This window comes from Kitasatospora sp. NPDC034035 (assembly GCF_055575755.1).
Map to the genome: position 1 here is coordinate 57,672 of NZ_JBVISA010000020.1, position 57,118 is coordinate 114,789.

Below are 57,118 nucleotides of genomic sequence, written 5' to 3' on the forward strand. Positions count from 1 at the left end.
CCACGGCAGTCACAAGCGAGTTCACCACCCACTCCGGGCGGCAACAGTTTCGCGCACCCGACGATCCGGCATCCGCGTCGCCCTCGCAAGGCGGCGCCCGAGGCGCACCATCGAAACAGGCGCACACCACGCGCTGCGCGCCGCCACCGCACTACGCACCACACACCTGACAATCGACACACAGTCACCATCCCGTAACCATCGGCAACGAGAACCTGTTGGGGGAGGCATGGACAACCTGTTCGGCGAACTTCGACTGGGGCACCTGCGGCTGGCACCGCTGGGCGCGCGCCGCCGCACCAAGGTCACCGCGTCCCGGGCCGCCGCGGAGTACACCGGCCGCTGGGGCTGGGCGGTCGCCACCGGCGCCCCGGCCACTGGCGCCACCGCCCCGACCCGCTGTCCCTGCGGCGCCGGCCGCTGCGCCGCGCCCGGCCTGCACCCCGTGCCGGGCTGCGAGGGCCGGGCCCATGCCGACCGCGCCGAGGGCTCGGTGCTGTTCCCCACCGGTCGCGCCTTCGACGTCCTGGACGTCCCCGAGCAGGCCGGCCTGCAGGCACTGGTCCGGCTGGAGCGCATGGGCACCCAGGTCGGCCCGGTGCTCGCTGCCCCCACCGGCCGGCTGCAGTTCCTGGTCGCTGCCGGCACCGCCCGCCGCCTGCCCGACCTGCTGTACCGGATGGGCTGGGACGACGCCGCGCTCGACCTCACCTGCCACGGCGAGGGCAGCTACGTCGCCGCCCCGCCCACCGTCCTCGGCGCCCTCGGCCCGGTCCGCTGGCTGCGCCGCCCCACCCGCGACAACGCCGGCTGCCCGCCCGAGGCCCGGTTGCTGCTCGGCACCCTCGCCTACGCCTGCCACCGCGGCCGCGAGCGCACCGCCGAGCCCGCCTGGGCCGCTTCGTAACTCGCCCTCTCGCCCTCGCGCCCTCTCGTCCCCAAGCCGAAGGGGCGCGGGCGGTGATCCGGGCGGGCCCGCCCGGATCCGGGCATACGGAAGGGCCCGCCCCTAGCGGAGCGGACCCTTCGAGCCAAGCTTCCAGCGAAGTTTTCGAGCCAAGCCTTCGAAGCCAAGCGGTCGAGCGGACCTTTCGTACGAGCGGCCTGTGGGAGACCGGCGGGGAGCCTCAGTCCCCGATCAACGCGTCCACGAACGCACCCGGCTCGAACGGCGCCAGGTCGTCCGCGCCCTCGCCCAGACCGATCAGCTTGACCGGCACGCCCAGGTCCCGCTGGACCGCGACCACGATGCCGCCCTTGGCGGTGCCGTCCAGCTTGGTCAGCACGATGCCGGTGATGTCGACCACCTCGGCGAACACCCGGGCCTGGATCAGGCCGTTCTGGCCGGTGGTGGCGTCCAGCACCAGCAGCACCTCGTCCACCGGGCCGTGCTTCTCGACGACCCGCTTGACCTTGCCCAGCTCGTCCATCAGGCCGGTCTTGGTGTGCAGTCGGCCGGCGGTGTCGATCAGGACGGTGTCCACGCCCTCGGCGATGCCCTCCTTGACCGCGTCGAAGGCGATCGAGGCCGGGTCCCCGCCCTCCGGGCCGCGCACGGTGCGCGCACCGACCCGCTCGCCCCAGGTCTGCAGCTGGTCCGCGGCGGCGGCGCGGAAGGTGTCGGCGGCGCCGAGCACCACCCTGCGGCCGTCGGCGACCAGGACGCGGGCCAGCTTGCCGGTGGTGGTGGTCTTGCCGACGCCGTTGACGCCGACGACCAGGACCACCGCCGGGCCCTCCTCGTGCTTGGTGGAGCGGACGGTGCGGTCGGAGTCCTTGCCGATCAGCTCGACCAGCTCCTCGCGCAGCAGCGCGCGCAGCTCCCCGGGCGTACGGGTGCCGAGCACCTTCACCCGGGTGCGCAGCCGCTCGACCAGCTCCTGGGTGGGGGCGACGCCGACGTCGGCGGTGAGCAGGGTCTCCTCGATCTCCTCCCAGGTGTCCTCGTCCAGGTGCTCCCGGGAGAGCAGCGAGAGCAGGCCCTTGCCGAGCGAGTTCTGCGAGCGGGAGAGCCGCGAGCGCAGCCGGACCAGCCGGCCGGCGGTGGGCTCGGGGACCTCTACGGCGGGAACCGCCTCGGCCTCGGCGGGCGCGACCTCGACGGCCTCCGGGGCCTCCGGGGCCTCGGGCTCCGCCGGGAGTTGCACCTCCTCGACGGTGCGGCGGGGTTCCTCGGTCGGCGGCGCGGACTCCTCGCCGACCTGGGGCTCCTGCGGGGTGGGCTTCGGCGCCGTGATGACCGGCGCCTGCGACTTCGGAGGCAGCTGCTGGCGTCGTCTGCCGGAAACGACGAGGCCTGCGATCGCGCCGACGGCGACCACGGCGATGACAACGGCAAGAATCACGTATCCCATAACGGCTCCAGTATCCGTGACAGGAGCCCGGATGGACCGCAGCCGCCCTACACCGATGCGGCGCGTACCGCCTTCGGCCGCTCCCGGTGCTCCGCGCGCAGCCGCTGGCTGATCACCTGCGAGATGCCGTCGCCCTTCATCGTCACGCCGTAGAGCGCGTCGGCGGACTCCATGGTCAGCTTCTGGTGGGTGATCACGATCAGCTGGGAGCTCTCCCGCAGCTCCTCCATGATCCCGACCAGCCGGCGCAGGTTGGTCTCGTCCAGCGCCGCCTCCACCTCGTCCATCACGTAGAACGGGCTGGGCCGGGCCTTGAAGATCGCCACCAACAGCGCCACCGCGGTCAGCGAGCGCTCGCCGCCGGACAGCAGCGACAGCCGCTTGACCTTCTTGCCCGGCGGGCGGGCCTCCACCTCCACCCCGGTGGCGAGCATGTCGTCCGGGTCGGTCAGCACCAGCCGGCCCTCCCCTCCGGGGAAGAGCCGGGCGAAGACGCCCTCGAACTGGGCGGCGGTGTCGTGGTACGCCGAGGCGAACAGCTGTTCGACCCGCTGGTCCACGTCCCGGACGATGTCCAGCAGGTCGCGCCGCCCGCGCTTGAGGTCGTCCAGCTGCTCGCCGAGGAACCTGTGCCGTTCCTCCAGCGCGGTGAACTCCTCCAGCGCCAGCGGGTTGACCTTGCCGAGCTGCTGGTACGCCTTCTCCGCGGCCTTCAGCCGCTTCTCCTGCTCGGCCCGGACGTACGGGTACGGCTCCCCCGGCTCCCGACCCTCCTCCGGCGCAGCGGGCGGGACGGGCCGGTCCGGTCCGTACGCGGCGAGCAGCTCGCCGCCGTCGATGCCGAACTCCTCCAGCGCGCGGGACTCCAGCTGCTCGATCCGCAGCCGTTTCTCCGCCCGCAGCACCTCGTCCCGGTGCCCGGCGTCGACCAGCTTGTCCAGCTCCTCCTTGAGGCCGCGGCCGTGCTCGCGGTGCTCCCGCAGCTCCTCCTCGCGCTCGGCGCGCGCCTGTTCGACGGCCGCCCGCCCGGCGTCCGCGCGGGCCAGCGACACCTCCAGGCAGGCCAGCAGCTGCCGGGCGCCCGCCACGACGGCGTTCGCCACCCCGGCGTCGTGCTCGGCCCGGCGGCGGCGCTCGGCCGCCCGGGCGCGCGCTTCGCGCTCGGCGTGGGCGGCCCGGTCCAGCTGGTCCGCCCGCCCGGTCAGCGCGCGGACCCGCTCCTCGTGGGTGCGCACCGCGAGCCGGGCCTCCAGCTCGGCCTGCCGGGCGGCGCTCGCGGCCTCTGCCAGCCGCTGCTGCTCGGCGGTGTCCGGCTCGTCCTCCCCCGCGTCCGCCGACTCCTCGGCCGCGGCCAGGCGCTGCGCCGACTCCTCGGCCGCGGCCAGCAGATCGGCCAGGCCCTGCTCGGCCCGCGCGGCGGCGGCGGACAGCCGTTCGGCCTCCCCGGCGGCGGCGCGGGCCTGCCCGGCGAGGCGGCCGAGCGCGCCCGCGACCCGGGCCCGCTCCTTCTCCGCCTGCCGCCGCAGCTCGCCGAGCCGCTCGAGCTCGGCCGCCGACTCCCGGCGCCGTTCGGTGAGTTCGGCCAACAGCTCGGCCGACTCGGCGCAGCGGGCGGTGAGTTGCCCGATCGCCCGGGCCGCCTCGGCCACGGCCGCCTGGGTCTCCAGCAGGCTCGGCGCGCCGCCGGAGCCGCCGTGCGCGAAGCCGGCGGCCAGCCGGTCGCCATCGGCGGTGACGGCGGTCAATCCGGGGTGCCCGGCGGACGGTCCGGGGCACGTCGTGACCAGCCGCAGCGCCGCGTCCAGGTCCGCGACCACCGCCACCCCGGCCAGCAGCCGCCGTACGGCGGCGAGCAACTCGGCCGGGCCGTCCACCAGTTCGGTGGCCCAGCGCGCCCCGTCCGGCAACTCCCCCGGCTCGTGCGGCACTTCGGCCGCACCGGCGATCAGCAGCGCGGCCCGCCCGGCGTCGTCCGCCCGCAGCAGCCGCAGCGCTCGGGCGGCGGCGGACGGCGAGTCGACGGCCACCGCGTCGGCCGCGGCGCCGAGCGCCGCCGCCACCGGCACCTCGTACCCGGCCTCGATCCGCAGCAGGGCGGCCGCCGGGCCGAGCAGCCCGCCCAGCCGTTCGCCTGCCGCCAGCAGCGCGCCGGTGCCGTCCTTGCGGCGCAGCCCGAGCGAGAGCGCCTCGTGCCGCGCGGTGAGCCCGGCCCGCTCGCGCTCGGCCGCGCCGGCCGCCTCCCGGGCGGCCGCGAGTTCCCGCTCGACGGCGGCCAACCCCTCGCGTGCCTCCCGGTACCCGGCCTCGGCCTGTTCGTCGTCCCCGGCCGCACCGTCCACCCGGTGCTGGAGGTCGTCCAACTCGCCCTGCGCGGCCTCGGCGCGCAGCAGCGCCTCGTCCCTGGCCTCGGCGAGCCGGCCGATCTCGGCCTGGGCCGCGGCGGCCTTGGAGCGGGCGGCGGCGGCCTGCCCCTGCAGCCGGGCCAGGCCCTCCCGGCGGTCGGCGATGGCCCGGGCGGCGTCCCGCAGCCGGAGGTCCTCGGCGGTCAGTTCCCGTTCCAGTTCGCCCTTGCGCTCGACCGCCTCGGCGAGCGCGTACCGCGCTTGCTCCAGTGCCTCGGTCAGCGCGGCCTCGTCCTCGCGGACCCGCTCGGCCTCCTGTTCCAGCTCCTCGGGGTCGCGTCCGCGCCGCTCCTCGACCCGGCCCCCGGCGGCGGCGTGTCGGGCGCGGGCCTCGGCCAGCCCGATGGTGCCGCGGGTGCGTTCGGCGAGTGCGGAGAGCCGGTACCAGGTCTGCCGGGCGGCCTCCAGGCTCGGTCCGAGCTGCTGGACCTGGGCCTCCAGGACGCGTTCGCGCTGCACCGCGCGGGCCAGCTCCTGCTCGACGGTGGTCCGGCGCAGCCGCAGCGCCAGTTCGTCCGCGACCTCGGCCTCGACGGCCCGGCGGAGGGTGGACAGGTCGTCGGCGAGCAGCCGCAGCCGGGCGTCGCGCAGGTCGGCCTGGATTCCGGCGGCCCGGCGGGCGATCCGGGCCTGTCGGCCGAGCGGTCCGAGTTGGCGGCGCAGCTCGGCCACCAGGTCCTGGACCCGGTTGAGGTTGGCCTGCATCGCGTCCAGTTTCCGCAGCGCCTTCTCCTTGCGCTTGCGGTGCTTGAGGACGCCGGCCGCCTCCTCGATGAAGGCGCGCCGGCCCATCGGGTCGGCGTGCAGGACGGAGTCCAGCTGTCCCTGTCCGACGATGACGTGCATCTCGCGGCCGATGCCGGAGTCGGAGAGCAGTTCCTGGATGTCCAGCAGGCGGCAGGTCTCCCCATTGAGGGCGTACTCGCTGCCGCCGTTGCGGAACATGGTCCGGGTGATGGTCACCTCGGAGTAGTCGATCGGCAGGGCGCCGTCGCTGTTGTCGATGGTGAGGCTGACCTCGGCGCGGCCGAGCGGTGCGCGCCCGCTGGTCCCGGCGAAGATGACGTCCTCCATCTTGCCGCCGCGCAGCGACTTGGCCCCCTGCTCGCCCATCACCCAGGACAGCGCGTCGACCACGTTCGACTTGCCGGAGCCGTTCGGGCCGACGACGCAGGTGATGCCCGGCTCGAAGCGCAGGGTGGTGCTGGAGGCGAAGGACTTGAACCCGCGCAGCGTCAGACTCTTCAGGTGCACGCGGCCGGTCTCCTCGTCGCTCGCCAGGGCCCCCAGCGTGCGACTGTATCCGGCGCCGGACACGACGAAGGGACGCCACATCAGGGCGTCCCTTGCAAGCTGCGTCCCTTTCGGGGCGGCTCAGTGCACAGCGGCGTCGATCTGCGAGGACCGGGCGGGACTCAGGTGAGAGCCGGCTCCCGCTGATCCAGATCGATGCTGTTGAGCAGCGAGTGCTCGTCAGCGACAGCGGTGAGAGCGTCGTTCTCAGCCTGCATCCGAAGGAGCTCGTCTTCGAGGTCCTGGACGCGCTGCTGAAGCCGTCGCATCTCGGAGAGCATTCGCGGGTCGGGGCCGCCGACGTACCCGAGAAGCGCCTTTGCCATGATGTATGGTCCTCCACGCTGAGTGACCGAACCGGAACGGTCCAGGTCTAGGGGGAAGGGGGACGCACGCGCGGCGCGTCACCGGAAGTGCTGGCTGGGCACTTCGGCACACGCACTGTGAGCTGGGCTCACGAGGGCATGCGCCTGCCGGGAAAACGCGGTCGTGTGCGCGGGTTTCCAGCGTCTCACCAAAGACGGAAAGGGTCAACACGATCACCGCACGCTACCGCGCCCCTGTCACCTGCCCGGCGGTGTGGTCACGCCTGGGGGGTTGTCGGGACGGGTCCACCACGTGCTCGTGGATCATCGTTCGATGCGGAGTCAACCACGAGTCTGCCCGGATGGCAACCTCGTGACACCGACCGTTCCGGATCTTTTCCCGGTGGACCCGGCGGCGGGCCCGCGGCGGGCCCCCGGGCGGCGGCTCAGCGGATCTCGAAACCCTCGTAACCAGGGCCGACGGCCGTCCAGATCTCGGTCACGCCGCTGACGTTCCCCGGGGTTCCGGGGCCGCGCAGCAGGGCCAGCAGCTGCTCGCAGTCGGCCGCGAGTCCCTCGGCGACCACCTGCACCCGGCCGTCGCCGAGGTTGCTCGCGTAGCCGGTCAGGCCGACCTCCAGCGCCCGTGCCCTGGTCCACCAGCGGAACCCGACCTGCTGGACCTTCCCCCGGACCCAGGCGGTGACCCGGACCGGTTCCTCACTGTGGGCGTCGCGACCGTGCATGCCCCGACCCTAGCCGCCCGCGCGCCCGGTCACCGCTCGGGTCCGGGGCCCGGGGCCGCGCACGGGAGCGGCCCCGCCGGAGGAACCGGCGGGGCCGCGTGGAGTCGTGGGGAGTCGTGGGGAGTCGCGTGGCGATCGAACGCTCGGGCCTGGGGCTACCAGTCCCCGCCGCCGCCGAAGTCGCCGCCACCGCCGAAGTCGCCCCCGCCACCGGAGTCGCCACCGAAGCCGCCGAAGTCGCCGCCGTTGAAGTCGCCGCCGGTGTAGTCGCCACCGTCGTACTGGTCCTGGTAGCCGTGCTGGTGGCCGCCGTCCATCATGGGCGCCGCGTAGGCCGGGGTGCTCATCATCGAGCCGAGCATGGTGCCGACCAGCAGGCCCGGCAGCAGGCCGCCGCCGAAGCTGCTGTAGTAGCCGCCCGCGTACGGGGCGTACGCGGGGCCGGCGTTCCAGTACGGCTGCGGGCCGTGCTCGGTGTCCACGGTGCGGACGGCCGGGTCGAGGCCGGCCGCCACCCGGTCCGCGTCGGCCTGGCAGACCGGGACGGAGCGGGCGGAGCCGCCGGCCGGGGCCCAGTCGACGTCCTTCACGGACGGGCCGTGGCGCGGGTCCATGAAGCACGGGGGACGGCGCTCGGGCAGCGGGCGGTTCTCCCGCCGGGCGCTCAGGGTGGCCAGCGCGAACCGGCCGTCCTCGATCGCCTCGGTGACCTGCTTGACGTCCTCGGGCCGCTTGGCCTCGTCCATCAGGCGCTTGGACTTCTCGTACGAGTCCAGGGCGTGGGCGTAGTCGGCGCGCTGGGCGTCGTCGGCGTCCCCCGCGCGCGGGTTGAAGTCGAGCCGGTCCAGCTCCTCACCGAACGCGGTGATGTCCTCGTCCACCACCCGGCGCAGTTGCTCCAGCTCGGCCCGGGCCTTCTCCTCCTTGCGCTTCTTGGCGCGGCGGAAGAGGAGGAAGACCCCGGCGCCGGCCAGGGCCACCAGCACGAGCGGGATGACGACCCAGGCGATCGAGGTGCTGTGGTTGACGCCCTGGCCCTTGGTCTGCGGGGCCGCCTGGTCGACGAAGTCGTTCAGGGTGGCGTCGATGTCGCCGTCGTGGGAGCGGAAGGCCGCGCCGGAGACCCGCTCCGGGATGCCGGCGCCCATCGCGCCGCGGTCCGCGTGGGCCAGGAACTGGTTGCCGCGCCAGATCCCGTAGACCCCGTCGATGCCGACCAGGGTGCGCAGGTCCTTGAAGACGGTGTCCTTGCCGTAGGCCGGCGAGTCGGGGACCACCGCGATGAAGATCGGCTTGTCGGCCTTGTCGATCTTCTTGGTCAGGGCGTCTGCCTGGGCCTGGCTGAAGCGGCTGGTCATCGCCGGGTCGACGTAGACCTTGCCCTTCTTCAGGGTGCCGGAGGCGTCGCTCAGCCCGCCCGCGGCCGAGGCCGCCGGCGCCAACAGGAGCAGCAGCCCGAGCAGCGCCGCCACCAGGGCAAGCGGCCCGGCGCCCCGGGAACGTCGTGCAAGGGTTCTCATGCCCCCGACGCTACCGCGAGTGGCGTCGGAGCACGCCATACCCTTCGCATACTGGTAATAGCGGGGGTCCCCGCCGTCCGCCGGGGCCGCTCCCCTTCTCGGGGATGATGTTTCCCCCAGCCGACCCTGATGCGGGTGGCACGTGGGAACCGCAGGAGGCGCCCGGGCGTACGTCCCGGCGGGTCCGGCCCGATTCCGGGGCGCCCGAGGGGGCGTGCCGACCGTACCGCGCGAACGGGCATAGTGAGTCCCGGACCGTCGGTCCCATGACCTGTTCTTGACCCAACTCCCGATCGGAGCACTCGGTGATCATCGGCCTCGTCACCGCCGTGGCGGCATCCGCCTGCTACGGCACCGGCTCGGTCCTGCAGGCCGTCGGATCCCGCCGTTCCGCCCGGGAGGAGGCCGCCAAGGGCGCCACCACCTCGACGACCGAGCACGGCGGGCCGAGCCTGTCCTCGACCGCGAAGGCCGCCGTCACCTGGGAGTTCATCCTCGGCACGGTGCTCGACCTGATCGGCTTCGGGCTCGGCGCGCTGGCCGCGCGGCTGCTGCCGCTGTTCCTCTCCCAGACCATCATCAGCGCCAACCTGGTGATCACCGCGCTGCTCAGCATCAAGCTGCTGGGCATCCGGCTCAAGCAGCTGGAGTGGGCCTCGATCGGCGTGCTCTGCTCGGCCCTGGTGCTGCTGGCCGTCTCGGCCGGCCCGGAGGGCGGCCACCACGCGGCGATGTCCTTCCACTGGTGGCTGCTGATCATCACCATCGTGCTGCTGGCCGGCGGCAGCCTGCTGGTGCGGCGGATGGGCGCGAGCGGCGCGATCGTCGCCGGTCTGCTCTCCGGTCTCGGCTTCGGCGCCCTGGGCGTCGGCGTGCGCATCCTGAACGGCGTCGAGCCGTTCGACCTCGGCTCGCTGCTCTCCGACCCGGCGCTGTACGCGATCCTGGTCGGCGGCCTCGGCGGCATGTACATCCACACCGTGGCGCTGCAGATCGGCTCGGTGAACGGCGCGACGGCCGCGCTGGTGGTCGGCGAGACGGTGCTGCCCGGCGCGGTCGGCGTGCTCTGGCTCGGCGACTCCTCCAAGGCCGGCCTGGGCTGGCTCGGCGTGCTCGGCTTCCTGCTCGCGGTGGTGTCCGCGGTCGGGGTCGCCTACTTCGGCCAGGACACCCACGGCACGCCCGGCGACGCGGACGCCGAGCGGCCCGAACTCGCCGGCCGGAAGTAGGGCCAGGCCCGGCTCAGCCCCCGCTGCGGGCCCGCGGCACGCGCTGGCAGCGGGGGCAGAAGTAGCTGGAGCGGTTCATCCAGGCCGCCCGCCGGATCGCGGTGCCGCAGCGGCGGCAGGGCTCGTGCTCACGGCCGTAGGCGTCCAGGTCCCGGGAGAAGTAGCCGCTCTCGCCGTTCACGTTGACGTAGAGGCTGTCGAAGCTGGTGCCGCCGACGGCGAGCGCCGAGGTCATCACGTCCCGGGCGTGGGCCAGCAGGACGGCGGCCTGCGGGCGGGTCAACGTCGTCGTCGGGCGGTCGTAGTGCAGCTTGGAGCGCCACAGCGCCTCGTCGGCGTAGATGTTGCCGACGCCGCTGATCAGCGTCTGGTCGAGCAGCGCGCGCTTGACGGTGGTGCGCCTGGCGCGCAGCGCGGCCACGAAGGCCTCGTCGTCGAAGCGCGGGTCGAGCGGGTCGCGGGCGATGTGCGCGATGGAGACGGGCGTGCCCTCCGGGTCGCCGTCCTCGGCCTCCTCGACCGCCAGGCCGCCGAAGGTCCGCTGGTCGACGAAGCGCAGTTCGCGCCCGCCGTCGGCGAAGCGCAGGCGGACGCGCAGGTGCGTCTCGTCCGGCACCGACGGGTCCTGGACGAGGAGTTGGCCGCTCATCCCGAGGTGGCCGATCAGTGAGAAGCCCGCGCCGGTCCCGGACAGCGGCACCCACAGGTACTTGCCGCGCCGCTGCGCGGTGCCGAGGGTGGTGCCGGTCAGCCGGGCCGTGAAGTCGACCGCGCCGGCCGGCTGGCGGCGCACCGCGCGCGGGTGCAGCACCTGGACGTCGGCGACGGTCCGCCCGGCGACCCAGCTGGCCAGACCACGGCGGACGACCTCGACCTCGGGGAGTTCGGGCACGGGAAAACGCCTCCTGCGGAATCGATCGGCAGGAGAAGGCTACTGCGCCGTCACGCGCCGGCGGGCAGCCGGTCGGCGTACTTCTCCTTGATCGCGCGCCAGGCGCTCTCGGCGGCCTTCTGCTCGGCTTCCTTCTTCGAGCGGCCGACGCCGCTGCCGAAGTCCTCGCCGGCCACCCGGGCCGCTGCGGTGAAGGTCTTCTCGTGGTCCGGACCGGACTCCATGACCACGTACTCGGGAACCCCGATGCCCACCGACGCGGTGAGCTCCTGGAGGCTGGTCTTCCAGTCCAGTCCCGCGCCCAGCTGAGAGGACTCCTCGATCAGCGGGTCGAACAGCCGGTGGACGAACTCGGTGGCCGCGTCCAGACCCTGGTCCAGGTAGACGGCGCCGATCACGGCCTCGACGGTGTCGGCGAGGATCGACGACTTGTCACGGCCGCCGGTGCCCTCCTCGCCCTTGCCGAGCCGGATGAACGTGCCGAGCTCAAGGCCCCGGCCGACGTCCGCGAGCGCGCGGGAGTTGACCACCGCGGCGCGCAGCTTGGCGAGCGTGCCCTCCGGGACGTCCGGGTGGACGCGGTAGAGGGTGTCGGTCACCACCAGGCCCAGCACCGAGTCGCCGAGGAACTCCAGGCGCTCGTTGGTGGGCAGACCCCCGTTCTCGTACGCGTACGAGCGGTGGGTCAGGGCACGTACCAGAAGGGCGCGCTCGAGCGTGTACCCGAGGCGCCCTTCCAGGACGTCGTATTCGGTCGAAGCCGGCCCGCCGGCCTTGCCACCGCCTGAAGAGGAACCCTTCGGGGCGGCGGACGCCTTGCGGGTGGAGTTACCGTCCGACATCGATCCGTGCACCCCGCCGATCAGACCGAGAGGACCTGGCGACGGTTGTACGTGCCGCAGCTCGGGCACGCGAGGTGGCCCAGCTTCGGCTCGTGGCAGCGGTCGCACGCCACGAGGGCCGGAACGACGGCCTTCCAGTTGGACCGACGGTGGCGCGTGTTGCTGCGCGACATCTTCCGCTTCGGAACAGCCACGGCTACTTCTCCTGGTTCTCGGCGAGACCCTCACGGGTACCGCTGTTCTTAGTTCCCCGCCGCCCGTTAGCGACTTCGCCGCGGGCCTCGTCGCCGGGGGTGGCGGAGAGTCCCTGCAGTGCCGCCCACCGGGGGTCGACGGCGTCGTGGTGGTGCGCCGGGTCGTCGCTCAGGCGCGCTCCGCATTCGGAGCACAGGCCCAGGCAGTCTTCCTGGCACACCGGCTGCAACGGCAGTGCGAGCACCACCGCGTCACGCAGCACCGGCCGGAGGTCGAAGTAATCGCCCTCCAGACGGTAAGTCTCGTTCTCCGAGTCCTCTTCGAGGTCCTCGGTCCCCGTGGTCCGGGCGCGATGGCGCTCGTCGGACTCCGGGTAGTAGTACAGCTCCTGGAACTCCACGTCGATGTCGAAGTCGACGGGCTCCAGGCACCGCACGCACTCGCCCTCGACGTGGGCCTCGGCGGTGCCGGTGACCAGCACGCCCTCGACCACGGACTCCAGGCGGAGCTCCAGCTCGATCGGGCTCTTCTCCGGAACGCCGATCACATCGATGATCCCGAAGCCCTCGGGGGCCTCCAGGGTGCGGGTCACCTTGCGCATCCCACCGGCGCGACGACCCAGCTCGTGCGTGTCGAACACGAGGGGGTCGCGGTGGTCGAGGCGGTTCACGGTGTCCTGCACTTCCATGGGGATGATCGATGCGTCTCCGTCACGTCGGCGTCGCGAGGGCAAGCCGACAACCGGACATGGGGATGCCGGAGTGGTCAGACTACCGGAGTCTCCCGTCAGGCCCAACTTCGGTCCCGTCAGGAGACTCCGCGGAGGTCCGCTCAGCGGCCGCCGAGCTCCCTCAGCCTGGTCATGTCGATCATGCTGGTGTCGAAGAAGCTGGTCTCGTCCAGGCCCTGCTGCTGTTGCGGCACGGCGGGCGGCAGCGCCGGCGGCGCGGCGGGCTGCTGCGGGTAGTTGTAGCCGTCGTACGGCTGCGCGCCGTAGCCCTGCTGCTGGTAGCCGTAGCCGTCCTGCTGCTGGGCCGGGTAGCCCTGCTGCTGCTGCTGGTAGCCGCCGGCCTGCTGCTGGCCCCACTGGGTGTTGTACGGGTCGCCCTGCCCGGCCGGGTCGAAGCCGCCGCCGTACACCTCGGCGTACTGCCCGCCGGGCTGCTGGGCGGCCTCGTACCGGTCGGTCCCCTGGTCCTGCCAGCCGGCCGCGGCCGGGGCCTGCTCGGGCCAGGTCTGCTGCTGCGGGACGTCCTCGCGGTACCAGGCGATGTCCGCGCCGTCGGCGTCGCCGGCGAAGCCCGCCGCCACCGCCTCGGCCCGCTCCTTGGCCTGCTGCGCCTCGTCGGCGGCGGCCAGGTAGGCGCCCAGCTCGTCGATGGGCCGCTTGCCGAGGAGCTTGTCGCGCCCCTTGCCGACGGCCTCCAGGGTGGCGCTCAGCACGTTCTCCAGCGTGGCGAGCTTCACATCGACGTACTCGTCCACCTCGGGGCTCGGGCTGATCCGCTGCGGCCGGAACTCCTCGCCGTCGCCGTCGCCCTCGTGCTCGCTCTCGAAGACACCGGCGTCGCCGCGCAGCTTGGTGCGGCCGCGGCCGACCGCGCCGAGCGTCTTGGTCAGCACGACCTCGAAGTTGGCGAGCTTGCTGTCCACGTAGTCGTCGGCCTCGGCCCGCTTGGCCTCCACCTCGGTACGCGCCTCGGCGACAATCCGGTCCGCCTGGGACTGGGCCTGGCGGACCACCTCGGTGTCCGAGATCAGCGAGCCGCGCTCGGAGTGCGCCCCCTGGATGATCCGCTCGGCCTCGGCCTGCGCGCCTGCCACCACCTGCTCGTGGTCGGCCATCATCGACTGGGCCTGGGCGAGTTCGGCGGGCAGGGCCGCCTTGAGGTCGTTGAGCAGGCCGATCAGCTCGGCCCGGTTCACCACGCAGGAGGCCGACATCGGCATCGAGCGGGCGTTCTCGACCGCCGCCACGATCTCGTCGACCTTGTTCTGCACGTCCACGGGGGCTTCGTCTTTCCGTGTGCCGCCGACGGTCCGGCGGAGGCAGGCCCGACGCGGTGAACCTCACCGCAGGGCAGGGATACAGACTGTACGGCCACCGTGGGGCAGGGTCACAACGCCCGAACCGAACCGGCCTCCCGCCCATCGGACAAGGCGTGACGAACCGGCAGAAAAGGACAAGCTGCCGACTACTGCTCGGCCTTGCGCTCCGCGATCCGCTCGACCAGCCGGCCGTGCACCGTCTCGGGCAACAGGTGGGAGACGTCGCCGCCGTACGACGCGACCTCCTTCACCAGCGTGGAGGAGAGGAAGCTGTACGTCGGCGAGGTCGGCAGGAACAGCGTCTCGACGCCGGTCAGCCCGTGGTTCATCTGGGCCATCTGCAGCTCGTAGTCGAAGTCGCTGACGGCGCGCAGGCCCTTGACGATCGCCGGGATGCCGCGCTCCCGGCAGAAGTCCACCAGCAGGCCGAGGTGCGACTCGACCACGATGTTGCCGTACTTGGCGGTGGTCTCCTCGATGAGCTCGATCCGCTCCTCGATGGTGAACATGCCCTGCTTGTTCCGGTTGACCGCGACCGCGACATGCACCACGTCGTAGAGCTTCGAGGCCCGCTCGATGATGTCCAGGTGACCGTTGGTGATCGGGTCGAACGACCCGGGACAGACGGCTCGGCGCATGGCGTGTGTGCTCCCTCGTGGGGTGACGGCTCGTGCGGGCCCGCGGCCCGCTACTCCTGCTGGTCGGCCGCGGCGGCGGCACCGTACCAGAGCGTGCCCTCGCCGTAGCGGCGGGAGCGCAGCCCCTCGAAACCCTCGGGCCAGCCGAACTCGCCGCCACGGGTGCTGCGCTCCACGGTGACGAGTGTGTCCTCCGCGAGCCACCCCCCGGCCAGGAGTGTGATCAGCATCTCGCGGAGTTCCTCGTCCGTCACGGCGTACGGCGGATCGAGGAACACCAGGTCGTACGGGCTCGGCGGGGGCGGGCCGGCGACCACCTGCTCCGCCTTCGCGGCCCGCACCTCGGCGCCCGGCAGGCCGATCGCGCGGACGTTCTCCCGGATCACCCGGGCCGCCTGCCCGTCCGCCTCCACCAGCAGGACGTGCTCGGCGCCGCGCGACAGCGCCTCCAGCCCGACCGCGCCCGATCCGCCGAACAGGTCCAGCATCCGGACCCCGTGCAGGGTGCCGCGCAGCGCCTCCAGGGTGGAGAACATCGCCTCGCGGGCCTTGTCGGAGGTCGGTCGGGTGCCCCGGCCAGGCGGTACGGCCAGTCGGCGGCCGCCGGCCGCCCCGGCGATCACGCGGGTCATGGTGGTGGAAGGTCCTTTCGTCGCTGCCCGACCACGCTATCCCGCCCCGAGCCGAAGGGGCGCGCCGGTGCCGAAAGGGAGAAGCGAGGGAGCGAGGCACGAGCGAGGGAACGCCGACCGTCGGCACCGGACCCGAGCGCCCCGGAGGCGAGCGGGCGAGTCACAGCCGGGGCCCCACCGACGCGTCGGTGGGGCCCCGGGGTCAGCGCATCAGCTCGCGTCCGCCGCCGCGCCCTGGGCCGGGACGGCCGCGCCGAGCAGCGCCGGCGAGGCGTAGCGGGACCAGGACAGGCAGCCGTCGGGCGGGCAGAACTCGGGGCGGCGCGGATCGTGCCCGAGCTCGCGCAGCTTGGTCCGGACGGAGTCGGGCGTACGGCCGAAGCGGGCGGCGATCCGGGCTATGGTCTCGCCGTCGTGGAAGCGCCGGACCAGCTCCTCCTCGTGCTGCGGCACCCAGGGGGCGCCGTGGCCGGGGTACAGCTCGCGCAGCACGTCGCGGTCGGGGATGGGCTCGGAGACGTCGGCGACGATCGCCAGCGCCCGGAGCGCGCGGTTGAGCGCGATCCGCAGCGAGGCGACGTCCTCGACCGGCAGGCGGAGCTTGCCCGAGGCGAGCGGCGTGGCGGCCGCCCCCTCGCGCCAGCCGGTCAGGGTGAGGGTGACCTCGCGGTCGTCGTCGCTGGCGAGTTCGATCCGGAAGACCTTGTCGCCGAGCGGGAGCTCGTTGAGATGACGGAATGCCATGGCAGGACCCCCAAGTGTCGCGCCAGGTACGCACCTTGGGGGTGCGCCCTGAACAACTACATTCTCTCGCGGGGGTCTGACAATCCAGGGGCCCGGCCGGCCCTCAGCCCTTCTCCATGTAGGCCGCGCGGTCCTCGTCGATCAGGCTCTCCAGCGCGGTCCGCAGCTCCGGGTGGGCGGCCAGCTCCGGGTCCGCGGCGACCAGCCGGGTGGCCTCCGTCCGGGCGGTGAGGATGACCTCCTCGTCCTCCAGCACCGAGAGCACCTTCAGCGAGGACTTCACCCCGGACTGGGCCTGGCCCAGCACATCGCCCTCCCGGCGCTGTTCGAGGTCGATCCGGGACAGCTCGAAGCCGTCCAGGGTGCCCGCCACCGCGTCCAGCCGGGCCCGGGCGGGGCTGGCCGCCGGCATGTCGCTGACCAGCAGGCACAGGCCGGCCGCGCTGCCGCGCCCGACCCGGCCGCGCAGCTGGTGCAGCTGGGAGACGCCGAAGCGGTCGGCGTCCATGATGACCATCGCGGTGGAGTTGGGGACGTTGACGCCGACCTCGATGACCGTGGTGGCGACCAGGACGTCCACCTCACCGGCCGCGAACCGGCGCATCACGTCGTCCTTGGCCTCCGGTGCGAGCCGGCCGTGCAGGATCTCCACCCGCAGCCCGGCCAGCGGGCCCTTCACCAGCATCTCGGTGGTCTCGATCACGGAGAGCGGGGGCCGCCGCTCGTCGCTCCCGGCGCCCACGTCCTCCAGGTCGTCCTCGGCGGCGGAGGCCTGGCGCTTCTTCTTCGTCTTCGGGTCGGCGGGCTCCTCGTCCCCGATCCGGGGGCAGACCACGTACGCCTGGTGGCCCTTGGCCACCTCCTCGCGGACCCGCTCCCAGGCCCGGGCCAGGAAGTTGGGCTTCTCCAGCGCCGGGACGACGTGGGTGGAGATCGGCGAGCGGCCGGCCGGCAGCTGGTCCAGGACGGAGGTCTCCAGGTCCCCGAAGACGGTCATCGCGACGGTGCGCGGGATCGGGGTGGCGGTCATCACCAGCAGGTGCGGCGGCTGCTCGCCCTTGGCGCGCAGCGCGTCCCGCTGTTCGACGCCGAAGCGGTGCTGCTCGTCGACCACGACCAGGCCGAGGTCCTGGAACCGGACCTTGTCCTCGATCAGCGCGTGGGTGCCGATGGCGATCCCGGCGTCCCCGCAGGCCATGTCCAGCAGCGCCTGGCGGCGGGCGGGGACGCCCATCGAGCCGGTCAGCAGCACCACCCGGGTGCCGAGGTCCGAGCCGCCGAGCATCCCGCCCTCGGCCAGGTCCCCCATCATCTCGACGATCGAGCGGTGGTGCTGCTGCGCGAGCACCTCGGTGGGCGCCAGCAGGACGGCCTGGCCGCCCGCGTCCACCACGGCGAGCATGGCGCGCAGCGCGACCAGGGTCTTGCCGGAGCCGACCTCGCCCTGGAGCAGCCGGTGCATCGGGTGCTCGGTCGCCAGGTCGGCGGCGATCTCGGCGGAGACCTTCTCCTGGCCCTCGGTGAGGGTGAACGGCAGCCGGGCGTCGAAGGCGTCCAGCAGGCCGCCCGCGCGGGCCTTGCGCGGCTTGGCGGGCAGCGCGGACTCGGCGGCCCGGCGCTGGGCCAGGGCGACCTGGAGGACGAAGGCCTCGTCCCAGCGCAGCCGGCTCTGGGCGCGCTCGCGGTCGGCCTGGCCGCGCGGGCGGTGGATCAGCTCCAGCGCCTCGGGCAGCGGGATCAGGTCGTGCCGCTCGCGCAGTTCGGCGGGCAGCGGTTCGCCGACGTCGCCGAGGTGCTTGGTGAGGGCCGTCTCGACGCAGATCGACAGCTTCCAGCTGGGCATCTGCGCGCTGGCGCCGTACACCGGGATGAGCCGCCCGGCGAACTGCTGCGCGGCGTCCGACCCCGCTTCCTCGTCGAGGAGTTGGTAGTCGGGCGACACCAGCTGGCGGGTGCGGTTGAAGACGCCGACCTTGCCCGCGAACAGGCCCTGGGCGCCGGCCTTGAGGTCCTTCTGTCGCCAGCCCTGGTTGAAGAAGACCAGCGAGAGCCGGCTGCGGCCGTCGGTGACGACGACCTCCAGGCGGTCGCCCTTGCGGCCGCGGAACGGGATCAGGGTGACCTTCTCGATCCGGGCCAGCACGGTGACGTGCTCGTCGACCTCCAGCTCGTCCAGGCTGGTGAGCTGGCCGCGCTCGACGTAGCGGCGCGGGTAGTGGTGCAGCAGGTCCCCGACCGTGCGCAGCTTGAGGCTGTCGGCGAGCACCTTCGCGGTGCGGTCGCCGACGAGCTTGGTCAGTGGTTCATCGAGAGCGCCCATCACGGCCCTGTTTACACCACGGGACGGACAGAGCGGCGGCTACTCGACCCCGATGAGCAGCGGCGCCGACTCCTGCCCGCCGTGGAAGACCACCGCGTCCACCTCGGGCCGCCGGTGCCGCACGTGCGCGACCAGCCGTTCGGCGAGCGCCTCGTCGGTGCCCTCACCGAGGATCAGGGTGACGAGTTCGCCGCCCGCGCCGAGCATCCGGTCCAGCACGCTCCCGCCGACCTCCTCCAGTCCGGTGCCGATCACCGCGACATCGCCGTCGATCAGCCCGAGCACGTCCCCGGCCTGGCAGACCCCGGCCATCGTCCAGGACTCCCCCTCGGCGACGGCGAGTTCGGCGTACCGGGTGGCCCCGGCGGCGGAGGTCATGGCGACCACGTCCTCGTCGAAGCGGCGGCCGCCCTCGTGCACCGCGAGCGCCGCCAGGCCCTGCACCGGCGATCGGGTGGGCAGGACGGCGATCCGGACGCCCTCCTCGCGCAGCTGGTCGGCGGCGGCCCCGGCGGCGGCCCGCAGTTCCGGGTCGTTGAGCAGCAGGACGACCTCGCGGGCCGCCGAGCGGCGCACGGCGGCCGCGAGTTCGGCGCTGGCCGGCGGGCGGTCCGGGTCGGCGTGCAGGACGACGGCGCCCGCCTGCTCGCAGAGGTCGGCCAGGCCCTCGCCGGAGACCACCGAGAGCACCGCGCGGGCCCGTTCCTCGCGCTCGCCGCGCTCGGCGGCGCTGCCGGCCCGGGCGGCGGCCTCGGCGAAGTGCGTGATCCGGATCTGGTGCGGTCGCCCGGCCCCGACCCCGGCCTCCACGGCGGCGCCCGCGTCGTCGACGTGGACGTGCACGTTCCACAGGCCGTCGCCGCCGCCGATCACCAGCGAGTCGCCGAGCCCGGCGAGCCGCTCGCGCAGCGCGGGCAGCGCCTCGTCGGGGGCGTCCAGCAGGTAGATGACCTCGAAGGCGGGGTGCCCGGGCCCGGGCGGCCGCACGTGCACCTCGCAGCTCTCGACGGCCCGGACGTCCCCGCGCAGCGCGACCGGCCCCATCGGCTGCTGCCCGGCCACGGCGTCGGCGAGCGCGCCGAGGACGGCCACCAGGCCGCGCCCGCCGGCGTCCACGACGCCGTTCTCGGCCAGTACGGCGAGCTGCTCGGGGGTGTGCCGCAGCGCGTCCCGGGCGGCCCGGTATGCGGTGTCGGCGACCTGGGCGAGCCCGTCCCCGGCCCGGACGGCCTCCCGGGCGGCGACCCGGGCGACGGTCAGCAGCGTGCCCTCGACGGGCTCCGCGACGGCCTGGTAGGCGGAGTCGGCGGCCCGCTGCAGGGCGGCCCGCAGGTGTTCGGCGCCGCCGCCCTCGGCCAGCGTCTCGGCGGTGCCGCGCAGCCACTGGGCGAGGATCACGCCGGAGTTGCCCCGGGCGCCGACCAGCGCGCCGCGGGCCATCGCGCGGGCCGCGTCGGCCAGGCCGGGGGCCGGCTCGGCGGCGGGGTCGGCGAAGCGGCTCTCCACCTCGGCGGCGGCGGACTCGACGGTCAGGTAGAGGTTGGTGCCGGTGTCGCCGTCCGGGACCGGGTAGACGTTGAGCGCGTCGATCTCCTCGCGGGCCTGGCCGAGGGCGCGCAGGGCGAGCTGACACCAGGTGCGCACGGCCGGGGCGTCGAGCGTGTGCAGCACCAGGTCTCCTCCGGATGGGACGCCGCGACGGCCTGTGGGGCGGCAACACCTTCAGGGCAGCGGCGAGGGGTGATACCGGCAGGTTATCGGGGGGCGGGGAGGGCCGTTCGGACCGGCGACCGGAGCGATCACTCGGCCGGTCATGGTAGTTTCGTGGGACGGAAGCAAGCGATGTATGCTCTTCCGGTTGCCTGGAACCGTCCAGGCTCACCCCCTTGTCCGGCCCGGTTCACGCGAGTGTTTCCGGTGGGTGAGTGGGGTTTTCGAAAGTATCTGATCTGAAGTCTTGGAGTGACTCCTGTGGCTGCCAACTGCGACGTCTGCGGCAAGGGGCCGGGCTTCGGCAACAGCATCTCCCACTCTCACCGCCGTACCCCCCGTCGTTGGAACCCCAACATCCAGACGGTGCGCGCTGTGATTGGGCGGACGCCGAAGCGGCTCAACGTCTGCACCTCGTGCATCAAGGCCGGTAAGGTCTCGCGCTGACGCGCAGACCGGCATGCCGGTCCTCCAGTGAGCCGGTTCATCCTCGGATGGACCGGCTTCACTGTTTTCGCGGCCGGCTACGCCGCTTTCCGGTCTCACCGGTGGTGGGGGGGGGGGGCTGGGGGGCGTGGGGGGGGGTGGGAGGAATTTCCCCCCCCCCCCTCCCCACGCCGCCTCGTCGCGCGGCCTCGGCGCGGCCGCTCCCCCCCGACACCCCGGCAGCCTCGCCGCCCCCCTGGCCACACCCTCCGGCGAGAGCGGTCCGCACAGGCCCCGGCGAGTCCCCACCCCCGGGGACGTCGTTGATCTCACGCTAACAAACCGCGTGGTTGGTTTGTCAATAGTGGAATACACGAAACATCCACATTGTGATGACCGGCTCAGACCGGCCCGAAAGGCTTCGGACCAGGCAGTTGTAGGCCGGTCGGCGTGCCCGGCCGCAGGGCGGCGCACACCGGAACGAGCCGCGCACCGTGGACGCGATGGCTGGAATCCGACATTCCGAGCATCATGGCAGCACGCAGTGACACCGCGCGAGCGCCCAGCGCAGCCGCCGGGCGGTCGGGGCGGTCGGGGCGGTCGGGGTCTCGGGGTGCTCGGGATGGTTCGGAGTCGGAGACCGGAGACCGGACGAAGGGCCCGGCCGGCTCAGCGCAGCAGCCGGCGCTCCTTGGCCACCGCGACCGCGCCCGCCCGGGTGTCCACGCCCAACTTGTCGTAGATCCGCCCGAGATGCGTTTTCACCGTGGCCTCACTGATGAACAGCGCCCGCGCGATCTCCCGGTTGCCCAGCCCCTGCGCCAGCTGTTCGAGAATGTCCAGCTCGCGCTCGGTGAGCTGCGGCGCGGGCGCCCGCATCTGCGCCATCACCCGGGAGGCGACCGGCGGCGACAGCACCGTCCGGCCCTGCGCGGCCGCGTGCACGGCGGCGAACAGCTCCTCCGGCCGCTCGGCCTTCAACAGGTAGCCGGTGGCGCCGGCGCCGATCGCCCGGGTGATGTCGGCGTCGGTGTCGTACGTGGTGAGCACCAGGACGTGCGGCCCGCCCGGGGCGGCGGTGATCCGCCGGGTGGCCTCCACGCCGTCGATGCCGTCGCCGAGCTGGAGGTCCATCAGCACCACCTGAGGCACCAGCCGGGCGGCCAGCGCGACGGCCTCCTCCCCGGTGCTGGCCTCGCCGACCACCTCGATGTCGCCCGCGCTGGCGAGCAGTGCGAGCAGACCGGCCCGTACCACCGCGTGGTCGTCGCAGACCAACAGTCGGACGGGGGCGGTCCGGGCCGTAGCCGTACTCATGCGCCCACTTCGCTCGCTCATCGGTGCTCCAGGGGGATCGCGGCGGAAACGACGGTGCCCTCGCCGGGGGTGCTCTCCACGGTCAGCGTGCCACCCAACTGCCGGAGCCGGGCGCGCATCGCGGGCAGTCCGTACCCGCGGCCGCCCCCGGTGCCGACGGCCTGGGGGTCGAAGCCCAGCCCGTCGTCCGCGATGTCCAGGACGGCCTGGTCGCCGAGGAAGGACAGCGTGATCGCCGCGGCCGACGCCCCGGCGTGCTCGCGGACGTTGGCCAGCGCGCCCTGGGCGATCCGCAGCAGCGCGGACTGCGCGGCGGCGGGCAGCGGCACGGGCGTGCCGTCCAGGTGGAAGCGGACCGGCAGACCGCTCTCGGCGGACTCCCGTGCGGCCAGCGCCCGCAGCGCCCCGTCGAGCGTACGGCCGTCGGCGAGTTCGGCCGGCGCGAGGTCGTGGACGAAGCGGCGGGCCTCGGCCAGGTTCCGGGCGGCCACCTCGGCGGCGGTCCGGACGTGGGTGCGGGCGGTCGCCGGATCGGCCTCCCAGGTGCGGTCGGCGGCCTGCAGCAGCATCTGTTGGCTGGACAGGCCCTGCGCCAGGGTGTCGTGGATCTCCATCGCCAGCCGCTCGCGCTCGGCCAGGGTGCCCTCCCGCCGTTCGGTGGCGGCGAGTTCGCGCCGGGTGCGGACCAGGTCGGCGATCAGCGCGCGCTGCCGGGCGGCCTGCCGGGCCATGAAGAGGAAGACGCCGGTGGCCAGCGCGGCCACCGCGGGCGGCAGCAGGACGAGCGTGGCGTCCGCCCCGCCGGGCAGCCGGATCTCGGCGATCACCACCAGCAGGGTCAGGGTGCACACCAGCGGGATCGCCGCCTTCGCGGGCAGCGCCCGCAGCGCGGTGTAGATCAGCGGGACGGCGCACCAGGCGAAGCTCGGCGCGAGCAGCACCAGCACCACCCAGAGCGTCACCACCAGCCCCAGCGACCACCGGCGGCGCCGGCCCGACGCGGTCGGACGGTGGTGGTCGAGCCAGGAGCCGGCCGGCTGGGCGACGGCCAGGGCGGCGCTCAGCCCGATCACCCAGGGGGCCTGGGCGTTGCCGGAGTGGTGGGTGAGGTAGCGGTTGAGCGAGGCGGCGAGCAGCACCACGAAGGCGGAGTCCAACAGCAGCGCCAGCCGGCCCGCGTCCGGGTCCCCGGCGTCGCGGCCGACCGCGCCGTGCGGGCCGTGCAGGCCGTGCGATCCGACGGCGTCCGGACGGTCGGCGGCTCCGGTGTGATCGGTGCGACCGGTGCGACTGGCGTGACCGGTGCGCCCGGTGCGTCCGGTGCGCCCGGTGCCGTGCCGATCGGCGGAGGGGCGGGGCTGTGGCACGGGTGGCTCCTGGTCGAACGGGCGGCCAACGAGTGGCGCACGGGCGGCGGGTCCGCACTGACCTGCACCGATTCCTCGATGGTGACCCGTCCGGCCCGGTCCCGCATCAGCCGATCGGTTGACGCCGCCGTCCCCCATCATGCCCGGGCGCTCGCGCCGGTCCGTCGATGTGGCGGACCCGTCCCCGGACGCAGGATCGAAGCATGCCGCCGGGCAACCCCCTCGACCCGGCGGCTCCCCGATCCCCGCGCACCGTCCCCGATCCCCCGCACCACCCCTGATCCCCCCGCGTCACCTCGCACCACCCCGCAGACCCGTTGAGGAGCTGGACCATGAAGAAGACCTCCGCACGCACCCGGATGCTGACCGGCGCCGTCGCCGCCGCCGCGATCGCGGCCGCCACCGTGGGCGCCGTCTCGGCCAGCGCCGAGACCACCGAGACCCCGGCCGCCCCGGCCGCGGTGAAGGTCGACACGCAGAACAGGAACCTCGCCCAGAGCACCGGCCTGACCATCGACGCCGCCACCCGCGCGGCCCAGGCCGCCCTGGACGCGGCGACCAAGGCCGGCCAGCACGTGTCGGTCGCGGTCGTCGACCGGGACGGTGTCACCCGGGTGCTGCTGAAGGGTGACGGCGCCGGGCCGCAGGCCCCGGAGTCGGCCGAGCGCAAGGCCTACACGGCGGTCTCCTGGAACGCGCCGACCTCGGAGCTGGCCAAGCGGCTGGCCCAGGCCCCGAACCTCAAGGACATCCCCGGCACGCTGTTCCTGGCCGGCGGCGCCCCGGTGCAGTCGAAGGGCGCTCCGGTCGCGGCGATCGGTGTCGCGGGCGCGCCCAGCGGCGACCTGGACGAGCAGTTCGCGCAGGCCGGCGTCGCCGCGCTGGCGAAGTGACGCCTCCCCGCCACGCCACCACGCAGCCCCCTCACCCGGCGGCGAAGTGACGCCCTGGCCGGTCGGCCGTCCCGTGACGCGGGATGGACGGCCGGCCGGATTCCTTGACTCGTTCGGGTGAACGCCGGGAGGGTCACCGCAGAACACGGGGTGACCCTTCGAAAAGCCGCTGCCGCTGTCAGTGCCGCGTGGCAGGCTTCCCGGTATGACGGCGTGGACCCTCAACGACATCGAACGTGCGATCCGCTCCTCCTGGGGTGTCGACACCTGTGCGCCCGAGGATCTGGCCCATTGGCGTCCCGACAATCCCGCCCGCGGCCAGTGCGGGGTGACGGCGATGGTGGTGCACGACCTGCTCGGCGGCGAGCTGATGATGGGCGAGGTGTACATCGACGGGGTCCGGACGGATCTCCACTGGTGGAACCGCTTCGCCACCGGCTTCGAGATCGACCTCACCCGCGAGCAGTTCGGGCCGGACGAACTGGTCGGCCCCGGCCGCCCGGTCGCCCGCCCGGCCCGTCCCGGCCGGCTGCAGGCCCAGTACGAGCTGCTGCGCGGCCGGGTGATCGCCGAGTTGGAGCGCGGGGCCGCCGCGCACCGCACCCGGATGCCCGCGCGCGCCTGCGCATGAGCACCCTGGCCACCGTGAACAGTCCGGCCCGATCGGTCCCCTGACGTACAGTCGGCGGCAGGTGAGCGGCAACGGCGACGGGAGTGCGCGGATGACCAGGGCGACAGTCGGCTTCGTGGGGCTGGGTGCGATGGGCCGGGGCATGGCCGGCAGCCTGCTGCGGGCCGGTCACGCCGTACGGGTCTGGAACCGCTCGCCCGAGCCGGTGGCCGCCCTGGTGGCCGAGGGCGCGCAGGCGGCCGGTTCGCTCGCGGAGGTGTTCGCCGCCGACACGGTGGTCTCCATGCTCGCCAACGACGACGCGGTCGAGCGCCTGCTGCTCGACCCCGCCCTGCTGGCCGGGGCCGCGGCGACCCTGCACGTCAACATGGCCACCGTCTCGCTGGCGCTCGCCGAGCGGGCCGAGGCACTGCACGCCGAGCACGGCATCGGCTACGTCGCCGCGCCCGTGCTCGGCCGGCCGCCGGTCGCGGCGGAGGGCCGGCTGAACATCCTGGCCGCCGGCGCCGCCGATCTGCTGGCCAGGGCCGAACCGCTGTTCACTGCGATGGGGCAGCGCACCTGGTACTTCGGCGAGAGCCCCCGGCAGGCCAACACCGCCAAGATCAGTACCAACTTCCTGCTGGCCTGCGCGATCGAGTCGATGGCCGAGGCGTGCAGCCTGGCCGATGCCAACGGGGTCCGGCCGACCGACCTGGTCGAGATGCTCACCGGCACGCTGTTCCCCGGACCGGTCTACTCCGGTTACGGCGCGATGGTGGCCGAGCGCCGCTACGAACCGGCCGGCTTCCGGCTGCCGCTCGGGCTCAAGGACGTCGGCCTCGCGCTGGACGCGGGGGCCGCGCGCCATGTGCCGCTGCCGTTCGGCAGCGTCCTGCGGGACGCCTTCCTGGACGCCCTGGCCCATGGCGACGGGGACAAGGACTGGGCCGCGGTGGCCGCCGTCGCCCGCCGCCGGGCCGGGCTGCCGGACTGACCGGCGACCGGGGCGCGGACGCAGGCGCGGGCGCGGGCGCGGAATAACCGGCGCGCGGCGGCTGCTCGCACCTCCGTCCGCAGCACCTGACCGGGGGAGCTCCGATGTCCGACGAGCCGGCCACCCAGCCGTCCGACCAGCCGTCCGGCGCCGAGGCGTCGCGCCGTTTCCTGTTCCTCGACGCCGGCGCCCGCGTCGACGGCAACTCCGCTCGACTCGCCCGGCTGGCCGTCGAGTCGAGCCTGCCGGTCGGGGCGGAGCAGCGCTGGCTGCGGTTGAGCGAGCATCCGCTGCCGCCCTTCCAGGACCTGCGGCACACCGGCGACGGCCGCTACCCCGAGCCGGTCGGCCACGAGCGGACCCTGCTGGACGCCACCCTGGCGGCCACCGACCTGGTCTTCGTCGCGCCGCTGTACTGGTACACGCTGCCGACCAGCGCCAAGCTCTACCTCGACCACTGGGCGGGCTGGCTCCGGGTGCCCGGGCTGGACTTCCGCGCCCGGATGGGCGGCGCCACCCTGTGGGGCGTCACCGCCCTCAGCGGCTCCGACGACACGGCCGAGCCGCTGATCGGCACGCTCCGGCTGACCGCCGAGTACATGCGGATGCGCTGGGGCGGCGTGCTGCTCGGCAACGGCACCCGCCCGGGCGACGTGCTGCGCGACGAGCGGGCGCTGATCGCGGCCAAGTCCTTCTTCTCCGACTGACGCCCGCCGCCTGACGCCTGACGCCTGCCGCCTGCCGCCTGCCGCCTGCCGCCTGACGCCCGCCGACTGACGGCGGTCCGTGCCGTTTCGCCCGGGGTGCGGTACGGTCCGCCGGGCGTGTACCCGTCACTTCCGGTCATCACTTGGCAAAGCACAAAAGCCTTGTACATGGACGGGGTTGGGCGAACCGGGCGCCTCGTTTCCAAGTCTCGGTCACAGTGCGGCACCCGCCTTCCGGACCGGCCCGGTCGTTCGGTACTCTCCGTCGCACTTTCAGCTTCGCGGGGGGACGCGGCGTCTGCGGCCGCCCCTCGCGCCCGGGCCTCGCCCGGAAACGTCCGTGAGGTCTCCCTTGTCCATACGTCGCAGTCTTGCCCTCGCCGGTGCCGCCGCGCTCGCGTCCTCGCTCGTGCTGGCCGGCGCCCAGGGCGCCATGGCCGTCGGCACCACCGGCTCCCCGTCCGCCGCCGCGTCGGCCGAGAAGGCGGGGCACCAGAGCCTCGACCTCTCGGTGCGCGGTGTGCCCGGCACCTTCATTGCCGGTGACGAGGCCCGCGAGTTCACCTACCGGATCGACAACTCGACGAAGACCGACTTCGTCGCCTACCCGCTGCTGAAGTTCAAGAACAAGGCGGGCTCGCTCAAGGCGAAGGACCTCAAGCTCGAGTACCAGCTGCCGGCCTCGCTGCCCGGCGGCGGCACCTGGAAGACCGCCGTCGTCGCCCCCGGTGGCGGCGACGGCGACGACAGCGCCGTGCTGATGTTCCTCGGCGGCGTCACGGACAGCGGCGACGCCGCCGACGGTGCGCTGCTCTACCTCGCCCAGGGCAAGAGCATCGACATCAAGGTCCGCGCCTCCTTCACCAAGGACGCCCCGCTGGGCAAGGCCGGTGTCGTGCCGGTGGTCTACTCCGCCGACGCCAACGACGAGAACGACCACGGAAGCTTCAGCTGCGACGGGATCAAGGGCGCCGGCTTCACCATCAAGGCCGGCGGCGGCAAGCCCAGCCCGACCCCCACCCCGACCAAGACCGGCAAGCCGAGCCCCACCGCGAGCGGCTCGCCGACGGCCACCCACACCTCCACCGCGTCGCCGACCGCCACGGCCACGTCGACGCCCACCACGGAGCCGACGACGCCGGCGACGCCGACGACGACGCCCACCAGCGCCTCGCCGTCCGCCTCGCCGTCCGACTCCGGCGCGACCACCCCTCCGGCCCCGTCCGGCGGCAGCAGCAGTGACGCCCCGCAGCCGATCGACTTCCCGGTGCAGCCCCCGAACGTCACCCCGCCGAAGATCACCCCGGGCGGCGTCAGCAAGGCCAAGACCTCCGCCGCCAACGCGGACAAGTCCCTGGCCCAGACCGGTGGCGGCGACGACACCACCGCGATCGCGGCCGTCGGCGGTGCCGTCCTGGTGGCCGGTGTCGGCACCCTCGTGGTGCTGCGCCGCCGCAAGTCGGGCCAGCACAGCTGACCAGGGGGAACCGTTTCCCGGGTACTCCCGTGCCGCCCGCGCCGTCCATCGGACGGCCCCGCGGGCGGCACGGGCGGTACACCTCCGTCACATAGGATGTCCGGCCGGAGGGGGGCGGAACCGGCGGGGAGAGGACAGGTGCGGGAAGCACGCACGGCACGGACCAGCACGGATTACGAGGCGGCGACCGGGCGCATAGCCGGATCGCCGCTCCGCAGGCACCACGTCCTGCTGGTCGCTTGGACGGCGCTCTGGTTCTTCCTGGTCGAGCCGAGCGGCGGCTTCTCCTGGCACTATCTGCGCCAGGGTGAGCAGCTGCTCTTCAGCGGCCAGGCAGACGGCGGTCTGTCGCTCTACGCCCGCCATCCGGAGCTGCAGATCGGCCCGGTCAGCCTGGCCGCGGCCCGGCTCACCGCCCCGTTCTCCCCGCACACCGGCCAACTGGTCGCCGAGGCGGCGAGCGCCGCGCTCGGCCTGGTGATGCTGGTCGTGGTCGGCCGCACGGCCGCCTTCTACTACCTGGGCACCGGCACCAACCACCGCCGGCTCCAGCAGCGCCTGCTGATCGCCGGACTGGCCTTCATCCCGATGTGGGTCGAGGTGTCGGTCCGCTTCGCGCACCTGGACGACGTCCTCGCGCTGTTCTTCACCACCCTCGCCGCGCACGCCCTGGCCCGCGGCAAACCCACCCAGGTCGCGATCTTCCTCGCGTTGGCGGTGGACTCCAAGCCCTGGGCGATCGCCTTCGCCCCGCTGATCCTGGCGCTGCCCCGGCCCACCTGGCTGCGCACCGCGCTCTGGTTCGCCGCCCTGGTGGCGATCGCCTGGTTGCCGTTCTACCTGGGCAACCTGGACACCATGGCGGCGGCCAAGTTCACCATCCCCAACCAGCCCGCCTCGGCGCTGCGCTGGTTCGGGGTGACCGATCCGGCCACCCCCTGGTGGGACCGCCCGACCCAGTTCGCGCTCGGCCTCGGCCTCGGCAGCATCGCGGTGTGGCGCGGCCGCTGGCCGGCCGTGGTGCTGCTCGGCGCGGACGCCCGGATCCTGCTCGACCCGAGCGTCTACACCTACTACACGGCCTCGATCCTGCTCGGCACCCTGCTCTGGGACGCGGTAGGACAGAAGCGGCTCGTTCCGTGGTGGAGCTGGATCGCGCTGGGCGCGCTGTACGGCGGCACGCTGCTCCTCCCGTCCGACTCGGCCCGCGGCTTCGTCCGGCTCGCCTTCGTGGTGGTCTCCGCCGCGTACGTGCTGCTCTGGCCCACCCAGCAGCCCCGCCGGCCGCGGGCCACCGGCCAGGGCGACGGCGGACGCCGGGCGGCCCGGCGGCGTGAGCGGGAGCTGGTCGGCGCCGACGCCTGAGAAGGCGGCTTGAGAAGGCGGCTCGGGAAAGCCGCTCGGGAAAGCCGCTCGGGAAAGCGGCTTGACCCTCACGTGACGTGAGAGCCGAGGGTAGTGGTCAGCACCAGGGAGGAACCCCGATGACCAGTGAGGGCTACTCGGTCGGCGCCGTGGCGAAGATCGCCAAGGTGACCGTCCGCACGCTGCACCACTACGACGAGATCGGCCTGCTGTCCCCCGCCGGCCGTACCCGCTCCGGGTACCGCCGGTACGTGGACGCCGACCTCGACCGGCTGCAGCAGATCCTCTTCTACCGCGAACTCGGCTTCCCCCTGGAGGAAATCGCGGCGATCCTGGACGACCACTCGGTCAGTCCGAGCGAACACCTCCGGCGACAGCACCGACTGCTGAGCGACCGGATCAGGCACCTCCAGGACCTCGCCAGCGCCGTCGAACACGCCATGGAGGCACGGAGAATGGGCATTCAGCTGACCCCGGAGGAGAAGTTCGAGATCTTCGGCGAGGGCTACCAGGAGGAGTGGGAGCAGGAGGCCGAGCAGCGCTGGGGCGACACCGAGGCCTGGGCCGAGTCCCAGCGCCGCACCGGCGCCTACTCCAAGGCCGACTGGGAGCGGATCCAGGCCGAGATGGCCGAGCTCAACACCCGCCTGGTCGAGGCGCTCACCGCCGGCGAGCCCGCCGACGGCGCACCGGCCATGGACCTCGCCGAGGCGCACCGGCAGCACATCTGCCAGAACTTCTACGACTGCACGTTCACCATCCACCGCGGACTGGCCGGCCTGTACGTCTCCGACCCGCGCTGGACGGACACCTACGAGAACCTCGCCCCGGGCCTGGCGCAGTGGCTGCACGACGCCATCCTCGCCAACGCCGACCGGCGCGAGAACGCCTGAGCGGATCCGAGCCCGAGCAGGCCCGAACGGGCCTGAGCGGAACGGGCCGGGGCGCGGGCGGGCTACGCCACCCCGCGCCCGAAGGAGCGCCGGTAGGCGGTCGGCGAGGTGCGCATCACCCGGCCGAAGTGGTGGCGGAAGGTCGCGGAGCTCTCGAAGCCGACCGCCGCGGCGATCTCCTCCACCGTCCCGTCCGGTGACTCCAGCAGTGCCAGACTGGCCGCGATGCGCTGGGTGACGACCCAGCGCATCGGGCTGGTCCCGTTGCGGGCGGTGAAGTGCCGCAGGTACGAGCGGTCCGACATCCGGGCGGCACGGGCCAGCACCGGGACGGTCAGCGGGGACGACAGGTGGTCCAGCGCCCACTGCATGCTGCGGACGATCCCGTCGTCCTCCTCCTCGACCGGGCGGACCGCCGCCTCGATGAACTGGGCCTGCCCGCCGTCCCGGTGCGGTGCCACCACGAAGCGGCGGGCCACGGTGTTGGCCACCTTGGCGCCGTGGTCCCGGCGGACCAGGTGCAGGCAGAGGTCGATGCCGGCCGCGCTGCCCGCGCTGGTGAGCACGTCCCCGTTGTCCACGTACAGCACGTCCGGGTTGACCCGCACCGCCGGGTGGCGCTGCTGCAGCAGCTCGGCGTACCGCCAGTGGGTGGTCGCCTCCCGGCCGTCCAGCAGCCCGGCGGCGGCCAGCGCGAAGACGCCCGAGCAGATCGACACGATCCGGGCGCCGCGCTCGTGCGCCGTGCGCAGCGCCTCGACCAGTCCGGGGGAGACTTCGCCGCTGAAGGCGTTCGGCACCCCGGGGACCACCACGGTGTCGGCCGCCGCCAGCTCGTCCAGCCCGTGCGGGGCGGTCAGGGTGAAGCCGCCCACCGCGTCCAGCGCCGTCCCGGGCCGGTCGGCGCACACCTTCAGCCCGTACCAGGGCGTCGCCAGCAGCCCGCTCAGCTCGGGCCGGGCCAGCCCGAACACCTCGACCACGACGCCCAGTTCGAACGGCGCCATGCCCTCGAAGGCGTACACCGCGACATCGTGCACGGGCTCCGGCCGCCGGCCGATGGCGACGGCCACCGGTCGCGGCCGAGGCGCGGTCGTCGTACCCGCGGCTGTCGTACCCGCGCCGACCGGGCCCTCGTCGTTCTGCTCGGTCATGCGAACCCCCTGCTCACGGGTGGCGGAATGCCGGTGAGTGTAGCCGTCCCGGCCACCTCGGAAATTTCTTCGAACCCACCTGCAACCTCCACCTCCCTCGCACGTCCATAGGTACGGGGCGGAGGGAACCGGGCCGAGGGCGGCTGAGAGGATCCCCCCGATCACGATCTTGATCAGGTGGACCTGACGGTCCGGCAACCGCCGTCACCGTCCCGGGGGAAAGCGGAAACGCACATGTCCATGGCCATCGGGCCGACCGTCGCGCCGGCAGGGGCGCGCGGCTTCACCATCCGTGGGGTGATCGCCGCGCTGTTCGGCGCGCAGGAGGCGGGCGAGCCGCTCGCCGGCACCGTCACCGAGCAGGAGGCGAAGCAGCGCCGCTCCGGTTTCCGGCTGCTGCGCGGCGGACGCAAGCCGGCCGAGGACCGGCCCACCCTGACCGACCTGTACCACGCCCACCGGCTCGGCCTGGTCCGGATGGCCGTGCTGCTGGTCGACCACCAGGACCTGGCCGAGGACGTCGTCCAGGAGGCCTTCACCCAGCTCTACCAGCGGCACGGCGAGCAGCTGGACGACCTCGACAACGCCCTCGGCTACCTGCGGACGGCCGTGGTCAACGGCGCCCGCTCGATGCTGCGCCGCCGCAAGACCGCCCGCGAGTACGTCCCGCCGCACGAGCCCGACGCCGCGTCGGCGGAGGACCACGCGGTGCTCAACGACGAGCACCGGCGGGTTCTGGTGGCGATGCAGGAGTTGACTCCCCGCCAGCGCGAGGTGCTGGTGCTGCGCTACTGGTCCGACATGTCGGAGGCGCAGATAGCCGAGACCCTGGGGCTGTCCCGGGGCGCCGTGAAGTCCACGGCCAGTCGCGCCCTGGACGCCTTGGAAAAGCACCTGGAGAAGGTTCGATGACCGACAAGTTCCCCCGCCGTAGCGGTGGCGACGGCGACGAGCCGGCCGAAACCCCGACGGAACGGCTGCTCCGCGAGGCGATGGGCGCGCGCGCCTCCCTGGTCACGGCGCACAGCCTGCGCCCGGCCGCGCCCCCGAAGCACCGGATCCGCCGGCTGCGCCCGGTGTACGCCGTCACCGTCCCGCTCGGCCTGGCCGCCGCGATGGCGCTCGGCGTGCTCACCTTCCACGGCGAGCCGGTCGCCCACGACCAGGTCCCGCCGCCCCCGGCCGCCACCGTGACCTCCCCGAGCCCGACCCCCGAGCCGACCACCCCCAGCCCGTCGGCCACCCCCACCGACACCGGAACCCCGACCGGCGACCCCGAGACCGGGGTCCCCCTCGCCGACGGCACCCCGTCCTCCTCCGCGTCGGCCACCAACACCACACCCCCGGTGGGCCCGTCGACGCCGTACACGTTCCGGGGCGTGAAGTTCAAGGTCCCGGCGGGCTGGAAGACGGTGCAGGTCGCACCGAACCGGGTCTGCGTCCTGAGCCCGGGCACGCCGACCGAGTTGCCGCAGGGTTGGTCGCAGGACCTCTGCGACCCGTACGGCGTCACAGTCACGGCCTTCAACACCCAGGACGAGATCGACGTGGGCGGCTGGCCCACGATGGCCGACCTGGACAGCAAAACGGGTTGGACCACCCAGCCGTACTGCCCGCTCTGGGACAACCCGCACGTGCCCACGGGCGAATCGATCAACAGCATCGGTCCGACGAAGAGCGCTCCCACCGTCTCCGGCCGCGCGGCCGTCAAGTCGCAGTGGCAGGCGACCTGCGGCAAGTCCTCCTTCACGGCGCAGGCCTGGGCCCTGCCCAAGGATCAGGTCTTCGTCTCGGCGGTCGGCCTCAAGAGCGACTACCAGGCCGGTCTGCAGTCGATCGTCAACAGCCTGGACGTCAGCGGCCACAAGGCGCCGGGGGCAGCGTCGTCGGCGCCGTCGGCGGACCCGGTGAACAGCAGCACCGTCGCCGTCACGCAGTCCGGCTTCCTCCCGGGGGGGATGGTGTCCGCCAAGGACAGGCCGGTGACCTTCTCGGTGACGTACCGGAACACCAGCACCTCCAACTTGCCGGCGGTCCAGCCGCTGGTCTTCACCGACTCCTACCCGGGGACTCCGGACGGCATGATCCCGATGAACGCCGGCAAGCTGGAGCGTCAGGACGGCGGCACCTGGACCCAGTTGAGCATGTCGCCCGGAGGCGGTATGGACTACGCGATGGGCGGCAAGCCAGCCACCTTCCCCCTGGCGCCGGGCGCGAGCCACACGGTGACGTACCGGCTGACCATCGACCCCGCCGACGGGCCGGGAATCATACCGGTACGGATGCAGGCGACGCTGCCGTACGACGGCAGCGGCCCGCTGACCGTGATCGGTGAGGCGATCATCCGGGAGAATGTCGTGAAGTAGCCGATCGCAGGCCGCCTCCGAGGCGCCGTGACCAGGAAATCCCCTGGTCGCGGCGCCTTTCGGCGTTCCGGGGCGAGTTCTCGGAAAAACTTTTGAACCCACCTGCAACCTCCCGGGGGGATGCACGTCTATCAGGGTGAGAGGCGGGGAGAGCGAGCCGGCGGGGCCGGGGCTCGGGCCGGCTCCTCCGGGACGCGAACGAGGCGTCCGCACGCGAGCACCACCACCATTCACCTTTTCTGTGTCCTCTGGGGGGACTGTCACATGAACGCGTCCGTTATCGCCCGTATTGCGAAGATTGTTCCGCTTGCCGTCATCGCTGCCGTCGGGGTCGCCGCCTGCGCCCCGGCGGGGGCCGCGCTTCAGGCCGCCCCCACCGCCGTTCGCTCCGCCGGGACGGTGTCGGCCACCGGGACGGCCGCCCCGACCTCGGTCCCCGACGAGACCGCCGCCGCGTCCCCCGCCGTGCCCGCCCAGACCGCACCGACCGCGGCTCCGTCCGACCCCTCCGGTCCCGCGCCGGCCGCCGCGGTGACCACCCGGCCCGCCACCAAGGCAGCCACCAAGCCCGCGACCAAGCCCTCCCCCACGGCGGACACCAAGCCCGTCGCCAAGGACGGCGGCATCGGGATCACCTTCGCCGGCCTGAAGGAGGGTCAGCAGGTCCAGGTGGGCGACCAGGTGTCCTTCGCGGTGACCTGGAAGAACAACGACTCCTCGGGCAGCCGCGCGGTGGCGCCGGTGGTGGCGACGCAGGACTTCGAGGGTGCGAAGTGCCAGCAGCAGCTCGCGATGGCGCAGGGCACGCTGGAGCGCAAGGACGCGTCGGGCTGGAAGGCCATGCCGGCGCTGAGCCAGGGCGGTGGGATGGACTACGCCGGCACGGGCGACGACGCGGCCTTCACCCTGGCCGCGGGCGAGAGCCGGACCGTCGAGTACCGGATGGTCCTGGACGCGGGCAACCAGCCGGGCCGGCTGGCCGTCGAGGCGGACGCCGTGCTGCCGTCCTCCCTCAAGCCCATGGCGAAGTCCGTGGTGACCACGTCCGTCGTCGACCGCCACCGCCCGGTGGTGAACTCGGTGTCGGCCCCCACCGCGCTCGTCGTCGGCAAGACCCCGACCGAGTTCTCCTTCAAGGTCTCCTCGCCGGACGGGTCGGCCCTGATGCGCCCCGTGGTACGGCTGTCCCTCCCCACCGGCGAGGGGCTGACCGGGTCGGACGTCACGATGGAGGCGAAGGTCGGCAACGAGTGGAAGTCCTTCGAGGTGACCGCGGACTGCAACGGCCGGCTCGGGGTGGCACCGGCCGAGCTGGTCGGCGTGATGACGGGCAACCCGGTCGAGTACACGTTCCGGGTCGGTCTGAAGCGGACCGGCAGTGCCGGGTCGGTGGAGATCCGGGTCGGCGGCGACTCGGACGGTCACTCCGGCGAGACCGTCGCGGTCCGGCCCGCCGTCCAGCGCTGACCCCGACGCACCAGGGCCGCAACGCACGAGGGCCCCGGACGCATGAGGGCCGCAGCGCACCAGGGCCGCAGCGCATGAGGCCCCGGACGCACGAGGGCCCGGCCTCCCGAGCAGTAGCGGAGGCCGGGCCCTTCGGGGTGCGGGGTGGCTCAGGCGAGCGAGGCCATCCAGGCCTCGACGTCCTCGGCGCGGCGGGGGAGGCCGGCCGAGAGGTTCTCGTTGCCGTCGGCGGTGACCAGGATGTCGTCCTCGATCCGGACGCCGATGCCGCGGTACTCCTCGGGCACGGTCAGGTCGTCCTGCTGGAAGTACAGGCCGGGCTCGACGGTGAGCACCATGCCGGGCACCAGCAGGGCGTCGACGTGCTCCTCGCGGCGGGAGTGGGCGCAGTCGTGGACGTCCAGGCCGAGCATGTGGCCGGTGCCGTGGAGGGTCCAGCGGCGCTGCAGGCCCAGCTCCAGGACCTTCTCGACGTCGTACACGGAGGCGTCCAGCAGGCCCCAGGCGAGCAGGCGCTCGGCGAGCACCCGCTGCGAGGCGTCGTGGAAGTCGCGGAAGCGGCCGCCGGGCTTCACCGCGGCGATGCCGGCTTCCTGGGCGTCGTACACGGCGTCGTAGATCTTGCGCTGCAGCTCGGTGAAGCGGCCGTTGATCGGCAGGCTGCGGGTGACGTCGGCGGTGTAGAGGGTGTGGGTCTCCACGCCCGCGTCCAGCAGCAGCAGGTCGCCGGGGCGCACGTCGCCGTCGTTGCGGACCCAGTGCAGGGTGGTGGCGTGCGGGCCGGCGGCGGCGATGGTGCCGTAGCCGACGTCGTTGCCCTCGACCCGGGCGCGGCGCCAGAAGGTGCCCTCGATCCAGCGCTCGGAGGTGGCGACGGCCTGGCCGAGCTCGCGGACCACGTCGGTGAAGCCCTTGACGGTGGCGTCGCAGGCGGCGCGCAGCTCGCCGATCTCCCACTCGTCCTTGACCAGCCGCAGGCCGCTCAGGAACTCCTTGAACTCGGCGTCCCGGTCGGCGTCCAGGACGTCGGCGAGCGCGGTCTCCAGGCCGGCGTCGTAGCCGCGGACGATCCGGGTGGGGACGGCGGAGCCCTCGGCCCGCTCGGCCAGCTCCTCGGCGGCCTTGCGGACGTCGCGCGCGGGCAGGCCGAGCAGCTGCTCCTGCTCGCTCAGGCTGTTCCGGCGGCCGACCCACAGCTCGCCGTGGCCGTCGAGCCAGAACTCGCCGTTCTCGCGGTCCGAGCGGGGCAGCAGGTAGAGGGTGAACTCGTGGCCGGTCTCGCCGGTGGGCTCGGCGACCAGTACGGCGTCCTCGGTCTGGTCGCCGGTGAGGTGCACGTACTCGCTGGAGGCGCGGAAGGCGTAGTCGGTGTCGTTGGAGCGCACCCGCAGGTTGCCGGCCGGGACGACCAGGCGCACGCCGGGGTAGGCGGCGGACAGCTCGGCGCGGCGCGCGGCCGCGTACGGGGCCTGGGCGACGGGCGTGAGGCCGTGCAGCTCGGTGTCGGCCCACCCGGACTTCATCGAGGCGGCCAGTTCGTCGGAGATCTCGCCGTAGAGGCCGTTCTTGCGGCCCTTGAACTCCTGCGGCTCCTCGCCGCCCTCGGCCTCGGGGTTCTCGGCCACCGCGGGGGTACGGTCCTCGGTCACGTGCAACGCCTCCTTGGGGGGTGGTACCGCCGCCCCTCGGGGGAGTGTCGGATCGCGACACGCGCGGGCGGCCGTGCGTCCATGGTACGGACGCCCGGCCACTCGCCTGTTCCAGGTCCGGACGGCTACTCGAAGCGGGCCGCGAGCAGCATCAGGTCGTCGGTGGCCGCGGCCTCCGGGGCGGGGCAGACGGCCAGCAGGTGGGCGCAGAGCCGGTCGGGATCGAGCCGGACGTCGCGGGGGGCGTCGGCGGCGGCCCGGCGCAGGTTGTTCTGCCCGGCGTGCAGGGTCGGCCCGCAGCGGCGGGCCAGCCCCTCGGTGTAGAGCAGCAGGGTGTCGCCGCGTTCGGCGGTGAACTCCACCCCGGGCGCCTCCCAGCAGGCCAGCATGCCGAGCGGGGCGGAGAGCGAGGTCTCCACGAACTCGGCGCCGTGCCGGCCGACCAGGACCGGCGGGCAGTGCCCGGCGCCGGCCAGGGTGACCCGGCGCTCCTCGGGCTCGAGCCAGGCGTAGACGGCGGTGGCGGTGCGGGTCGGCTCGGTGGTCTTGAGCAGCAGCTCCAGGTCGCCGAGGACGGAGACCGGGTCCTCGCCCTCCAGCACCGCGTAGGCCCGCAGCGCGGCCCGGACCCGGCCCATCGCGGCGGCCGCGCCGGGGGCGGAGCCGGGGCCCGCGCCGGGGCCGTCGCCGGAGACGGAGCCGACGGTGAGGCCGACGGTGCCGTCGGGGAGCGGGATCGCGTCGTACCAGTCGCTGCCGCAGGAGCGGTCCAGTCCGGCCGGGACGAGCCGGGCGGCCAGTCGCAGTCCGGCGGTGCGGGGGAGGCGGTCGGGCAGCAGGCCGCGGCGCAGCGCTTCGGTGGTGCGCAGGATCCGCTCCGCCTCGAGCTGCTTGGCGAGCAGCGGGGCGGCGATCTCGCAGTAGTGGCGGGCCAGCTGGCGCTGGCACTCGGTCGGTTCGGCGGGCTCGTCGTAGAACCAGAGGGCGGCGGCGAGCGGGCCGTCCTCGACGGTGGCGAGCGGCAGGCCGTAGGCGCCGCCCAGGCCGAGGTGGACGGCGAGCTCGCGCAGCCGCCCGCCGATGGACGGGTCCTCGGCGAGGTCGGGGGAGTGCAGCTGCTCGGGCCGGTCCTGTTCGCACAGCAGCCGGGAGAGCAGGCTCTGCTCGGTCGGGACGGTCTCCAGGGCGCCGAGGCTGGCGCGGTCGAGGCCGAGGCCGACCGGCTGGCCGGGGCCGCCACCGGCCGTCCGGGTGACCAGGACGCCGCGGCGGGCGCCGAGCAGGGCGGCACCGGAGGCGAGGAGGGTGTCCAGGGTGGCGGTGAGGCCGCGGGCCCGGGCGAGCCGCTCGGTGTGTACGTGCAGGCTGGTGATATCGGACAGACGTCCGGCCAAACGGTCCTGCATCGCGGTGGACGGTGCCGTGCGGTCGTCCGCCGGGCCGTCCGGTGCGTCGGTGGGGCCGGGGAGCCCCGGCGGGTCGAGGACGGTGAGCCCGCCTGCGCAGCCGGGTTCGCGCGGCTCGGCGGTCGTCGTCGAGGGGAGGGCCATCGACGGGTGGGACTCGGTCATGCCGCCACTCCTGACGCGGTGGTACGGGCCATGCGGAACCCCCAGATACGGCCGATGTGGAGCGAGCACGGCCAAAGGGCGTGTTTCGCCTCGATTCGCTACTACTCGTCATTGATCGACAGCAATGCCACCACTTCTACACAGGCCATTCGGGGCATGTCCAGATCCAGGACGACGCGGTCGCCGGTTCCACAGCCATCGCGACCCGGTCGGAGGGCGTGCATGGCTCGTGCGCGCGCCGGTCGGGCCGGGAGGCATGGAGCGAGCCGCGAGCGGGCAGAACCGAGGGACGGACCGGGCGGCCGTCCGGATCGTATGCCCGTGCCGCCCGGGAGCCGGGCCGGCCGGAAGTCTCTCACTCGTACGGTGGAACCAAGCGCGCCCGGGCGGCGTCCATCCGGTCGCATACGGGATTCTCGTTCCAAGGGCTGTTTCAGTGCGCGGCCCTTCTCATGTCGTGCTCCACACCGTGCTCCACGTCGTAGCCGCGCCGTCCGCCTTGCCGCCCGCCCCGCTCCGCACCTTTTCGGGGCCGTGCCGCGGCGGGCCCGTGCGGTGGCTGCCGACGGATGCCGACGGAGCGGAGCGAACCGAGCGGTCAGGGAAAGGAACGAGCGCCATGCGTGAGAACCCGAAGGACCGGTCGGAGGAGCGTGCCGCCCGACTGGCCGCGGCCCTGGCGGCCGCCGTCGACCACCGCTGGCCCGTGGTGCCGGGCGCCGTGCTGCGCGACGGACGCTGCTCCTGCGGCGACCAGGACTGCGCCGTCCCCGGCGCGCACCCGCACGACCCCTCGCTGTTGGCCGCCACCACGGACGCCCGGATGGTGCGCTGGTGGTGGGAGCGGCAGAGCCCGGACGCGGCGGTGCTGGCCGCCACCGGTTCCACGGTCTCGGCCGTCAGCCTGCCCGCGGCGGCCGGCGCGCGGGCGCTGGCCTACCTGGGCGCGCTGCGGATGCCGCTCGGCCCGGTGCTGGCGATGCCGGGCCGCTACGCGCTGCTGGTGGCCCCCTACTCGCTGGACGTGCTCGGCGAGATGCTCGCCCAACTCCCTTGGGTGCCGGGCTCGGTGCGCTACCACGGGTCGGGCGGCTTCCTGTCGCTGCCGCCCGGCGGGTCGGCCGGCCCGGTGCGCTGGGTGCTGGCGCCGCGACCGGGTGCGGGCGGCGGGGTCTGGCTGCCGCAGGTCGGGCCGCTGCTGGGCGAGTTGGTGGAGGCGACGGTCCGGCTGGACAGCGGCCGCTCGGCGTACTGATCCGCGGTGATCCACGCGGTCGTCGGAAGGATCGTCGGAAGGGCCGTCGGAAGGGGCCGTCCGGAAAAACAAAAGATCCGGCCGCTGGCGACGGGGGATGCACCAGCGACCGGACTCTTTAGACAGTAACAAGGATCCGCGCCCGCGCCAATTTCCAAGACGCCCTCCACGCCTGGAAATTGCGCGTTCACGGCGACAATGTGACGCGTATCACGCGGATCCTGCGTGCTTTAGTTCAAGGTGACCTGACGGTTCACCAGGTTCGCGCGGGCGCGCCGCTCCTCGGCGGTCAGCGGGGTTCCGTCGGCGAGGACGGCGGTGAGCCGCTCGCCGAACTCGGCGGCCGGCTTCTCGCAGTCGGCGGCCGTCATCGCGAGCGGCAGATCCCACACCGGGACGGTCAGGCCGTGCGCGCGGAACGAGCCGACCAGGCGGGTGTCCGGGCCGAGCGAGGCCTCACCGGCGGCGTTCAGCCGGGCCAGCGCGTCCAGCAGCTGCTCCTCGGGCACGGTCATCACCCAGCGCAGGTGGTTCTTGTCCGGGGTGCCGCACCAGTAGGCGGCGTCGACGCTGCCCAGCTTCTCGGTCGGGATGGCCGAGGCGTTGGCGCGCTCCAGGGAGGCGGCGACCTCGCCGGTGGCGGTCTCGGCGTCCTCCAGCCAGAACTCGAAGCCGGTGTGCACGACGGGCGCGAACGCGGCGGTGGTGTCCAGCAGGTCCTGCAGGCGGCGCCCGCCCGGGACGGTCCGGCGGGCCGGCACCGGGGTGCCCGGCTCGGTGGCCAGGGCCAGCTCCAGGGCGTCCGCGAGGTCGCGGCTGAGGTCGCCGGAGGCGGACTGGGTCTGCAGGCCGAGCAGGATCGAGCCGTCCTGGCGGCGCAGGGCCGGCCAGGCCAGCGGCAGCACGGTGGCCAGGGTCACCGACGGGACGTCGCCCTCGGCGCCGTCGGCCACGCCGGGGGCCAGCGTCAGCGGCACCGTGGCGGCGGGCACCAGCTCGCGCAGCGCCACCCAGTCGGCCTCGCCCGACAGGCCCTCGAACGGGCGGTGCACCAGCTCCTGCACCGCGTGCGAGGCCTCCCGGCCGTGGCAGGCCTTGTAGCGGCGGCCCGAGCCGCAGGGGCAGTCCTCGCGGGCCCCGACCACGGGGATCTCGCCCGTGACGGCGGTGGTGGACTGGCGCTGCGGCGCCTTCTTGGCGGCCTTCTTGCCCATGGTGCGGCTCTCCCGGGAACGGTGGTCCTGTGTCCCGGGAAGCCTACTGACGTTCCTGCGGCACCCGCGCTTCCCCCGGCGCGCGCGAACGCGCCGGGGCGGGGCGGGCAGACGGGGCGGGCGTACGGGGCTCTACGCGCTACGGGCGTCGCCTCCGGTGCGCCGGGCGTGCCGGGCGCGGGCGGGCAGCGCCGCCCAGACCGTCACCTCGCCGGGCGCGTCGCGCACGCCCCAGTCGCCGGCCAGCTGGTCGACGATGCTCAGGCCGCGGCCACCGCGCGAGGTCAGCGAGGGACGGGCGGGCAGCGGCCGGGTGGCCGCGCCGCCGTCGGTGACCTCCAGCGTCAGCATGCCGTCCGCGTGCAGCTGCCAGCGGACCAGCACACCGCCGTCCGGCTCGTCCGTGCCTTCGCGGTGCTCCGGGCCGCCGGGCGCGGGATGCGTCCCGGACGGGACGCCGACCAGCACCTGCCCGAGCACCTCGGCTCGCGCGCCGCGACCGAGCGCCGGCAGCGGGCCGAGCGGACGGGCGTACCGGCACGCATTGCTCAACAGTTCGGAAAGGATCAGAACAGCATCATCGATGACCGGTTCCGGTATCTTCCGGTCACCCAGATCTCGACGCAGTCGGCGCCGTGCGACCCCGACACTCGCTGGGCCGTGCGGCACTGCCATGGTCGATGAAGTCGGCACTTCACGCGCCACCATCAACGCCACCCCCGGACCTCCTTCAGCGTATGCCGAGGGAGAGATGCCCCTTGGTAATGCGTCGGAAACGAGCACCAGGCGATCCCGCGAGCCCATTTCGAGCGTGGCGACCGAGGGTCGACATGAGGTCATTCCATGCTCACCCTCTGTCGTCCGAGGGCAAGAATTTCCGGCAATATCGTGCGAGGAAGGTTTGACTGCCGACCAGAGTGATCAGTGCGCACCGGTACGGCCGTCGGTACGGCCGTCGGTGCGGCCGTCGGTACGTCGGCGGATCACCGTCCGGTCACCGGCCGAGCTGCGCCAGCACCTCGGCGGGCCGGTTGGTGATGATCGCGGAAACGCCGAGTTCCAGGCAGAGTTCGACGTCGGCCGGTTCGTCCACCGTCCACACGTGCACCTCGTGCCCCAGCTCCCGCAGCCGGGTCACCAGCTGCGGACGGGCCCGCACCAGCTCGATGCCCGGCCCGGCGATCCGCGCCCCGCCCGGCAGCGGCGCACCCTCGCGCAGCTTGCCGAGCAGCGGCAGCGTCCGCTCGAACAGGAACACCCGCCGGTACTCCGGCGCGGCGGCGGCCACCCGGTTCAGCGCGATCGACGAGAAGCTCATGATCCGGGCGGACGGGCGGTCGCCCTCCCGGGCCGCGCCGATCTTGAACCGCTCCAGCATCCGCAGCAGCTCGGCCTCCACCAGGCCGCGGAAGCGCACCGGGTGCTTGGTCTCGATCGCCAGGTCCACCGGGCGGCCGCAGTCCACCACCAGCTCCAGCAGACGCTCCAGCGGCAGCACGCCGCGCAGCTCCGGGTCGGTGCTGGGGCGGCCGGTCTTCCAGGCCCCGAAGTCGTACGACTGCAGCTCGGCGAGCGTCATCGCCGAGACGGTGCCGCGGCCGTTGGACACCCGGCCGATCCGCCGGTCGTGCACGCAGACCAGGTGGCCGTCGGCCGTCACCCGGACGTCGCACTCCACCGCGTCCGCGCCCTCGTCGAGCGCGCGCCGGTAGGCCGCGAGGGTGTGTTCGGGCAGGGCGTGGGAGGAACCGCGGTGGGCGATCACCTGGACGGACGGCGCGGTGCGCGCCTCCGGCGAGGACAGGTCTGGGCTGGTCACAGGGCCAACGATAGGCGGCGGAGGTAACGCGGAGGCGAAGACGGCCCCAACCTGTGGGGCCGTCTCCGGGGTGCCGGGTGCCGGGTGCCGGGTGCCGGGTTCGGGTACCCGGCGCCCGGCGTCAGCGCGCGGTGCGGCGGGAGAGCGGGGCGAGCGCCCAGGTGGCCAGGGCCGGCACCAGGAAGGCGAACAGCGAGGCCGACGTCCACTCCTGCGGGGTGAAGTGCAGGGCCTCCTGGGCGGAGGTCCAGAAGTTCGTCCACCAGTCGGCGACCTTGGTCGGCGCGATGAACTGGTAGACGGCGAAGCCCAGCACCCACGGCAGCAGCATCGTCCAGCGGGCGGGCGCGTCCTCGGAGAGGTTCCAGCCGCGGCGCCCGGCGCCGAGGAAGAAGTCCACCGCCAGCACCGCCAGCAGCGGCACGAACACCGAGCCGATCAGGCCGAGGAAGCTGTAGTAGGTGTCGGTGAACTGGTCGATCTGCAGCGCCAGCACGGTGGTCAGCACGCCGATCACGCCGCTCAGCACCCGGCGGTCCACCCGCGGCAGCAGGTTCTGCACCGACATCGCGGTCGAGTACACGTTGGCGAACGACTGGTCCGTCTCGCGCAGCACCAGCACCAGCAGGAACAGCCAGCCGGCCCAGACGCCGAGGAAGGAGTCGAAGAGCTTGTTCGGGTCGCCACCGGACTGCAGCAGCGCCATCAGGCCGAGCACGTAGCACCAGACCTGGGCGATCGTGTAGCCGGAGAAGCTGCCCCAGAACGCCGAGCGCGGGGTGCGCGAGTGCCGGGTGTAGTCGGCGGCCAGCGGGACGAAGGAGATCGACACCGCGATCATCGCGTCGGTCGCGCCCAGGAAGCCGTGCCAGTTGCCGGCGCCCGGGTCCGGCACGCCCTGGCGGCCCAGCTGGACCGTGAAGTACACCATCGCGACGGCGACCGCCCCGGCCACGAAGCGGCGCAGCACCGCGATCGAGCCCAGCGGCCAGATGGTCAGCGCGGTCGTCAGGGCGCCCGCGAGCAGCACGAACAGCCAGCGGTAGCCGGTGGTGTGGGCGACGGTCTGGGCGCCCGCCGAGATCGTCAGCAGCTCGAACACGCCCCAGCCGACGCACTGCACGATGTTCAGCACCGTCGGCAGGTACGACAGCCGGGTGCCGAACAGCCCGCGCAGGTTCGCCATCGCGGGGGCGCCGGTCCGGGCGCCGATCAGCGCGGCCACGCCGAGCATCGCGGTGCCGACCGCCGTACCGACCACGATCGCGGTCACCGCGGCGGCCAGCGACAGCTCGCTGCCGGGGGCGCCGAGCACGGTGGCGGCGGTCGAGAAGCCGATCAGGCTGACGCCCAGGTTCATCCAGAGCGCGAAGTGGTCCCGGAAGCGCAGCGTGCGCGGCGGCTCGGTGTCCAGGACCAGCGGCGCCTCGACGCGCTCGGAACGGTCCCGCACGGCGGTCGCCGTGGTGGCCGCGGCAGTGGTCGCCGCAGCGGTGGACTCGGGGAAATCCTTGGACGCGGCAGCGTCCGAAGAAGAGGATGACGAAGCAGACGGCATGGCCGATACTCCCTACGCCGGCATTACCCGGACAGGTTCCGGCGGTCAGCGCCCCCTCGACCGTCCGCCTCGCTCGCGTGGCGTACGGTCGACATGCGCACTCTCAGCCTGGTCGGTCCAAGCTCCCGCGTGTCAGTTTGGAGCGACAGGCTAACCGGCACAGGGGTGAACACCCAAGGCCAGGGCGTGCGCGGTCCGCATCGCGGGACGCCCGGCGGGGAGGGGGGAGCCCTCGGCCGTCGGCACCGGCTAAGGATTCTTATGAGTTCTTCAGAGGGGTCCTTACGGCAATCGAATCGACAGTGCGAAAAACTATGGTCCTTGGTTCTGCCAGCTATGGAGGTCGTCCGTGAGCACCGAGCGCGAGGTTGGGCCCACCGGGCCGCAGGGGGAGCAGCCCGCCGGCCAGGGGGCGGCTGAGTCCGCTTCCGAAGGCCCCGCTCAGGGCGGGCACCAGTCGACCATGGCCTTCCGCCGGGTCCCCGAGCCGGAGGCGGCCACCGCCGAGGCCGCCCCGGCGGACGCGGCGCCGGCGGACGGCGGGCACAAGCCGACCATGGCGTTCCGTCGGGTGCCCGAACCCGAGGCGGCCACCGGCGAGGCCGGCACGGCCGAGACCGTCCCGGCCGAGGGCGGGCACAAGCCCACCGTCGCCTTCACCAAGGTCCCCGCGCCGGAGGCCCCGGCGGCCGCGCCCGAGGCAGCCGCCCCGCCGGTGGCGCCCGCCGCGCCGGTCGCCGAGGAGCACGCCGTCGACCCGGCCACCGGGTACATCGACGCGCCGCCGCCGGTCCTGCCGCCCGCCGCGCCCGTGGCCCCGGCGGCAGCGCCCGTGGCCCCGGCGCTGCCGCCGGCCGCCAACCCGTACGCCACCCCGACCCACGGCGTCCCCGCCGCCGGTGCGCACGACGCGTACGGCGCCGCCGCAGCCGCCCCCGGTACCCCGGCCGCCCCCGGCACGCCCGCCGCGCACGGCCACCACCCGTTCGGTGCGGGCCAGCCGCTCGGCGGCTGGGGCCCGACCCACGACGCCACCTCCGGCGGCGCGGGCTACCCCGGCGGCCCGGCGGGCCCGCTCGGCTACCCGGCCGACTACCCCGGCGGCCCGGACGGCGGCGGCCCGCGCAAGAAGCGCGGCGCACTGGTCGCCCTGATCGCTGCCGTCGCACTGGTCGCCGGTGTGGCCGGCGGCGCGCTCGGCGTGACCGTGGCCGACCGCAACGACAGCAGCAGCTCCGCGGACGACCACCGCAGCACCACCGTCCAGGCCAGCGACACCCAGAAGAACGAGCCCTCCCCCGGCTCGATCGCCGCCATCGCGCAGAAGGCGCTGCCCAGCGTCGTCACCATCAAGGCGCAGGGCAACGGCGAGTCCGGCACCGGCACCGGCTTCGTCTTCGACACCGAGGGCCACATCCTCACCAACAACCACGTGGTCGCGCCGACCCTCAACGGCGGCAAGCTGACCGTCAAGTTCGCCGACGGCACCTCGTACAACGCCTCGGTGCTGGGCCACGCCGAGGGCTACGACGTCGCCGTGGTCAAGATCGACAACCCGCCGAAGAGCAAGCTGGCCCCGCTGCCGCTGGCCGACTCCGACAAGGTCAACGTCGGCGACGCCACCGTCGCGATCGGCGCGCCGTACGGCCTGGAGTCCACCGTCACCAGCGGCATCATCAGCGCCAAGGACCGCCCGGTCGCCTCCGGCGACGACACCGGCTCGCAGGCCTCGTACATGAACGCCCTGCAGACCGACGCCTCGATCAACCCCGGCAACTCCGGCGGCCCGCTGCTCGACTCCGGCGGCGCCGTGGTCGGCATCAACTCGGCGATCCAGTCCAACGCCTCCGCCAACGGCCGGGCCGGCAGCATCGGCCTGGGCTTCGCCATCCCGATCAACCAGGCCAAGTGGGTCGCGGACACCCTGATCAAGACCGGCAAGCCGGTCTACGCCAAGCTCGACGTGCTGCGCAACGACGACTACAAGGGCGACGGCGCGCAGATCCAGACCAAGGACATCCAGGGCCAGCCCGCCGTCACCCCCGGCGGCGCCGCCGACAAGGCCGGCCTCAAGCCGGGCGACGTCATCACCAAGCTCGGCGGCGTGCCGATCGAGAACGGCCCCGCCCTGGTCAGCCGGATCTGGACGCACAAGCCCGGCGAGACCGTCGACGTCGAGTACACCCGCAACGGCCAGACCCTCACCACCAAGGTCACCCTCGGCCAGCGCGACGGCGACCAGTGACCGCCGCCCGCTGACCCGCGACGCCGCGAAACCGTGTGCGCCGAACCCCGCGGGACCCGTTAGGCTGACCTCCGCCTGGAGAGCTGCCCGAGCGGCCTAAGGGAACAGTCTTGAAAACTGTCGTGGCGTGACCCGTCACCGTGGGTTCGAATCCCACGCTCTCCGCTGGTTAGGAGAACCACCTGCTCAGGGCGGGTGCCGACATCAAGTCGGCACCCGCTCTCGGTGTTTCCGGGGAGCGGTCCGGCGGTCGGGGTTGACCCTGACACCGTGGGAGGCGATGGGGTGGACGCATCATGTTGAACATCGGAGACTTCGCCAGCCACGGCCGGGTGTCGGTGCGGATGCTGCGCCACTACGACGCGATCGGCCTGCTGCGGCCCGCCCGGGTGGACCCGGTCAGCGGCTACCGCTCGTACGAGGCGGCCCAACTCGCCCGGCTCAACCGGGTGATCGCGCTCAAGGAGCTCGGCTTCACGCTGCAGCAGGTGCGGGCCGTCCTGGACGACGAGGTGGACGCCGCCGAACTGCGCGGGATGCTGCGGCTGCGGCGGGCCCAACTCGCCGAGGCGATCGCGGCGGACGAGCTGCGGCTGGCCCGGGTGGAGGCGAGGCTCCGGACGATCGAGAGTGAGGGGACCATGTCCACGCACGATGTCGTGGTGAAGCCGGTGCCGTCCGTCCGGGTGGCCCAACTGGCCGGTGTGGCCGCGAGTTACGAGCCCGAGGACATCACGCCGGTGATCGGCCCGCTGTTCGACGAGCTGTGCCGACGGCTGGCCGCGGCCGGGATCGAGGCGACCGGCCCGTCCGTCGCCCGGTACGAGGACGCGCCGGAGGGTGACGGCTCGGTGCTGATCCTGGTCGCCGTCCCGGTCGGGCCGTCGGTGCGGCCGGGCGCGCACGACTTCGAGGTGCTCGACCTGCCGCCGATCGGGGAGGCGGCGACCATCGTGCACCGCGGCTCGATGGACGCAGTGCTCGGCACCGTCCAGGAACTGGCCCGCTTCATCGAGGAGAACGGCTACCGCTCGGCCGGGTACGCCCGGGAGCTGTACCTGGAGTGCCCGGACGACCAGGCCGGGTGGGTCACCGAGCTCCAGGAGCCGGTGGTCCGCCGGTAGACCGCGCTTGCCCTCGACCGGGTCGAGGGTCCTAGCGTCGCCCGGCATGACCACCGCCACCGCCCCCGCTGCCGGTACCGCCGCTGCCACCGCCACCGCCACTGCCGCGCGGGCGCCGCTGCCCGTGCCGTACCTGCTCTGGCTGGCCGGGACCCAGGCCGGACTGCTGGGCGACGCCGCGCTCTACTTCGCCCTCGGCTGGGCCGCCACCGCGCACGGCGGCGGGGCGGCCGGCCTCGTCCTGACCGCGATCACCGTGCCGCGGACGGCACTGGTCCTGCTGGGCGGTGCGGTCGCGGACCGGTTCGGCGCCCGCCGCGTGATGCTCGCCGGGGACACGGTGATGCTGGTCGCGACCGCCGCCATCGCGCTCGTCGCGGGCAGCCGGGGCACGCCGCTGTGGCTGCTGGTCGCGGGGGCGGCCGTGATCGGAACCGTCGACGCCTTCTACCTCCCGGCGAGCGGGTCGATGCCCGGCCGGCTGGTGCCGGACGAGCGGCTGCCCCGGGCACTCGCGCTGCGCCAGGCCGGTGGGCAGAGCGCCGTCCTGCTCGGGGCGCCGCTGGGCGGCCTGCTGGTCGCTGTCGGCGGGTTGCCCGGTGCGGCGGTGGCGGACGCGGTGAGCTTCGGGGTCGTCCTGCTGGTCCTGCTGTGGGTCCGGCCCCGGGAGGAGACGCCGGCCGCCGCGCCGGCCGGCCTGCTGCGCGAGGCGGCGTCCGGCGTCCGGCTCGCCCTGCGCGACCCGCCGCTGCGGGCCGCGCTGCTGCTCACCGGCGCGGCCGCCGGGGCACTGCTGCCGGTGGTGTCGCTCCTCGGCCCGCTGCTCGCCAGGGCGCACGGCTGGACGGCGGGAACGGCTGGCCTGGTGACCGGCGGACAGGCGGCCGGGGTGCTCACCGTGGCCGGCCTGGTCGCCTGGCGGGGCGCGCTCGCCCGGGCGGGTGTCGGGGCGGCGGCCGGGCTCTGCACGGCGTCGGCGGGGATCGCGCTGCTGGCGCTCGCCGCGGGGCCGGTGGCGGCGTTGGCGGGCAGCACGGTGGCGGGCGTCGGCTCGGGGCTCTTCGCCTGCCATCTCGGACCGCTGGTGCTGACCGGCGCACCGCCCTCCCATCTCTCCCGTGTACAGGCCCTGTTGACGCTCGTGCAGAGCGTGTCCCTGGTGCTGTCGGACGCCCTGCTGGGCCTGCTCGCGGATGCGGCGGGCGCCGCCCTGCCCACCCTCCTCTGCGCCCTCGCCACCGCCACCGCCGGCCTCACCGCCCTGGCCACCCCCACCCTCCGCCGGGCCTGACCCGCAGCGGGAGCCCTGCCCACCCGCCCCGCGACGCCCACACGCCCGGGCCCTCGCCGATTCCTCGCCCCCGTCGGGCGCCCTCCGCGCCCTGTCCGGGGCCCACTCGCCCCACACGGCCCCTGAACTCCGCCCCTTCCGCTCGCCGCCGCCGGGCGGCCTCCCCGCCCGTCCCGGGGCCCACTTGCCCCGCCACCGGCACGCGGGCAGAGTGCGGAGGTGGAGGCTGGTCGGGCGGCGAGCGGAGGCGGCGGCGATGGGTGATCTGACGGACCGACTGGCGCAGGGCCTCCCGGCCGGGGCCGTGGTGGTGGACCCCGATGTGACCGCCGCGTACAGCCGCGACATGGCGGGGTTCTGTGCGGCCGGCGTCCCTGCCGTGGTGGTGTTCCCGGAGACGGTCGAGCAGGTGCGGCACGTGATGCGCACCGCGACCGAGCTGCGGGTGCCCGTGGTGCCGCAGGGCGCCCGGACCGGGCTGTCGGGTGCGGCGAACGCGGTGGACGGCTGTGTCGTGCTGTCGCTGGTGAAGCTGAACCGGATCCTGGAGATCGACCCGGTGAACCGGATCGCGGTGGTCGAGCCCGGCGTGGTGAACGCTGAACTCTCGCGGGCCGCAGAGGAGTTGGGTCTGTCGTACCCGCCGGACCCGTCCAGCTGGGAGTCCTGCACGATCGGCGGCAACATCGGGACCGGTGCGGGCGGTCTCTGCTGCGTGAAGTACGGCGTCACCAGTGAGTACGTGCTCGGCCTGGACGTGGTGCTGGCGGACGGGCGGCTGTTGTCCACCGGTCGCCGGACGGCCAAGGGCGTGGCCGGGTACGACCTGACCCGGCTGTTCGTCGGTTCGGAGGGGACGCTCGGCGTGGTGGTCCGGGCCGTACTGGCGCTGCGGCCCGCGCCGGCCCCACAGCTGGCGCTGGCGGCGGAGTTCCCGAGCGCGGACGCGGCCGGTGCGGCGGTCTGCGAGGTGATGGCGCGGGGCCTGACTCCGTCGCTGATGGAGCTGATGGACGCGGTCTCCGTGCGGGCCGTGAACGAGTTGGGGCGGATGGGGCTGCCCGAGTCGACCCAGGCGCTGCTGCTGGTGGCGTTCGACGGACCGGACCGGGTGGGCGAGCTGGCACGGGTCGCGCGGTTGTGCCGGGAGGCCGGGGCGACCGAGGTGGTGCCGGCCGAGGACGAGGCGGAGTCCGATCTGTTGCTGGCGGCCCGGCGGCTGGCGCTGCCCGCGATGGACCGCTTGGGCACGACGATGATCGACGATGTGGCGGTGCCGCGTTCCCGGCTGGCCGAGATGCTGAACGGGGTCGCGGCGATCGCCGAGCGGCACGGGCTGACCATCGGGGTGGTCAGTCATGCCGGGGACGGCAACACCCACCCGATCGTGATCTTCGACGCCGCGGACGAGGGGCAGGCCGCACGGGCCCAGCGTTCCTTCGACGAGATCATGGCGCTCGGGCTGGAGCTGGGCGGCACGATCACCGGGGAGCACGGGGTGGGGCTGCTCAAGCGGGACTGGCTGGCCCGCGAGCTGGGCCCGGTGGCGCTGGACCTGCACCGGCAGCTGAAGGCGGTCTTCGACCCACTGGGAATCCTGAACCCGGGCAAGATGGTCTGATTTTCGACGGCGCCCGTCGGCAGCTTTCCCGGGCCCGGGCTCACGCCCGCGACGGCGCCCGCGCCCGCGACGGCGCCGGTCCCTACGCCGTTTCAGTGTGACTTTCCGATGGTCTGCGAATGGCTGAAAAGTCGACATGGAAGGGTGATCGAACTTTTTCGGGGGCGCGCTCGCGACCCGTCTGCGCCGGGGTCGTGCGCTCGGTGGTTCGCAGGGCGTCGAAGCGCCGCTCCAGATCGCTCTCGAACCAGCGGCCGTCCGGGCGAAGGGCCAGCTCATTGGCGGTGTGTCGGCGCGCCGTCCGGTTCTCAGGTCGTTATGCGCGGCCTGGATGGATATCACGCGAACGGGCGAAATCCTCCCGTCGAGCTAGTGCTTTGTCGATTTGTTGCGGAAGTCTGTCTTCCGGCGTCGCAGCCCGCAGGTGTTCGTCTGGCCGGCGAACCCCGCACACCATGCTCGACATTGCACTCTGAACAGATTTCTGGAGGCTTACATGGCTCGCATGCACACCCGACGGGGGGCCGGAGTCCTGCTCGCCGGCCCGCTCGCGGCCGGTCTGCTGCTGGCGGGTGCCGGCGTTGCCGCCGCCGACAACGGCGCGGGCGCCGCGGCCGGCTCCAACGCCGGAGTGGTGTCCAACGTCGGCACCGGCAACGTGTTCGGCGGGGTCGACGGCAACTACGTCTCCACGCAGCAGACGGCCACCGGCTCCGGCGCCTCGAACCAGAACAACACCCTCGCGGCGAAGGACAACGCGGGCGCCATCCTGGCCGGACAGGGCAACAAGAACGTCAACGTCATCTTCGCCCCGATCGTCCCCTGACCGTACGGCCGCACCGAGTCCCATCGAGTACCACCGAGGGCGGGGGCGCCGGAGGTGGGTGGCCGCGGGTGAGCTGATCGCTCGCGGACGGGCTCGGACCGGACCGGTTCGGGAAAGCGGAACGGAACACCGGAACCACCGGAACAAGCAAACAGAGGAAACCGCGCATCACCAAGGGAACAGCGCATGACCGGCCAGCGGAAAGGGTCACCGCGAAACCGGCCTTGTGGGCGGCGCCGCCATCGGCACCGCCCACGAGTGCGTCCGGCGCCGTTCCCCGCTGCCCCGCTGCCCCTGCTGCCACCGCCGTCCCCGCCGACCGGCCGCGATCCCTCCACCGAGGGCCCGCGCCCGGGTCCGTCGGCCCACGGCGGTACGGTTGCGCTCCGACAGCACACCGCGCGCCAGGGCTTGAAAGGGACGGCCCGGGCCGGGGTGGCGACCGCGGCAATCGGAAGGAAGGGCTCGCGATGGCGGCGGAGGAGGAGGGCCTGAGCGGCCCGGACGAGGCGAGGCACGCATCGGAGCCGGGGGCGGGGGCACGCCCGGAGCCGTCCGCCGAGTCGGCCTGCGCGCGCCGGCCCGAGCCCAGGTCCGTCCCCGAGTTGCTGCTCGGTCGCCCGCCGATGGCCCGCCCGCTGCCGTCCTTCGACCACGAGGCCGCCTCCGCCGCGCCCGGCCCGCTGTTCGTGGAATGGCTCGCCACCGCCCTGGACGCCGGGGTGCTGGACCCGCAGGCGTTCACCCTCTCCACCGTCGACGCGGACGGCATGCCGGACGCCCGGGTGCTGGTGCTGCGCGACGTCGACGCGGCCGGCACCGGCTGGAACTTCTCCGCCGCCGCCGACAGCCCCAAGGGCCGTCAGCTCGCCGACCACCCGGCCGCCGCGCTGACCGTCTACTGGCCGCAGCTGGGCCGCCAGGTGCGGGTGCGCGGCACCGTCGAGCGGGCCGCCGACCTGGTCGCCGCCGCCGAGTTCGCGACCCGCTCGCCCGCCGCCCGGGCCTCCTCGCTGGTCGGTCGGCAGAGCGAGCCGCTGGCTTCGCTGGTCGAGTACGACGAGGCGGTGGGCGTCGCCCGGCGCCGGCTGGAGGCGCACCCGGACGTCGTTCCGCCCGGGCACGCCGTCTACACCCTGTGGGCGCACGAGGTGGAGTTCTGGCAGGGCGACTCCCAGCGCCGGCACGTCCGGCTGCGCTACACCCGCACCGGCCCGGTCAGCTCCCCGGACTGGTCGCGCACCCTGCTCTGGCCGTAGGACGTTCGGACCCCGCTCCGGCCGCCGGGCGCCCGAACGCCCGGGTCGGCGAGGGCCGGGTCAGCGACGGCCGGTCAGCGTGGCGCCCACGCTGGCCGCCACCACGCAGCCGATTCCGGCCAGCTGCGGCGCGCCCAGCAGTTGGCCCAGCACCACCAGGCCGACCAGCGCGCTGACCGCCGGCTCGAGGCTGACCAGCACGCTGAACACCCGCTGCGGCATCCGGCGCAGCGCGGTCATCTCCAGCGCGTACGGGATCACCGGCAGCAGCAGCGATACCCCGGCCACCGAGGCGAGCAGCAGCAGCGGCGAGGCGCCGGGTGCGGTCAGCCCGTGCCAGGCCTCGCTGAGCCCGAGCGGCGCCAGCGTCAGCGCGCCGACCGTCATCGACACCGCCAGCCCCTGGAACCCCTGGAAGGCCGCGCCGACCTTGTCGGTGAACAGGATGTACGCGGCGTAGCAGGCGGCTGCCCCGAAGGCGTACAGCAGGCCGACCGGGTCGAGCGAGCCGCCGCCGTCGCCCTCGCCGAGCAGGGTCAGCAGCACCACGCCGGCGGCCGCGAGCAGGGCCCAGAGCAGGTGGCTGGCGCGCCGGGCGAAGACCAGGGCGACCGCGAGCGGGCCGAGGAACTCGATGGTCGCGGCGGTGCCCATCGGCAGCCGGTCGATCGCCCCGGCGAACAGGCAGGTCATCCCGGCCGAGGCCATGCCGAGCAGGGCGGCCGCGCCGAGGTCGCGCGGGCGCTTGTCGCGCAGCTTCGGGCGGGTGACGGCGAGCAGGATGACGGCGGCGAAGCCGAGCCGCAGGAAGGTCGTGCCGCTGACCCCGAGCGGGCCGAAGAGCGGCTTGGACAGCGCGATGCCGGTCTGCACCAGGAACATCGCGGTCAGACAGAGAAGCGGCGCCGGGATCCGCTCCGGGCGCCGCAGGACCTTGCCGAACCGGCCACTGGATCGGCCGGGGTGGACCTCGGGTGGCGCCGCGGAGCCGGACGCCCCACCTCGTCGCCAGCTGCCCCGCTCGCCGGCAGGCTCGCCCTTGGGGGCGGGCGGCATGGCAAGGGCCTCGGCGACGGCGACGGCCGACGTCGAGGCGGTGGGGGTTTCGCTGGTATGGGAGGTGGGCATATCGGCGAGTTTGCCGTAAGGAGTGATGAACGGGCAAGCTCGTTACAAAAATCGGGACGGATGCGGATGGGTGCGCCCGAAAGGGTGGACCCGCGAGCGGGTGGCGGCGTGGCTGCCGCATTCATCCGATGGTCCGTCAGTACCAAGGCAGGGTGCGCTATCTCCGGCCCGCGGCCCTCCTCGCCGCCTCCCTCGTGCTCCTGCTGGCCACCGACGGGACGGGCGTGAGTGCCGAAGCCGTCGCCCCGGCCGCCGTCGCCGTCCCCCGCATCCGGGCCGCGACCCTCCCCGACAAGGGCGTCCCGCCACGGTTCCGCGAGAGCTGGAGCGGCCCCGCCTTCGACGTCTGCACCGCACCCCCGGTCGACACCCTGCGGACCTGGCGCACCGCCTCCCCGTACGGGGTGGTCGGCATCTACAGCAGCGGCTCCCAGCGCGGCTGCGGCCAGCCCCGGCTCACCGCCGATTGGGTGCGCCAGGTGCGCGCGATGGGCTGGCGCTTCCTGCCGGTGCACGTCGGGCTGCAGGCGCCGTGCGCCGACCCGAGTCGCAAGCCCAAGCGGATCGACCCGGCGAAGGCCACGCAGCAGGGCCGGGACGAGGCGGGCGAGGCCGTCCGCGCGCTGCGCTCGCTGGGGTTCGGCGCGGGCAGCCCGGTCTACCTGGACATCGAGGCCTACCCGATGCGCGACCCGGCCTGCGGACAGGCCGTGGTCGACTTCACCCTCGGCTGGACCCAGGCCCTGCACTCCGCCGGCTACCGCTCCGGCTTCTACTCCAGCCTCGACTCCGGGGTCGCCGACCTGGTCGCCGCCGCCCGGGCCGGCAGCTCCCCGCTGCCCGACGCCCTCTGGTACGCCCGCTGGGACGACCACGCCGACACGGCAGGCTCCGGCGCCGTCGACCCCGGGCTGTGGAGCCTCCACCAGCGCGTTCACCAGTACCGCGGCAACGTCGCCGAGACCTACGGCGGCGTCACCCTCACCATCGACCGCAACGAGGTGGACGGTCCGACCGCCGGCTGAGACCCCCGCCGGTAGGGTGGCCCCCGATCCGGCACAGGGGGGCGCAATGGCGAACGACCACGGACACGGCGGCGCGAACCGGCGCGACGGCGCGGCGGGTCACGGCACCGCCGGCGGCTACGGCGCGGTGCCGCCGCAGAACCCGTACGGGCAGCCGGCGCCGTACGGACAGAACCCGTACGCCCAGCCCGTCCCGCCGCAGTCGTACCCGCCGCAGTCGTACCCGCCGCAGTCGCACCCGGCACAGCCGTACCCGCCTCAGTCGTACGCCCCGCAGCCCCCGGCTGTTGCCCAACCGCCTTACCCCGCGCCACAGTTCGGATCGACACCGCACTTCGACGCCGCCCCGCAGCCCGGCGGCTTCCCCGGCCCGGTGCCGCGCCGCAACCGTCTCGGCGTGCTGATCCAGTTCGTGCTGCAGTGGATCTACGCCCCGCTCTGGATCGTCGGTCTGGTGCTGCTCTTCGCCGTCCTGATCCTCGCGGACTACAACGGGGGCGGCCCCAGCTCCGACGGCTGGCTGAGGGTCAATCGCAGCTTCCTCCCGCCGCGTCGCCTGCGGGCCGAGCTCACCGGCCGTCCGGAGCACTGGGAGCGCTACGTCACCCCGCTCCTGGCGCGCCGGATCGCCGCCGCCGAGGCCAACCACGCGGCCGGCGGCGGCGAGGTGCAGGCCGACCTCGGCCGGGAGGTGTCGGTCCGGCTGGCCGTGCGCCTCTACCGGGGCCTCGGCGCGGACGGCGTGGTCCGGCTGGCCGAGCGGTACGGCTGGCGCGGGGTGCCGTCCGGTACCGACGTCGAGCAGGTCCGGCTGGTCCGCGGCTTCCCCGCCCCGACCGGCCTGAACGCCCCGTCCCCGCAGGACCCGCCCGCCGCCCCCGGCACCCCGTGGGGCCCGCAGCCGACCCGCTCCGCGCTGCTGCTGCCGTTCGTCTTCCTGCTCCAGATCGTCTACGTCCCGGTGTACGGCCTGGCCACCTTCTGGATGAACCGCCCCGAGCCCGACTACTGGGAGCGCTGGGGCGCCCGCTGGACGGTCGGCCCGCGCGCCTTCCGGGCCGAGTTCACCGACAGCCCCGCCGCCTGGGACCGCCACATCCGCCGCATCCTCGAACGCGACACCAAGCGGGAACTCGGCCGCACCGCCGACAGCTACCGCCGGGTCACCGCCCCCGACGGCACCTTCCTCCGCCGCGTCCAGCTCCACCGCGCCACCTACCGCGGGGCCGGCGCCCACCAGGCCCTGCGCATCGCCGCCGAGGACGGCTGGACCCTGGATCCCGCCTACACCCCCGACCCCGCGAACTCCCTGCGCCTCTGCCGCCGCGAACAGCACTGACCCTCCGTCCGACGGGGGTGGGTGGCCGCGACTTCGTGATCCTCGCAACGGGGCCGGAATGCTGACATCGGGTGCTGCGGGCGGCAAAATCGGGCATGTCCGCGCGCATTACCGCCCGGTAGGTGCCGCAGGCGCTGCCGTCAGTGCCGCCAGGTCAAGGAGGACCCGTGTTCAGCACGATGCAGGACGTACCGCTCACCGTCGCCCGAATCCTGGAGCACGGGTCCACGATCCACGGCCGCTCGACCGTCACCACCTGGGACGGCTCCGGACCGGTCGTCCGCACGTACGCCGAGGTGGGCGCCCGTGCCGCGCAGCTCGCGTGCGCGCTGCGCGACGAGCTCGGGGTGGCCGGGGACGACCGCGTAGCCACGCTGATGTGGAACAACGCCGACCACCTGGAGGCGTACCTCGCCGTTCCCGCGATGGGGTCCGTGCTGCACACGCTCAACCTGCGGCTGCCCGCCCAGCAGTTGTCGTTCATCATCAACCACGCCGCCGACCGCGTGATCATCGTCAACGGCACGGTCCTCCCGCTGCTCGCCGCCGTCCTGCCGGACCTCGCGCCCACGCTCAGGCACATCGTGGTGAGCGGTCCCGGTGACCGTTCGCTGCTGGCCGGCTTCGCGGGCGGCGTGCACGAGTACGAGGAGCTGATCGCCGGCCGCCCCACCGCGTTCCCGTGGCGGAGCGACATCGACGAGCGGCAGGCCGCGGTGCTCTGCTACACCTCCGGCACCACCGGCGACCCGAAGGGCGTGCTCTACAGTCACCGCTCGGTCTACCTGCACTGCCTGCAGGTCAACACCGGCGACAACTTCGCCTTCACCCCGCGCGACACCGCGCTGCCGGTGGTCCCGATGTTCCACGTGAACGCCTGGGGCATCCCGCACGCCGCCTTCATGTCCGGCGCCAATCTGCTGATGCCGGATCGTTTCCTCCAGCCCAAGCCGATGGCCGAGATGATCGCCGCCATCCGCCCCACCGTCAGCGCCGCCGTCCCCACCATCTGGAGCGGCCTGCTGGACGAGCTCGACGCGGGCGACTACGACACCTCCAGCCTGCGCATGGTGGTCATCGGCGGCAGCGCCTGCCCGCCGTCGCTGATGCAGGGCTTCCAGGAGCGCCACGGCATCCCCGTCATCCACGCCTGGGGCATGACCGAGACCTCCCCGCTCGGATCCTTCGCCCAGCCGCCGGGCGGCCTCACCCCTGAGGAGGAGTGGCCGTACCGGATCACCCAGGGCATCTTCCCGGCCTCCGTCGAGGCCCGGCTGATCGGCC

Annotated in this window: 48 protein-coding genes, 1 tRNA gene and 1 riboswitch (1 of these 50 running past the window's edge); of the genes, 24 read left to right on the forward strand and 25 right to left on the reverse strand. The window is 73.7% G+C overall.

All coding sequences use genetic code 11. The annotated features are described in order from the left end of the window. Positions 1-229: 229 nt before the first annotated feature. A complete protein-coding gene (locus tag ACZ52J_RS26380; protein ID WP_360504631.1) occupies positions 230-907 on the forward strand; it encodes a bifunctional DNA primase/polymerase in 678 nt (225 codons plus the stop codon). A gap of 220 nt (positions 908-1,127) precedes the next feature. Here ACZ52J_RS26380 and ftsY read toward each other — a convergent pair whose 3' ends face one another. From ftsY to ACZ52J_RS26405, 5 genes are all read right to left on the reverse strand, one after another. Continuing rightward, positions 1,128-2,354, reverse strand: coding sequence for a signal recognition particle-docking protein FtsY (gene ftsY / locus ACZ52J_RS26385; RefSeq protein WP_465622262.1), 1,227 nt, complete (start codon positions 2,352-2,354; stop codon positions 1,128-1,130). 47 nt (positions 2,355-2,401) lie between these two features. Further along, complete coding sequence (gene smc, locus ACZ52J_RS26390) at positions 2,402-6,010, reverse strand: chromosome segregation protein SMC (RefSeq protein WP_465622263.1); 3,609 nt, start codon at positions 6,008-6,010, stop codon at positions 2,402-2,404. A 161-nt stretch (positions 6,011-6,171) separates the two neighbouring features. Beyond that, entirely contained in the window at positions 6,172-6,375 is a 204-nt protein-coding gene (locus tag ACZ52J_RS26395; protein ID WP_360504626.1) for a hypothetical protein, read from the reverse strand. 425 nt (positions 6,376-6,800) lie between these two features. Continuing rightward, positions 6,801-7,100, reverse strand: coding sequence for an acylphosphatase (locus ACZ52J_RS26400; protein WP_360504624.1), 300 nt, complete (start codon positions 7,098-7,100; stop codon positions 6,801-6,803). 155 nt (positions 7,101-7,255) lie between these two features. Then, the gene (locus ACZ52J_RS26405; protein ID WP_465622265.1) at positions 7,256-8,620 is read right to left on the reverse strand and encodes a hypothetical protein; all 1,365 of its coding nucleotides are present in this window, start codon (positions 8,618-8,620) and stop codon (positions 7,256-7,258) included. A gap of 305 nt (positions 8,621-8,925) precedes the next feature. Between ACZ52J_RS26405 and ACZ52J_RS26410 the strand changes: the two genes are divergently transcribed. Beyond that, on the forward strand, positions 8,926-9,849 hold the full coding sequence (locus ACZ52J_RS26410) for a DMT family protein (protein ID WP_360504620.1): 924 nt from the start codon (positions 8,926-8,928) through the stop codon (positions 9,847-9,849). A 13-nt stretch (positions 9,850-9,862) separates the two neighbouring features. Here ACZ52J_RS26410 and mutM read toward each other — a convergent pair whose 3' ends face one another. The 10 genes from mutM to ACZ52J_RS26460 form a co-directional block, all read right to left on the reverse strand. Then, positions 9,863-10,741, reverse strand: a complete 879-nt coding sequence (mutM, locus tag ACZ52J_RS26415) for a bifunctional DNA-formamidopyrimidine glycosylase/DNA-(apurinic or apyrimidinic site) lyase (protein ID WP_465622266.1) — start codon at positions 10,739-10,741, stop codon at positions 9,863-9,865. A 50-nt stretch (positions 10,742-10,791) separates the two neighbouring features. After that, on the reverse strand, positions 10,792-11,583 hold the full coding sequence (gene rnc / locus ACZ52J_RS26420) for a ribonuclease III (RefSeq protein ID WP_189923506.1): 792 nt from the start codon (positions 11,581-11,583) through the stop codon (positions 10,792-10,794). A 20-nt stretch (positions 11,584-11,603) separates the two neighbouring features. Then, positions 11,604-11,777: a 50S ribosomal protein L32 gene (rpmF, locus tag ACZ52J_RS26425; protein WP_350641993.1), complete on the reverse strand. Its 174-nt coding sequence runs from the start codon at positions 11,775-11,777 to the stop codon at positions 11,604-11,606. A 2-nt stretch (positions 11,778-11,779) separates the two neighbouring features. Further along, positions 11,780-12,466: a YceD family protein gene (locus tag ACZ52J_RS26430; RefSeq protein WP_360504616.1), complete on the reverse strand. Its 687-nt coding sequence runs from the start codon at positions 12,464-12,466 to the stop codon at positions 11,780-11,782. A 143-nt stretch (positions 12,467-12,609) separates the two neighbouring features. Next, on the reverse strand, positions 12,610-13,785 hold the full coding sequence (locus ACZ52J_RS26435) for an ATP synthase F0 subunit B (protein WP_465622269.1): 1,176 nt from the start codon (positions 13,783-13,785) through the stop codon (positions 12,610-12,612). A 188-nt stretch (positions 13,786-13,973) separates the two neighbouring features. Continuing rightward, on the reverse strand, positions 13,974-14,465 hold the full coding sequence (gene coaD / locus ACZ52J_RS26440) for a pantetheine-phosphate adenylyltransferase (RefSeq protein ID WP_360504612.1): 492 nt from the start codon (positions 14,463-14,465) through the stop codon (positions 13,974-13,976). 50 nt (positions 14,466-14,515) lie between these two features. Beyond that, the gene (gene rsmD, locus ACZ52J_RS26445; RefSeq protein WP_465622270.1) at positions 14,516-15,097 is read right to left on the reverse strand and encodes a 16S rRNA (guanine(966)-N(2))-methyltransferase RsmD; all 582 of its coding nucleotides are present in this window, start codon (positions 15,095-15,097) and stop codon (positions 14,516-14,518) included. Between the two features lie 210 nt (positions 15,098-15,307). Beyond that, positions 15,308-15,841, reverse strand: a complete 534-nt coding sequence (locus tag ACZ52J_RS26450; RefSeq protein WP_360504608.1) for a hypothetical protein — start codon at positions 15,839-15,841, stop codon at positions 15,308-15,310. Positions 15,842-15,944: 103 nt separating this feature from the next. Beyond that, on the reverse strand, positions 15,945-18,161 hold the full coding sequence (recG, locus tag ACZ52J_RS26455) for an ATP-dependent DNA helicase RecG (protein ID WP_465622272.1): 2,217 nt from the start codon (positions 18,159-18,161) through the stop codon (positions 15,945-15,947). 39 nt (positions 18,162-18,200) lie between these two features. Then, positions 18,201-19,832, reverse strand: a complete 1,632-nt coding sequence (locus ACZ52J_RS26460; protein WP_360504605.1) for a DAK2 domain-containing protein — start codon at positions 19,830-19,832, stop codon at positions 18,201-18,203. A 300-nt stretch (positions 19,833-20,132) separates the two neighbouring features. Between ACZ52J_RS26460 and rpmB the strand changes: the two genes are divergently transcribed. Then, complete coding sequence (rpmB, locus tag ACZ52J_RS26465; RefSeq protein ID WP_014138233.1) at positions 20,133-20,318, forward strand: 50S ribosomal protein L28; 186 nt, start codon at positions 20,133-20,135, stop codon at positions 20,316-20,318. A 648-nt stretch (positions 20,319-20,966) separates the two neighbouring features. On the opposite strand, the gene ACZ52J_RS26470 is transcribed toward rpmB, so the two are convergent. Together ACZ52J_RS26470 and ACZ52J_RS26475 are read right to left on the reverse strand one after the other, a co-directional pair. After that, positions 20,967-21,614 carry a response regulator gene (locus ACZ52J_RS26470; protein WP_465622273.1) on the reverse strand — a complete coding sequence of 216 codons (648 nt, stop codon included), beginning with the start codon at positions 21,612-21,614 and terminating at the stop codon, positions 20,967-20,969. Between the two features lie 17 nt (positions 21,615-21,631). Next, positions 21,632-22,840, reverse strand: a complete 1,209-nt coding sequence (locus ACZ52J_RS26475; protein ID WP_465622394.1) for a sensor histidine kinase — start codon at positions 22,838-22,840, stop codon at positions 21,632-21,634. A 473-nt stretch (positions 22,841-23,313) separates the two neighbouring features. Between ACZ52J_RS26475 and ACZ52J_RS26480 the strand changes: the two genes are divergently transcribed. The 7 genes from ACZ52J_RS26480 to ACZ52J_RS26510 all read left to right on the forward strand — a co-directional run bounded on the left by ACZ52J_RS26480 (position 23,314) and on the right by ACZ52J_RS26510 (position 29,923). Further along, a complete protein-coding gene (locus ACZ52J_RS26480) occupies positions 23,314-23,874 on the forward strand; it encodes a GlcG/HbpS family heme-binding protein (protein WP_465622275.1) in 561 nt (186 codons plus the stop codon). 205 nt (positions 23,875-24,079) lie between these two features. After that, entirely contained in the window at positions 24,080-24,505 is a 426-nt protein-coding gene (locus tag ACZ52J_RS26485) for a YunG family protein (protein WP_360496589.1), read from the forward strand. Between the two features lie 91 nt (positions 24,506-24,596). Next, a complete protein-coding gene (locus ACZ52J_RS26490) occupies positions 24,597-25,481 on the forward strand; it encodes an NAD(P)-dependent oxidoreductase (RefSeq protein WP_465622276.1) in 885 nt (294 codons plus the stop codon). A 104-nt stretch (positions 25,482-25,585) separates the two neighbouring features. Then, a complete protein-coding gene (locus ACZ52J_RS26495) occupies positions 25,586-26,188 on the forward strand; it encodes a flavodoxin family protein (RefSeq protein WP_465622278.1) in 603 nt (200 codons plus the stop codon). A 352-nt stretch (positions 26,189-26,540) separates the two neighbouring features. Next, complete coding sequence (locus ACZ52J_RS26500; protein WP_465622279.1) at positions 26,541-27,665, forward strand: LPXTG cell wall anchor domain-containing protein; 1,125 nt, start codon at positions 26,541-26,543, stop codon at positions 27,663-27,665. A 138-nt stretch (positions 27,666-27,803) separates the two neighbouring features. Further along, positions 27,804-29,030 carry a hypothetical protein gene (locus ACZ52J_RS26505; protein WP_396287920.1) on the forward strand — a complete coding sequence of 409 codons (1,227 nt, stop codon included), beginning with the start codon at positions 27,804-27,806 and terminating at the stop codon, positions 29,028-29,030. A 119-nt stretch (positions 29,031-29,149) separates the two neighbouring features. Beyond that, complete coding sequence (locus ACZ52J_RS26510) at positions 29,150-29,923, forward strand: MerR family transcriptional regulator (RefSeq protein WP_465622281.1); 774 nt, start codon at positions 29,150-29,152, stop codon at positions 29,921-29,923. 62 nt (positions 29,924-29,985) lie between these two features. Here the strand turns inward: ACZ52J_RS26510 and ACZ52J_RS26515 are convergent, their stop codons facing one another. Further along, positions 29,986-30,963 (reverse strand): helix-turn-helix domain-containing protein, encoded by a 978-nt coding sequence (locus ACZ52J_RS26515; protein WP_465622396.1) that lies wholly within the window; start codon positions 30,961-30,963, stop codon positions 29,986-29,988. A 348-nt stretch (positions 30,964-31,311) separates the two neighbouring features. Between ACZ52J_RS26515 and ACZ52J_RS26520 the strand changes: the two genes are divergently transcribed. The 3 genes from ACZ52J_RS26520 (at position 31,312) to ACZ52J_RS26530 (ending at position 34,910) form a co-directional block, all read left to right on the forward strand. Next, positions 31,312-31,989, forward strand: coding sequence for an RNA polymerase sigma factor (locus tag ACZ52J_RS26520; RefSeq protein ID WP_465622283.1), 678 nt, complete (start codon positions 31,312-31,314; stop codon positions 31,987-31,989). Beyond that, positions 31,986-33,443: a hypothetical protein gene (locus ACZ52J_RS26525; RefSeq protein WP_465622284.1), complete on the forward strand. Its 1,458-nt coding sequence runs from the start codon at positions 31,986-31,988 to the stop codon at positions 33,441-33,443. Before ACZ52J_RS26520 ends, ACZ52J_RS26525 begins: the two co-directional genes overlap by 4 nt. Before the next feature lie 264 nt (positions 33,444-33,707). Next, a complete protein-coding gene (locus tag ACZ52J_RS26530) occupies positions 33,708-34,910 on the forward strand; it encodes a hypothetical protein (protein ID WP_465622285.1) in 1,203 nt (400 codons plus the stop codon). Between the two features lie 149 nt (positions 34,911-35,059). On the opposite strand, the gene ACZ52J_RS26535 is transcribed toward ACZ52J_RS26530, so the two are convergent. Both ACZ52J_RS26535 and ACZ52J_RS26540 read right to left on the reverse strand, forming a co-directional pair. Continuing rightward, a complete protein-coding gene (locus ACZ52J_RS26535) occupies positions 35,060-36,559 on the reverse strand; it encodes an aminopeptidase P family protein (RefSeq protein ID WP_465622286.1) in 1,500 nt (499 codons plus the stop codon). Between the two features lie 125 nt (positions 36,560-36,684). Continuing rightward, a complete protein-coding gene (locus ACZ52J_RS26540; RefSeq protein WP_465622288.1) occupies positions 36,685-38,130 on the reverse strand; it encodes a PP2C family protein-serine/threonine phosphatase in 1,446 nt (481 codons plus the stop codon). Between the two features lie 619 nt (positions 38,131-38,749). On the opposite strand from ACZ52J_RS26540, the gene ACZ52J_RS26545 reads away from it, so the two are divergent. Then, positions 38,750-39,385: a bifunctional DNA primase/polymerase gene (locus ACZ52J_RS26545; RefSeq protein ID WP_360496556.1), complete on the forward strand. Its 636-nt coding sequence runs from the start codon at positions 38,750-38,752 to the stop codon at positions 39,383-39,385. A gap of 230 nt (positions 39,386-39,615) precedes the next feature. On the opposite strand, the gene ACZ52J_RS26550 is transcribed toward ACZ52J_RS26545, so the two are convergent. The 4 genes from ACZ52J_RS26550 to ACZ52J_RS26565 all read right to left on the reverse strand — a co-directional run bounded on the left by ACZ52J_RS26550 (position 39,616) and on the right by ACZ52J_RS26565 (position 43,976). Beyond that, the gene (locus tag ACZ52J_RS26550) at positions 39,616-40,599 is read right to left on the reverse strand and encodes a DUF5926 family protein (RefSeq protein ID WP_465622289.1); all 984 of its coding nucleotides are present in this window, start codon (positions 40,597-40,599) and stop codon (positions 39,616-39,618) included. Between the two features lie 132 nt (positions 40,600-40,731). Further along, on the reverse strand, positions 40,732-41,151 hold the full coding sequence (locus tag ACZ52J_RS26555) for an ATP-binding protein (RefSeq protein ID WP_465622291.1): 420 nt from the start codon (positions 41,149-41,151) through the stop codon (positions 40,732-40,734). A gap of 442 nt (positions 41,152-41,593) precedes the next feature. Then, positions 41,594-42,418, reverse strand: a complete 825-nt coding sequence (locus ACZ52J_RS26560; protein WP_360496547.1) for a glycerophosphodiester phosphodiesterase family protein — start codon at positions 42,416-42,418, stop codon at positions 41,594-41,596. A gap of 121 nt (positions 42,419-42,539) precedes the next feature. Next, a complete protein-coding gene (locus tag ACZ52J_RS26565) occupies positions 42,540-43,976 on the reverse strand; it encodes a purine-cytosine permease family protein (protein WP_465622292.1) in 1,437 nt (478 codons plus the stop codon). Further along, positions 43,969-44,115, reverse strand: a riboswitch (TPP riboswitch). (Overlaps the previous gene by 8 nt.) Before the next feature lie 210 nt (positions 44,116-44,325). Here ACZ52J_RS26565 and ACZ52J_RS26570 point away from each other — a divergent pair. From ACZ52J_RS26570 to ACZ52J_RS26600, 7 genes are all read left to right on the forward strand, one after another. After that, positions 44,326-46,221, forward strand: a complete 1,896-nt coding sequence (locus ACZ52J_RS26570) for a S1C family serine protease (protein WP_465622294.1) — start codon at positions 44,326-44,328, stop codon at positions 46,219-46,221. A 77-nt stretch (positions 46,222-46,298) separates the two neighbouring features. Further along, positions 46,299-46,386: transfer RNA gene (locus tag ACZ52J_RS26575), tRNA-Ser, on the forward strand. A 131-nt stretch (positions 46,387-46,517) separates the two neighbouring features. After that, positions 46,518-47,345, forward strand: a complete 828-nt coding sequence (locus ACZ52J_RS26580; protein ID WP_465622295.1) for a MerR family transcriptional regulator — start codon at positions 46,518-46,520, stop codon at positions 47,343-47,345. Between the two features lie 46 nt (positions 47,346-47,391). Further along, the gene (locus ACZ52J_RS26585; RefSeq protein ID WP_465622296.1) at positions 47,392-48,636 is read left to right on the forward strand and encodes an MFS transporter; all 1,245 of its coding nucleotides are present in this window, start codon (positions 47,392-47,394) and stop codon (positions 48,634-48,636) included. Positions 48,637-48,892: 256 nt separating this feature from the next. Then, positions 48,893-50,257, forward strand: coding sequence for an FAD-binding oxidoreductase (locus ACZ52J_RS26590; RefSeq protein WP_465622298.1), 1,365 nt, complete (start codon positions 48,893-48,895; stop codon positions 50,255-50,257). A 496-nt stretch (positions 50,258-50,753) separates the two neighbouring features. Then, positions 50,754-51,083, forward strand: coding sequence for a hypothetical protein (locus ACZ52J_RS26595; protein ID WP_465622299.1), 330 nt, complete (start codon positions 50,754-50,756; stop codon positions 51,081-51,083). A gap of 470 nt (positions 51,084-51,553) precedes the next feature. Continuing rightward, the gene (locus tag ACZ52J_RS26600; protein ID WP_465622300.1) at positions 51,554-52,342 is read left to right on the forward strand and encodes a pyridoxine/pyridoxamine 5'-phosphate oxidase; all 789 of its coding nucleotides are present in this window, start codon (positions 51,554-51,556) and stop codon (positions 52,340-52,342) included. A 60-nt stretch (positions 52,343-52,402) separates the two neighbouring features. Here the strand turns inward: ACZ52J_RS26600 and ACZ52J_RS26605 are convergent, their stop codons facing one another. After that, positions 52,403-53,470 carry an EamA family transporter gene (locus ACZ52J_RS26605; RefSeq protein WP_465622302.1) on the reverse strand — a complete coding sequence of 356 codons (1,068 nt, stop codon included), beginning with the start codon at positions 53,468-53,470 and terminating at the stop codon, positions 52,403-52,405. 152 nt (positions 53,471-53,622) lie between these two features. Between ACZ52J_RS26605 and ACZ52J_RS26610 the strand changes: the two genes are divergently transcribed. From ACZ52J_RS26610 to ACZ52J_RS26620, 3 genes are all read left to right on the forward strand, one after another. Continuing rightward, on the forward strand, positions 53,623-54,495 hold the full coding sequence (locus ACZ52J_RS26610; protein ID WP_465622303.1) for a DUF1906 domain-containing protein: 873 nt from the start codon (positions 53,623-53,625) through the stop codon (positions 54,493-54,495). Positions 54,496-54,541: 46 nt separating this feature from the next. Beyond that, a complete protein-coding gene (locus tag ACZ52J_RS26615; protein WP_465622307.1) occupies positions 54,542-55,834 on the forward strand; it encodes a hypothetical protein in 1,293 nt (430 codons plus the stop codon). Positions 55,835-56,001: 167 nt separating this feature from the next. After that, positions 56,002-57,118 carry the 5' portion of a long-chain fatty acid--CoA ligase gene (locus tag ACZ52J_RS26620; RefSeq protein ID WP_465622309.1) on the forward strand. It continues 545 nt past the right edge of the window, so 1,117 of the gene's 1,662 nt are visible here — the first part of the coding sequence; it begins with the start codon at positions 56,002-56,004; its stop codon lies beyond the right edge, outside the window.

What these genes read in the sequence shown, in the direction of transcription:
- ACZ52J_RS26380 (WP_360504631.1), top strand. Translation starts at nt 230, where the DNA reads ATGGACAACCTGTTCGGCGAACTTCGACTGGGGCACCTGCGGCTGGCA.
- ftsY (WP_465622262.1), bottom strand. Translation starts at nt 2,354, where the DNA reads ATGGGATACGTGATTCTTGCCGTTGTCATCGCCGTGGTCGCCGTCGGC.
- ACZ52J_RS26395 (WP_360504626.1), bottom strand. Translation starts at nt 6,375, where the DNA reads ATGGCAAAGGCGCTTCTCGGGTACGTCGGCGGCCCCGACCCGCGAATG.
- ACZ52J_RS26400 (WP_360504624.1), bottom strand. Translation starts at nt 7,100, where the DNA reads ATGCACGGTCGCGACGCCCACAGTGAGGAACCGGTCCGGGTCACCGCC.
- ACZ52J_RS26405 (WP_465622265.1), bottom strand. Translation starts at nt 8,620, where the DNA reads ATGAGAACCCTTGCACGACGTTCCCGGGGCGCCGGGCCGCTTGCCCTG.
- rnc (WP_189923506.1), bottom strand. Translation starts at nt 11,583, where the DNA reads ATGTCGGACGGTAACTCCACCCGCAAGGCGTCCGCCGCCCCGAAGGGT.
- ACZ52J_RS26430 (WP_360504616.1), bottom strand. Translation starts at nt 12,466, where the DNA reads ATGGAAGTGCAGGACACCGTGAACCGCCTCGACCACCGCGACCCCCTC.
- coaD (WP_360504612.1), bottom strand. Translation starts at nt 14,465, where the DNA reads ATGCGCCGAGCCGTCTGTCCCGGGTCGTTCGACCCGATCACCAACGGT.
- rsmD (WP_465622270.1), bottom strand. Translation starts at nt 15,097, where the DNA reads ATGACCCGCGTGATCGCCGGGGCGGCCGGCGGCCGCCGACTGGCCGTA.
- ACZ52J_RS26450 (WP_360504608.1), bottom strand. Translation starts at nt 15,841, where the DNA reads ATGGCATTCCGTCATCTCAACGAGCTCCCGCTCGGCGACAAGGTCTTC.
- recG (WP_465622272.1), bottom strand. Translation starts at nt 18,161, where the DNA reads ATGGGCGCTCTCGATGAACCACTGACCAAGCTCGTCGGCGACCGCACC.
- ACZ52J_RS26470 (WP_465622273.1), bottom strand. Translation starts at nt 21,614, where the DNA reads ATGAGTACGGCTACGGCCCGGACCGCCCCCGTCCGACTGTTGGTCTGC.
- ACZ52J_RS26480 (WP_465622275.1), top strand. Translation starts at nt 23,314, where the DNA reads ATGAAGAAGACCTCCGCACGCACCCGGATGCTGACCGGCGCCGTCGCC.
- ACZ52J_RS26485 (WP_360496589.1), top strand. Translation starts at nt 24,080, where the DNA reads ATGACGGCGTGGACCCTCAACGACATCGAACGTGCGATCCGCTCCTCC.
- ACZ52J_RS26490 (WP_465622276.1), top strand. Translation starts at nt 24,597, where the DNA reads ATGACCAGGGCGACAGTCGGCTTCGTGGGGCTGGGTGCGATGGGCCGG.
- ACZ52J_RS26495 (WP_465622278.1), top strand. Translation starts at nt 25,586, where the DNA reads ATGTCCGACGAGCCGGCCACCCAGCCGTCCGACCAGCCGTCCGGCGCC.
- ACZ52J_RS26510 (WP_465622281.1), top strand. Translation starts at nt 29,150, where the DNA reads ATGACCAGTGAGGGCTACTCGGTCGGCGCCGTGGCGAAGATCGCCAAG.
- ACZ52J_RS26520 (WP_465622283.1), top strand. Translation starts at nt 31,312, where the DNA reads ATGTCCATGGCCATCGGGCCGACCGTCGCGCCGGCAGGGGCGCGCGGC.
- ACZ52J_RS26525 (WP_465622284.1), top strand. Translation starts at nt 31,986, where the DNA reads ATGACCGACAAGTTCCCCCGCCGTAGCGGTGGCGACGGCGACGAGCCG.
- ACZ52J_RS26530 (WP_465622285.1), top strand. Translation starts at nt 33,708, where the DNA reads ATGAACGCGTCCGTTATCGCCCGTATTGCGAAGATTGTTCCGCTTGCC.
- ACZ52J_RS26540 (WP_465622288.1), bottom strand. Translation starts at nt 38,130, where the DNA reads ATGACCGAGTCCCACCCGTCGATGGCCCTCCCCTCGACGACGACCGCC.
- ACZ52J_RS26545 (WP_360496556.1), top strand. Translation starts at nt 38,750, where the DNA reads ATGCGTGAGAACCCGAAGGACCGGTCGGAGGAGCGTGCCGCCCGACTG.
- ACZ52J_RS26550 (WP_465622289.1), bottom strand. Translation starts at nt 40,599, where the DNA reads ATGGGCAAGAAGGCCGCCAAGAAGGCGCCGCAGCGCCAGTCCACCACC.
- ACZ52J_RS26565 (WP_465622292.1), bottom strand. Translation starts at nt 43,976, where the DNA reads ATGCCGTCTGCTTCGTCATCCTCTTCTTCGGACGCTGCCGCGTCCAAG.
- ACZ52J_RS26580 (WP_465622295.1), top strand. Translation starts at nt 46,518, where the DNA reads ATGTTGAACATCGGAGACTTCGCCAGCCACGGCCGGGTGTCGGTGCGG.
- ACZ52J_RS26585 (WP_465622296.1), top strand. Translation starts at nt 47,392, where the DNA reads ATGACCACCGCCACCGCCCCCGCTGCCGGTACCGCCGCTGCCACCGCC.
- ACZ52J_RS26590 (WP_465622298.1), top strand. Translation starts at nt 48,893, where the DNA reads ATGGGTGATCTGACGGACCGACTGGCGCAGGGCCTCCCGGCCGGGGCC.
- ACZ52J_RS26595 (WP_465622299.1), top strand. Translation starts at nt 50,754, where the DNA reads ATGGCTCGCATGCACACCCGACGGGGGGCCGGAGTCCTGCTCGCCGGC.
- ACZ52J_RS26600 (WP_465622300.1), top strand. Translation starts at nt 51,554, where the DNA reads ATGGCGGCGGAGGAGGAGGGCCTGAGCGGCCCGGACGAGGCGAGGCAC.
- ACZ52J_RS26605 (WP_465622302.1), bottom strand. Translation starts at nt 53,470, where the DNA reads ATGCCCACCTCCCATACCAGCGAAACCCCCACCGCCTCGACGTCGGCC.
- ACZ52J_RS26615 (WP_465622307.1), top strand. Translation starts at nt 54,542, where the DNA reads ATGGCGAACGACCACGGACACGGCGGCGCGAACCGGCGCGACGGCGCG.